Here is a 57,671-nt window from a genome sequence, read left to right as displayed (position 1 = left end):
CTTTATTTCCTGTTTGTAATTTTACGCGTAAAGACCTTGACTTATTTGGTTTTTGCTAAACATTTTAGGATTTTTGCGCTTTGAAATTAGTTTGTAGTTTGTTGAAGATAAGCCATAGCTAATTTATTGATTTAAATAGTTTTACGCTAGAGACAGCACTGCTTACTATTATACAGCAACATGTTAGAAACTGAAAAAGACCCTCAACAACATATAATCATTAAAGGTGCCCGTGTTCATAATTTAAAAAACATGGACATTGCCATACCTAAAAACCAGCTGGTGGTGATTACAGGCATGTCAGGCTCGGGCAAGTCATCGCTGGCGTTTGATACGCTGTATGCCGAAGGACAGCGCAGGTATGTAGAAAGTCTATCATCATACGCGCGCCAGTTTTTAGGGCGTATGAACAAGCCCGATGTTGACTATATAAAAGGTATTGCCCCCGCTATTGCTATCGAGCAAAAGGTAATTACCAGTAACCCGCGCTCAACAGTGGGTACCAGTACCGAAATTTATGATTACCTGAAACTGTTGTTCTCGCGTATTGGTAAAACCATGTCGCCTATATCAGGCCAGCAGGTGAAAAAGGATACAGTTACCGATGTGGTTAATTTTTGCCAGGGCATGCCCAATGATACCCAAGTAACCATTCTTTGTCCGCTGCATCCGCATAATAACCGCAGTTTAAAAGAAGAACTGGCGGTATTGTTGCAAAAGGGCTTTGTAAGGGTAGAGTACAACGGTAAAGTATCGCGCATTGAAGGTTTACTGGAAGATGAATCAATTGCCAATGAGCCGTTAACTCCGGAAGATGAGTTACGTATTGTGGTTGACCGTGTAACCATCAACCAGGAAGAAGAAACGCTGAGCCGCATAGCCGACTCGGCCCAAACCGCATTTTTTGAAGGTAAAGGCGATTGTTATGTTCGTTACCAAAAGCCTGCGGACGATAACGAAGCAGAAAGCTTTTTTTGTGATCGCTTTGAACTTGACGGTATAAGGTTTGAAGAACCTACACCAAATTTTTTCAGCTTTAATAACCCATACGGTGCCTGCCGTAAATGTGAAGGCTATGGCAAGGTTATAGGTATTGATGAGGATATGGTTATTCCTGATAAAAGTAAATCAATTTATGATAATGCCATTGCCCCCTGGCGTGGCGAAAAAATGGGCGAATGGAACCAGCGGCTAATTAGCCAGGCCGATAAATTTAATTTTCCAATTCATCGCCCTTTCAGCCAGTTAAGCGATAAGGAAAAGAAAGTACTTTGGACCGGCAATAAATATTTCCAGGGTTTAAATGCTTTCTTCAAAGAGATAGAGGAACAAACCTACAAAATACAATACCGCGTTATATTATCACGTTACCGCGGAAAAACCACCTGCCCGGATTGTAAAGGAAGCCGCTTACGTCCTGACGCTACTTATGTTAAGGTGGGCGGGCAATCAATAACCGACATTGTGCTAATGCCGCTTGATAAGGCCCAGGAGTTTTTCAATAACCTGCAAATGGATGCGCATGATACCAAGATTGCCAAGCGTTTGCTAATGGAAATAACCAACCGTACCAGCTTTTTAAATGATGTAGGTTTGGGTTATTTAACACTTAACCGCTTGTCAAACACGCTTTCGGGCGGTGAATCGCAGCGTATTAATCTGGCAACATCATTAGGTAGTAGTTTGGTAGGTTCGGTTTACGTGCTTGATGAGCCAAGTATTGGTTTGCACCCGCGTGATACGCAACGACTGATTACCGTGCTTAAATCATTACGTGATGTAGGCAACACCGTTTTGGTGGTTGAGCACGAAGAAGAGATTATGCAGGCTGCCGATCATATTATTGACATTGGTCCTGAAGCAGGTACGCATGGTGGTCAGCTGATTTTTTCAGGTACTTATGATCAGATACTTACTGATGATAACAGCCTTACCGGCAAATACCTGAGCGGACGTGAGGAAATTGAAACGCCAGAGCATCGCCGTAAATGGAATGATTATGTGCTTATTAAAGGTGCACGCGAAAACAACCTGCAAAATATTGATGTAAAGTTTCCATTAGGTGTGCTTACCGTAGTAACAGGTGTATCCGGCTCTGGCAAAACAAGTTTGGTTAAACGCATTTTACATCCGGCATTACAAAAGGTGCTGGGTAATTACTCGGGTGAGCAAACCGGCGCTTATGATGGAATAGAAGGCGATTATAGTAAGATAGAAGCGGTGGAGATGGTTGATCAAAATCCCATAGGCCGTTCATCGCGTTCAAACCCGGTTACTTATGTAAAAGCCTGGGACGAGATACGAAACCTATATGCTGCACAGCCAGCTGCCAAAGCAGGCGGACTTAAACCATCAGCATTCTCCTTTAACGTAGAAGGCGGCCGTTGTGATGTTTGCCAGGGCGAGGGCGAGGTGAAGATAGAGATGCAGTTTATGGCAGATATATTCTTGCCTTGCGAGGCTTGTAATGGCAAGCGCTTTAAACAGCATATTCTTGACGTAACCTATCTTGAAAAGAACGTATCCGAAATTTTAGAAATGACCATTGACGAAGCCATTGAATTCTTTGTTAATGAGCCAAAAATATTGAACAAAATTAAGCCCTTGCAGGATGTTGGTTTGGGTTATGTACAGTTAGGCCAATCGTCAAACACCTTATCGGGTGGTGAGGCGCAGCGTATTAAACTGGCATCGTTCCTTATTAAAGGAAATAATGCCAGCAAGACCCTGTTTATATTTGATGAGCCCACTACCGGCCTGCACTTTGCCGATATTAAAAAGCTGCTTAAATCATTCAATGCACTGCTTGATCAAGGTAATACCATTATTGTGATAGAACACAACATGGACGTTATTAAATGTGCCGACTGGGTAGTTGATATTGGCCCAGGCGGAGGCAATAATGGCGGTACCCTGGTGTTTGAAGGTCTTCCTGAAGCTTTATTGAAAAGTAAAAAAAGCTTCACCGGCCAGTTCCTAAAAGAACGGTTGGGGAAATAGTATATTCTTATTCTTTATTGCATTGCCAGTACTAACGTGGCAATCTACTTTTTATGTAATGAGTAGGTTGCCACGTTTTTGTTAGTGAAATAGTAATGGTGCATTCATTGCGGTAAATGATTCAAACTTTTTAAAAATAGTACATATTTGGCATAAATTACGGTAGCAATTTCAAATCACTAATACCATACTCCAGCTTCCATCGCTCTAGTATTGGTTGTTCTAAAGGTATTTGGCGGTACTCGTCAGGAGCCATAATAGGTACGCCGTAAACTATAGGGTATTTGCGCTGGCAATGAGTACAGTTTAAAATGCCTTCTATAATGTTCTCGGTAGTGTCTTTGACCAGTACTTGCAAAGTAAGGTCGTGCTTATCAAACGGGCAGCAAAGCTTTTCTATGGTTTTAAGTTTCATACAGATTGGGCGATGCCTAATGCATCTTTATAAATTTTAACTTGTTTTTGGGGGTCGTTGGCACTCATGATGCCCGATATGACGGCCACACCGTCAAACGGTGTTTTTTCTTTTAAGGCGATGATGTTTTGAGGTGTAATGCCGCCAGATACAAACAGCGGCAGAGAGGTAGTTTTGTGAGCTTCTTTAACAACCTCCGGCATTACAATACTGCAACTACCCGCCGATGGCGACGGAAACATGGCGCAAAACGATACGTAATTAAGTTGGTGCTTACTGGCCCAGGCAACGGTGTTTAAATCGCCCGAACAGGTAATACCGGCCATAAACGGTCTTGTAACTGCTTTTTTAATTAACTCATAGTCATTGGGTATGGCATCAAAGTGAACGCCATCTAAAAAAAGGCTTTGCTTCAATAATTGCCATTCTTCATTGATAAATAGCGGAACGTGATAATTACGGCAAAGAGTACCAATTGCTTCAATCAGTGTTAGCTTATCAGTTTCTTTGTCCCAGTTGTTCCATATTTGTACAGCGTTTACTCCGCCTGTAAGCGCCGCTTCCAGTTTTTGTAATAACAAATCAATCGGTTGGGCAGGGTCAAGCACTAAATAAACGCCGCCGGTAATTCCATGCGTTTTTTCCATTACTTCCATCCGTTTTTATAAGCGTTAAAAAAAGCATCCCAGTAAGGGTCTTTACTGTAGTAGAGCAGGTCGTTTTCATGGCCGTTCTCAATAAGTTTGTAACCATCGGCAAGTGAGGTAAACTCGCCCACAACGGTTGCTTTAATTTGAGCAGATGCCAGGCGTTGCAAAACATTGTCAACATAACCTTTATCAACGGCTATAACCATAGACCCGGCCCCGATGCAAAAGCGGCTGTCGATGCCAAAAAGTTTGCAAATGCTTTGCTGGGCATCGCCTAAGGGCAGTTGCTCGTTATATACTTTTACGCCGTTGTTTGAGGCAACTGCCATTTCATAAATAGCACCCAGTACACCGCCTTCTGTAACATCGTGCATGGCAGTAACCTCTTTACCGCGGGAGGGTAAGCCAACGGCTGTAAGGGCATCAATTAATGATGATGTTTGGTAAAACAACCCGCAACCTTCCTGGTAAACCTCTGTGCCCAATTGATTTTTTACTGTTTGCGGGAAACACATGGCCAGTAACGCAGCTGAAGATGTAGCGCACGCTTTGGTAACAATAATAACATTACCGGCCTCGGCCTTGTGGCTTAAGAGTATAACATCTACAGGAGCAGTTAACAACATGGTGCCGCCACCGGCAATGGTAGAGTTTTGACCCTCAATAGTGCCGGTGTGTCCGCCTGTAATAGCAACACCTATTGCCTGACTATATTTGTGAATATAGCCCCAATAACTGGCAAAATCTTGTTCAGTTAACGATGGCGGTAGGTTAAGCACCATTTGGGCATACATAGGAGTAAAGCCTGTAGTAGCCATATCATTGGCCATTAAATGTACCGACAGCCATGCCGATTCCTGCAAACCCAGTGATGGTATGAGCGAAAGCGGATCACTGGTAAGCGCCAGCCCTGTGCCGCCAAGTAAGCCAATTACCGATACATCTACACCAAAGGCAGGCCCGCTGGTTACTTCGGGGCGATTGTAGCCAAGCTGTGGTAAAATAAACTGCTCAAAACCTCCACCCGATATTTTTCCTGATAGCGTCATGGCGGTTAATCAGTAAATTTAACGTATAAACCAAAAAAGTCGCCCACCGGAACGCTCCACTGCTGTACCGGGAACCACTCGGGCAGGCCGGTACAAGTCCACTCCAAAGTGTAGCTGCGGCCTTGCAGGGCCTCATCAATTTTATTGATGAGCATTTGCGGCGTATAAAAGGTTGCCGTAACATAAAACGGATTTTTACCAAACATTTGCTGTACCCGGCGGCGCAGCACCTTAGGAGAGTTACGGTTCATCATACCAAACGCAATTCCGTGTTTGCCTACTCTGGCGGCCTCGCGTATAACCTGAACCGGATTACGATAGTACTCAAACGTGGTAATAAAAGCTACGGCATCAAAGGTGTTATCTTTAAAAGGCATAAAGTGCGAGTCGGCATTCACTAAATCGCCCTTAAATAAGTGTACAGCCTGGCCAAGCATAAAGGGAGAGAGGTCGCCACCTGTTGCGTCAATGCCTATTTCGTGCCACCAGCGGGTAAAGCGTGTGGTGCCGCAACCAAACTCTAGCAGTTCTTTAACGCGCGGGTCTTTACCCAGCAGCTGGCTCATTACTTTTTTTTGCCAAACCTCGGCACGCTTATAGCGGCCTTCATACCATTGCTCGTAAGTGTCGGTGTGTTCGCGGTTAAAAAACCACTCTTTGCGTCCCTGCCAGTTGGTGAGGCTTTGAGTCATTAACCCAAAACTGTTGTTTTTTTCTAAATCCATTTATTTAAAAGGTATTAAATGTAAAAAGCCTTGCTTCTGGGTACCGCATAATAACGGCAACAGAAACAAGGCTTTTTAATTAATATCTGATAAACGGACAACAACCGCTGATGATAACATTAAAGCCCATGCATCCCTACGCCGGTATTATCCGTATCAGGTTTATCGGGTATTATCTCAGCCTCACCATTACTGGTTAAGCACCCCGTGCAAGTATTTAACAAATCTATTCTTTTATTTTAATTATAACTATAATTCAATAATTTAATACATGGCTCAGTTTATTGTGCATATTCCTTTTGAGTAAGATAGTAATAGGGCCAAAACATGTGATGTACAAATACATTCTTTGAGTCGTCAGGAAATTTTTGCCGGTAGTCATCATCAGGCATCAGCACAATAGGTACACCACATGAGGTATATAAATTGCCTTCGGCGTACGCAGGCTCTTTAAACTGGGGGAGTGTTTTTTTAATGAATTTATACACCATGTGGCCCAGATATTTCTGATTGTTTTTAACAGCCCTTAAAGGGGGTTTGCGCAAGCGGTTATAAATGTGCTTAACATACAGCTTAACAAAAATAGATTTACCCTTTACTGCCGCATCAATACTGCCAAACGGATTTGGCTTGGCAAAGTCATCAAGCGTTTGTATAGAGAAAGGAGTTTGAGGTACCCAATCGGCTGCGTTAGTAACTGCTATGGCCCAACCTCCGCGGGTTAAATAATTAAAATCATAAGCATAATATAAATTGCCGGGTTTAGGCGGAGCGCTGCAATATGTTTTTACAACCAAATCAGCAGGTACAAGGCCTTGCGTTTGTAGCCACGCTAAATGTGAACGCAGTAAGTAGGCAAGCGCTGCACCCTGGCTATGTCCCATAATGATGAAATTTTTGTAGCCTTCGGTTTTGTACAACTTGTTCAGTTCGGGTACTATGGTTTTTGAAAGCTCGGCCAGGCCAAGCAACCAGCCAATGTGTACGGCGGCCTGTGGATGGTTTGCCAAATGATAATTGAAGCGTGTACTATCATTAATTTGCAGCTCGCCAACAGCCGGAACCTGTGCTGCGTAAAAGTTTTCAAGCCAGCTCACAGCATCGCCGGTTGTTCCTCTTATGCTAATAACAGCCGTTTTGCTGCCTGCATTTGTCCACAACTCCCAACGGTTTAGCAGCGGGCCAATTGGCGAACGGTATATCCTTTTAAAATTAACTGGTTTAGGTGTTTGATCATTTTTTATCCCCGAATCTGTTTGTTGGCGCGATAAGCGCAACATTTCCAGGTACTCCTCGGCATTAAACCCAGGCCTCAACTGGGCCATAAGCAGCTGTGGTATAAAAAGTACAATTAATATAATTACAAATCTACTCATATTATAAATATGTTAACAAATAAGAAACTTTAGTGTACATAATACTTTTTAAGTGTATTAATAAGTATTTTTCATATATTTAAGTAACAAATCTTATCAATATGAAAAAGTATGCTGTTTGCTTTTTTGTTTTACCGGTTGCAATTGGTTTGAATGAGGTAATGGCTCAATCAACTACTACGCAAAATACAAAAGTTTACAGGTTGCCCAAGCTTGATGAGCATTCCTTTATTGAATAGGTAAAGGCAAATTGATTTTTTGGTGCGTAATAGCTATTTTGGTTTTTTAAAGCTTATCACTTCATGAAATATCTCCTGTCAATTTGCTGCCTGCTCTTTTTATATGTGCAGGTTTATGCTCAAGCGTCATCAACTACCTATTCGGTAAGAATTGATCCTAATACGGTTATCAAAGATTCGGCCGGTGTTAAGTATGATTATTTAAACGTAATAGGCTTGCTCAAAAGTGGTAAGTATACCTTGGTAGCAAATAGTGATTCTGGTAAAAAGAATGAATATACATTAGTAAAAAGACAACAGCTGTCGGTTCGCAAACCGGAGAGCCAACCAGCAGCTGGAATGCGGTCTTATTATGATTCAAAGCCAACAGAAAGTAAATTTTTTACTACCGGCCAGTTGTTTAAATGGTTTAACGAAAGAGACATTAATGGAAACAAGTGGAATGAAAAGACTTTGGCAGGGAAGGTAGTAGTGCTGAATTTTTGGTTTATTAATTGTCCGCCATGTCGCACGGAGATACCCGAATTGAATGAACTTGTAGAAAAATATAAAGGCAACAAAGAGGTTGTATTTATAGCTATTGCACTTGATGAGAAGTATGAATTAAATAGCTTTTTTAAGTTAATGCCTTTCAATTACAACATTGTTGAACGCGGGCGTTTCACAGCCAGCAAGTATGGAATACATTTATATCCAACAAACGTAGTTGTGAATAAGGCAGGCAAGGTTGTATTTCATAGCAGCGGTTATGGCTCGCCAACCATTGCTTATATTGATAAAGAAATAGAGGAAGCATTAAAAGCTATATAACATCATCACTGCATACTGCAACATAGAATAAAACAAAAAGGCAACCTTAAAGGGTTGCCTTTTTTATAATATAACGTTAAACAGTTATTAAACCGAAAACGAAGTACCGCAACCGCAGGTGCTTTGTGCATTAGGGTTGTTAAATACAAAACCGCGGGCATTTAGTCCGTCTTGAAAGTCAACCTGCATACCGGCAAGATACATGCCGTGTGCTTTATGCATAAAAACCTTTATGCCGTCAATGTAATACTCTTTGTCTCCCTCTTTAGGCTGATCAAAACCTAAAATATAGTTCATACCTGCACAACCACCACCTTCAACGCCAACACGTAGGCCAAAGTCGTCACTTAATTCTTGTTGGTCTTTAAGCTTTCTGATTTCTCTGGCAGCGCCCTCAGTAAATGTTACAGGTGCAATTTCAACAGCTACGCTCATAATTATTTTAAATTTACCTAAGACAAATATAACTTAAAATGCAGATTTTTGTTATCCTCAATATATTTATGACCTCTGCCTAACATTAAAAAATGACAGTTTACGACATCCTCCTTGATATTTTGAAACTTACCGTTGCCGGCGTAGGCGTGGTTTGGGTTGCATTTTACCTTATAAAACCTTACCTTGATAAAAGTGAGCGATTGCAAGTGCTTGAATTAAAAAAAGCCGCCGATAACCAAACGCTGCCTTTACGCCTGCAGGCTTACGAGCGTATAGTGTTATTAGTTGAGCGTATTAATCCTTCCAGCTTGTTGGTAAGGCTTAATAGTGCAGGTTTAACAGCCGCCGAACTGCATCATATTGCCATACAGGAGGTAAACAATGAATATCAGCATAATATTACACAGCAGGTGTATGTAAGCAGCCGCGCCTGGGCAGTAGTGCGCCGTTTAAAAGACGACACAGCCGGTCTTCTTAATAACACGTACCGTTCGTTGCCTCAAAATGCAAGCGGTTTGGATTTTAGCCGTGTGTTGCTCACTAATTTAAGCACGCTTGAAAACAACCCGTATGAAACCGCTGCAGGCATGATTCATAAAGATTTAGAAGAGCTGTTTTAATTGCTTTAACCAATGCATGCCTCTGTATATATTTTATAGCAAATTGTATGGTTTGCTTAAATGTGGCGTGATTTTTTTTTAACCGGTAGTTTATCTCAATTTCAGTAAAAATATTATTCAACCGTAACTCAGTTGTTTAGCTTTTTGGTGTCAATTAAATGGTTAAAATGGCTTAAGAATTGTTGCTTATGAGGCGTGATTTTTTAGGGATTTTGTGGGTTTCTTGTAACGAACAATCTTAAACTATAACACAATATAAAATGCAATCTAAGCAATTAAAAATGAGGAATTTAGCTGCGCTACGTGCCGGCTTGTTTTGGAGTGGTAAGGCCTATAGTATACCACAAAAAACACACCCCTGCAAATTTTAATTTTAATTTTTTAATCCGCTTTTTTTTCGAATATTCGATGTTCCGTACTGCTCTCATCTTTGAGCTGTTTGGGGCTTTGGAAATCAGCATTTTATCTTTAAATGATATATGGAAAAAACCTGTACTAACGTTTGGAATAGCTGCTTGCAGATTATTAAGGACAATATCCCGACCCAAAGTTTTAAAACTTGGTTCGAGCCTATTAAGGCTTTGAGGTTGGATGGCAGCGTTCTGACAATACAGGTACCTAGTTTATTTTTTTACGAGTGGTTGGAGGAACATTACGTGGGGTTGTTACGTAAAACAATAAAAAAGCAGCTGGGCGACGAAGGCCGGCTTGAGTATAACATTGTGGTAGAACAATCGTCATCAAACAAGCCTTATACTACTAACATGCCATCAAATGGTAATGGTGCCGAGGCTAAAAATCAGAGTATGCCGGTTCCTATTTCTTTAAATAAAGATATCAAGAACCCTTTTGTAATACCTGGCTTAAAAAAACTGCATGTTGATCCGCAGTTAAATCAGAATTATACTTTTGAGAATTTTGTAGAAGGCGATTGTAACCGTTTAGCACGCTCAGCTGGATATGCTGTTGCTGCAAAACCGGGAGGTACATCGTTTAATCCGTTAATGATATATGGTGGTGTTGGTTTAGGTAAAACTCACCTGGCACAAGCCATAGGTAACGAAATTAAACGTACCCTGCCTGATAAGCTGGTTTTATACGTATCGTGCGAGAAGTTTACCCAGCAGTTTGTTGATGCACTTAAGCATAATAACATCAATGATTTTGTAAACTTTTACCAGGCTATTGACGTGCTCATTATGGATGATGTGCACAACTTTGCCGGTAAAGAAAAAACACAGGACTTCTTCTTCCATATATTTAACCATTTACACCAATCAGGTCGCCAGTTGATTATTACATCAGACAAAGCGCCTAAAGATTTGGCTGGTTTGGAGGAGCGTTTACTATCGCGCTTTAAATGGGGTTTATCTGCTGATTTGCAGACGCCTGATTTAGAAACCCGCATGGCCATACTCAAAAACAAAACCTATCAGGATGGTATTGAGCTGCCTGATGATGTAATTGAGTACGTTGCCCATAACATTGATAACAACATTCGTGAGCTGGAAGGCGCTATGGTGTCACTACTGGCACAATCAACCCTTATGCGTAAGGAAATTGATTTGGCGCTTGCTAAATCGATGTTAAAGAACTTTGTAAAAAATTCGGTTAAAGAAATTTCTATTGAATATATACAAAGCCTGGTGTGCGAATACTTTGAAGTGCCGGTTGATATGGTAAAATCTCAAACCCGCAAGCGCGAGATTGTACAGGCCCGTCAGATATCAATGTACCTGGCTAAGGCACACACCAAGAGTTCACTTAAATCAATTGGCAATTTCTTTGGCGGTCGTGACCACTCTACAGTAATTTACGCTTGCCAAACCGTTGAAGATTTAATTGATACCGATAAGAAATTTAAAGGCTACGTGGCCGATATTCAGAAAAAGCTGAAAATGGCTTAATTCAATTCTTCCTTTTACTAACCAACTATAACCCGGCCCCGCCCTTCGTGCGGGGCTTTTCTATAAGATAAATTTTTCTGGATTTATGACATGATAGGTTTATCTGACCAACGCAGAACCAGGTAAGCTTGAAAGCGCAAAATCAGATAATGCTATAATATAGTTTCAAAGAAGGAGGAGAGCTTTTAAAGTATGGTAAGCCGTTTTACCATTGAATGGCATCTAACTTCATCAATGCATAAAACAACGTGCTTACATGCAGCGCCTGTGTTATTTTATTTTCGGCCAAAAGCTGCTTTACTTCGTCAATGGTATACTCTTCAACTATAATTTGTTCCTGCTCGTCTAGGTGCTGGTTCTGTACTTTTTTACCGCCGCGTGCAATGTAGCAATGAGTAATGTTGTTGCCTGTTGAAGGATTTGCATGAAGCTTACAAAGCAGTTCCATACTACTGAATGAGTAACCGGTTTCTTCCAATAACTCGCGTTTCATGCCCGTTATAGGCTCTTCGCCCGGTTCAACAACACCACCGGGTATCTCGAGTGATACTACGCCTGCTGCATGACGGTATTGCCTTACCATAAGTATCTTGTTATCCTCGGTTATAGCTACGGCGTTAGCCCAATCAGGATACTCAAGCACATAGTATTGAGGAACAATACGTCCGTCGGGCATAAGACACTTGTCGGTCCGTAGCGTAGCCCATGGCCCCCGGTGTATATATTCAGATGATAGTACCGTCCACTTAAGTTCAGGCGCCATGTTGTTTCAAATAGTTTTGTATGGCTGCACGCTTGCCAATATTTTCAAATGATTGCTGATGGTGCTCCTGTTCCAGCATATCATATACAGTAATTGTTTTTTGCATAAGCAGTGACGCATGCTCATTGTGACCGTCAGGCTCGGCACGCAGGTATAAAACTTGTGCAAGAGTATCTAATTTAACTGCACTGAAGTTTTGGTTGGTAAGCCATGCCTTAAAGTCTTCTAAAGAAAGCTCAAGCAATTCTTTTTCAGTTATACTAAACTCGGTAGCAAGCGTATGGTTATAAACTTGTTGAAGCTCTTCCCTGCTTTCGGCTTTATCTTTTAGCCCCAATAACCTGGCTATTATTTGAGCCAGACGCTGAGTTTCGTTCAAAAAATAATCTTTACGATACATATCTTAAATTTTACCAGCTGCCACTGCTGCCTCCGCCACCTGAACTGCCGCCACCAAAGCCGCCAAAACCTCCTCCGGAGCTACCGCCGCCCCAGCCACCGCCAGAGCTGCCGCCACCCCAGCCACCGCCAGAGCTGCCGCCACCCCAGCCACTACCGCGGCCTCCGCCACCAAGCATGTTGCCGGCTAAAAACCACCAAAACGGACTTGCGCCGCCACGACGGCCAATAACCTGTCCGCCTCCGCCGCCACCTTTGTTACGGAATATTAAGTAAATTACAATAGCAACAATGATGATGATAGCTGTTGAGCCACCACCGTCTTTCTTGTTCTTACGAGGTCTGTCGGCAGGTTTTTTGTCGGCTTTGTATTCGCCTTTGGTGTACTTAATTATTTCATCGGTAGCTTCATCAAGGCCTTTATAATAGTTTCCGGCCTTAAAATTAGGCTTAATGTTTTGTTGTATAATTTGTTGGGTTGCGGCGTCAGTCAACGCACCTTCAACGCCATAACCGGTTTGAATAGTAATTTTCCGGTCGTTTATAGCTGCTAAAACAAGTACTCCGTTGTCCTTATCTTTTTGGCCAATACCCCATTCGCGTATAAGCAGGGTTCCGTACTGGGCAATATCATAATCACCAACCGATTTAATGAGCACAACGGCCACCTGTGTTGAGGTAGAATCGTTGAACGCAACCAGTTTGTTTTCCAGCCGCTGCTTATCATCAGCCGAAAGGGAGTTGGTATAATCGGTAACCAGAGTGGTTGAACGTGGCGGAAATTTTTGTGCCGAAACCATTAGCCCTATAAGCAGTAAATGGAGTAGCAACAATGATTTTTTTAGCATCTTCTAAATCTGATTAGTCACCGTCTATAAACACAATATCGTCAGACAGTTCATTCTTATCACCTGCGTTAGTTGGAAAGTAGCGCTGTAGTTGTTTGCCGGCATATTCAATGCCTATAATAATACCTTGCAGTAAATCGCCCTCTTTAAAATAGCGAAGCATGCTTTCTTTTGTCTTATCCCAAAAGTCGGGCGGAACCAGTTTGTTTATACCTTCATCGCCAATAATGGCAAATTTATGGTCGGCGGTAGCAATGTAAATAAGCACTCCGTTACGCAGCTTGGTTTTATCCATTTCAAGCTTGTAAAAGTAGGTTGCCGCTCTATCTATCGGATTTTCCTCCTTGCACGACTTTTCAACGCATATCCTGATCTCTCCTGAAGTGTATTGCTCGGCACGCTCAATGGCCTGCCTTATTTTCTGCTGTTCTTCGTCGTTAAACTTCATTGTTGTATGATGATTTTCACCGGTTATTGAAGTAATTTCAATGGCTTTGGTAAGGTTTCGCCAATAAAGGATCAAGTTTTACTTGCTTAATTGTTAGTAAAAGCATAATCCTTTATTGGCGAAATAAAACCCTCTATAAGCCGAACTTACTAAAAATTAAAACTCAACCTTGGGAGCTTTTTGAGCAGTAGCATCGGCCTCAAAATAACCTTTTGGCGTAAAGCCAAACATTTTTGCAGTAAGGTTATTGGGGAATGAACGTATTTTTCCGTTATAGGCCTGTACCGAACTATTGAAATCCATACGGGCTACACTTATGCGGTTTTCAGTTCCTTCTAACTGGCCTTGCAATGCGGTAAAGTTTTCGTTTGCACGCAATGTTGGGTAGTTCTCAGTTACGCTTAATAAGCGGCCTAAAGCTGTGCTTAGTTCGCCTTGTGCCTGCTGATATTTTTGTACAGTTTCCGGGGTTAATTTTGAAGCATCAACCTGTACCGATGTTGCTTTGGCGCGGGCCTCTGCAACCTCTGTAAGTGTACTTTTTTCAAAGTTAGCCACACCCTTAACGGTAGATACAAGGTTGGGTATCAAATCGGCGCGGCGTTGATACTGGCTTTGTACAGCACCCCATTTAGCTTTGGTATCTTCGTCCATTTTTACAATGCTGTTATAGCCGCACGAACTCATTGACATGGCCGCCATGATAAGCAATATGGCTGAAAATAATTTTTTCATGTTTTTCTTCTTAATTTTTGATTAAAGTTGAACTTTGGTAGTTAGATTACAAATGCTGTACCGTTGTTACAGCTATAATGTTGTAATGCCAATATGGCAATTATGTTTCGAATCAACTATTTATAAATCTGCAAAAAGTGAAAAAAAGTTATCTGCCGTTTATACTACTAACGTTTGGCTCGCTGGTGGTTTGTGGTCAAAAACAAACGGGCCCAAAACTGGTGAGCTACGTTAAACCAATTATTGGTACACAGCGCATGGGGCATACTTATCCGGGTGCAACTGTTCCGTTTGGAATGGTACAGTTAAGCCCCGAAACTGATAGTATTAGTTATGAGTTGAATGGCAAGTACAATCCTCGGGTTTATGAGTATTGTGCCGGTTACCAGTATGAAGACAAAACCATAACAGGTTTCAGCCATACGCATTTTAGTGGTACCGGCCACTCAGATTTAGGTGATTTTTTAATTATGCCAACCGTAGGTGCCTTGAAGCTCAATCCAGGCACTGCCGATAAGCCGGGCAGTGGTTACCGTTCGCGCTTTTCGCACCAGAATGAAGTAAGCGAGGCTGGTTACTACAAGGCCAAACTTGGTGATTATAATATCACAGCTGAAATGACTGCCAGCACCCGCGTTGGTTTTCATCAATACACATTTCCGAAGGCTGACGATGCACACATTGTGCTTGATTTAACGGCCGGTATATATAATTATCCTGATAAAAACGTATGGACGTACGTTAGGGTAGTGAACGATACATTGGTTATAGGCTTTCGGCAAACCAATGGCTGGGCAAAAAACCGGGTGCTATATTTTGCCATGCGTTTTTCAAAACCAATTACATCGCATGGTTTTCGTAATGAATCAACCCGGCAGGTTTATCGCGGGTTTTGGGGCAAATTCAATCAAAACAAAAACTTCCCTGAGATTGCTGGTCAGCGCATAAAGGCTTATTTCGACTTCAAGACTACTGATGGCGAGAAGGTGAAAATTAAAATGGCCTTATCGCCCGTGAGCATGCAGGGAGCAATTGATAATATGCAGGCTGAAGTGCCTGGATGGAATTTTGATAAGGTAAGAGCTGCTGCACAGCAACAATGGGAGAGTGAATTACAAAAAATTGTAATCCAAACTCCAAGCAAAGCGGTTAAAGAAAACTTTTACACTGCCGTTTACCATACGCTCATAAACCCTACCATTTACATGGATGCCGATGGGCAGTATAAAGGTTTGGATCAGAACGTGCATAAGGCTAATGGCTTTACCAATTACACCACGTTTTCGTTGTGGGATACTTATCGTGCTTTGCATCCGCTGTTTAACATCATTAATCCGCAGCGTAATAACGATATGGTGAAATCAATGCTGGCTCATTTTGATCAAAGTCCGGAGCATATGTTGCCGGTATGGTCAAATTCGGGTAACGAAAACTGGTGCATGTCGGGCTATCACAGCGTATCAGTAGTGGCCGATGCTATTGTTAAAGGCAATGCTGCCGGTATTGACGCTAATAAGGCACTGGAAGCCTGCGTTACCACTGCTCGCAAGCGCGATTACGAAGGAATTGGTTATTATATAGATAAAGGTTACATACCCGATGAACGTAACGGCGTATCGGTATCAAGCACACTGGAATATGCCTATGATGATTGGTGTATTGCACAACTGGCTAAAAAGTTGGGCAAACAGGATATCTACGAGGAGTTTAGCAAGCGTGCACAAAACTACCGTAACGTGTATGACAAGGCTTCGGGCTTTATGCGCCCTCGATTGGCCGATGGCAGCTTCAGGCCAAAGTTTGATGCGCTAACCACCATAGGGCAGGGCTTTATTGAAGGCAATGCCTGGAATTACACGCTGTTTGCCCCACATGATCCTAAAGGGCTTATAGAAATTATGGGAGGCAACAAGCGCGTTATACCTTACCTCGATTCGTTGTTCACCATGCACCTGCCTGATAAGTTTTTTGAAGAAACTGAAGACATAACGCGCGATGGTATAATTGGAAACTACGTGCACGGCAACGAACCATCTCACCATGTAGCTTACCTGTACAACTGGACTAACCAGCCATGGAAAACACAGGAGCGGGTGCGCATGATACTCCCTAAAATGTACAAGCCAACACCTGATGGACTGGGCGGCAATGATGATACCGGCCAAATGAGCGCCTGGTTTATTTTTACCAACCTTGGCTTTTATCCTGTAGCGCCAGGCAGTGATGAGTATGCTTTAGGCAGCCCGGCTATACATGCAGCCACGGTTAAACTGCCGGGCGGCAAAACTTTTACCGTTACGGCAAAAAATCAAAGTGATAAAAATGTTTATGTGCAAAAGGTGCTTCTTAATGGTAAACCGCTGGAAGGCCTGAGCATTAAACATGCCGATATTATGAACGGGGGAGAACTAACCTTCTTTATGGGAAGTAAGCATAAATAAGTTTATTAAAATAAAAGAGGGTTCAATTATATAATTGAACCCTCTTTTTATAAAAGTTAAATAGTACGAACTATCTGCCACCCGGAGGGCAATGCTCCTTTAAAAATTTAGTATACAGCGTGCTTAAATGCTGGCTGGTTCCTAAACCTTCAGATATGCCGTGCGTACGGTTAGGGTATGACATTAGCTGGAATTGCTTGTTATACTTTACCAGCTCGTTTATCAGTTGCTCGGCATTGTTGTAATGTACGTTATCATCGCCGGTGCCGTGTATATAAAGCAGGTTTCCGCGCAGGTTTTTTGCGTGTGTAACCGGCGATCCTTTTACAAAGTATGAACGTGCTTCATCGTTTATAGGCACGCCCATATAACGTTCCTGATAAATATTATCATACGTTAACTGGTTACCCACAGCGGCAACCGCTATGCCTGTTTTATAAACATCAGGGTATTGAAACATAAGGTTAAGCGTTGATGAACCGCCACCGCTCCATCCCCAAACAGCTACGCGCGAGGTATCAATAAAGCTATGCTTTTTAAATAACTCCTTAGCCGCCATAGCCTGGTCTCTTACGTTTAATGTACCAATACTGCGGTAAATAGCTTTGCGCCATTCCCTGCCTTTGGCTACCGGCGCGCCGCGGTTATCCATTGATACGTAAATGTAACCATCATCGGCCATGTTACCGGCATACTCAAAGTTCATTCCGGCGCCATAAGTATCAGCTGCTGTTTGTGAGGCAGGTTCGCCATAAACGTAAAATACAATAGGATATTTTTTAGTAGCATCAAAGTTGGTTGGCTTTTTCATCCATCCATCCATAGTAATGCCATCGGCTGTTGTTACCTTAAAAAATTCGGGTTTATTTACAGCAGCAGCGGCGTTAACGTTAATGGCAGTAGGTTTACCATCAAGCGGCTTATGCGCAGGAAGACCAATGGTTTCACGCACCGGTGCGGTAAAACTGTTATTAAATGAGTGAATAGCCACCAGGCCGTTAGGTGCAATATCATAACGGTGTGTGCCCGGCTGATTGGCGGGTGAAACACGTTGAGGTGCACCACCGCTTAACTTTATGCGGTATAAATACTTTTGTGTAGCATTATCAGGCGAAGCCATAAAATAAATAAAGCCATTGGCTTCATCAATAAGGTTCAAGCTTATTACATCATATTTGCCCGGAGTTAATAGTTTTTCTTTACCCTGGCGGTCAATGCTGTAAGCATGGCGCCAGCCGTCTTTTTCGCTCAGCCAAATAAATTTTTTGCCTTTCTCAACCCAGTCCCAGCCTTCGGGGGCAGCTTTTGCATCTACCCAAGCCTTGTCAGTTTCGGTGTATATAGCTTTTGAAGCCGAGCCGTTTACCGGGCATAAAAATATTTTGCTTTCGTTTTGAGCGCGGTTAAGCTGTTGTATAATAAGTTCGTTGCTGTTTCCGGCCCACTCCATACGCGGAATGTAGTGCTGTATGGCATCGCCCGGAACGTTAACATCAACTGTTTTGCCATCGGCTACACTAACCACCTTAATTTTGCATGAGCTTGGATCGGTGCCAGCTACGGGGTACTCTACAGGTACGGTGTAAGAGTAGGTAGAATCGGTTGTGTTAAGCATCAGGTAGTTGCGTATTTTGGTGGCGTCAATTTGCCAATAGGCAATGCTACGGCTATCTGGCGACCAGCGGAAACCATCGCGGCAATCAAACTCTTCTTCGTAAGCCCAGTCAAATGTTCCGTTGATTAAACGCTTGGTGCCATCACTGGTTAATGCCTTTATTGCTCCGTTGTTTAAATCTTCAACGTAAACGTTATGCTCGCTTACATAAGCGGCCTTGGTACCATCGGGTGATATTTTGGCAAACATAAGTGATGATTGCGGGCGCGATTTGCCTATTTGAGTAAGCTTTTTGCTGCTAATGTCATATACCCAATAATCGCCCCGGGTATCCTGACGCCAAACGCGTTTGGTGTTGGTATTAATAAGCACTTTTCGCCTGTCGTCAGAAAACGAGAAACGGCGTACCCTTATGGCTGCTTTACCTGCGGGCGTTAACGCCTGCTGGGTTACTATCACATTTTTTTGATCGGCAGCCCTGATGTCGAGCTCAACAATTTCGCCGTTTTGAATGCTGTAATAATGGTAACCATCTTTAGCCCACTGCAATCCGCCCTGAGCTTTAGCCGCATAATTTATAAGCGTTGCCAAAACTATCAGCAACGTACTTAAAACCGGGCGGCGAAATTTCATGTTCATACTATATCAAATTTTGAAATACCTTAGCAGCGTAAATAATGCTGCTATAAAAATTGCGTTAAATTAATATTTTAATCAATTATTGCGGCTGTCCTGATCATGAAAAAACTCTCATTACTACTTGTTACCAGCCTTTTTTGCCTTGGTGCTGAAGCGCAAAATGCTAACCGCAACAAATTTATTACAGATAGTCTTGATAACCTCATCAGTAAATCGCTCACCAACTGGCGTGTACCTGGTGCTGCGGTTTGTATTGTTAAAGACGGACGTATAATACTACGCAAAGGGTATGGAATTAAAGAGTTGGGCGTAGCTGCCAAAGTAGATGAAAATACGCTTTTTATGATTGGTAGCAACACTAAGGCTTTTACTGCTACAGCGCTGGCTACGCTGCAGGCGCAAGGTAAAGTTTCATTGGATGACAGGGTTACTAAATACGTTCCGGAATTTAAATTGGAAAGTAAAGAGATAACCAACATGGTTACCCTGCGCGATTTACTTAGCCACCGTATAGGGTTTGGTACTTTTCAGGGTGATTTTACTTACTGGACAAGCGACTTAACTCGCGAACAGGTAATTGAAAAAATGAGCCATGTAAAGCCACTCTATCCGTTTAGAAGCCGCTGGGGCTATACCAATGCAGCCTTTTTAACAGCCGGAGAAGCGATAGAGCGTATTACTAAAAAGAAATGGGAGCAGTACATAAAGGAAACAATTTTTGCACCCCTGGGAATGAGTAGCACGGTTGCGTTATCAAAAGATTTATCAACATCTTTTAACAAAGCCGCCGCACATACTTTTATTGATGGCCGGCTGGCTGCCATTCCATACCCGCAAATTGATAACCTGGCACCTGCCGGTAGTATAAGCTCATCGGCCAATGATATGTGCAAATGGTTGCTGGCCTTGCTGGCCAATGGCAAAACCGGACAGCGCGAGGTAATACCGGCAGCAGCAATACGCGCCACACGGCAGCCGCAAATTTTGGTAGGCGGCGGTGAAGACGGCGGCTTTAGCGCTTACGGACTGGGATGGTTTTTACAGGGCTATAAAGGTCATCGTGTGGTAATGCATACGGGTGGGGTAAATGGTTATGTATCATCAGTTACACTGGTGCCCGATCAAAACCTAGGGATAGTTATTTTAACTAACAACGATCAAAATAACCTTATAGAAACCCTAAACCTTGATATTATTGATGCGTACATCAAACAGCCGTTCCGTAGCCATGCTGATGCGGCCCTGACCGAAACAAAGGCTTATCAGCAACGCATTTTACAACGCGAAAAAAGTTGGAGAGACAGTACACTATTGAATTTGCGCCCGGCTCTGAGTATAGGTGAGTACACCGGCAAATACACTAATGATCTTTACGGTAACATTACCATAAGTAAAGGTGATGCTGTGAGCGATTTGGAAGTTCGCTTTGAGCATCACCCTAAGTTATTTGCAAGGCTGCAGCCACTAGGCGGTAACCGATTTTTCGCCACCTTCTCTGACCCGGAATTTGGTCGCAGCGTTTTTCCGTTTACCGTTCAGGGTAATAAGGTAGTGGGGGTGCAAGTAAAGGTGGCCGATTTTGTTGAGCTCACACCTTATGAGTTTAAGAAAAAGTAGTATAACTACTGTGCATTCAACTCATCCCAATACTCAACTGCACGGCGGTAGTGCGGTATTACAATAGAGCCGCCAACCAGGTTTGCTATCATGAATATTTCATTCATTTCGGCATGGTTTACACCAGCCTCATGACATTTGCCTAAATGATATTTAATGCAATCGTCGCAACGGAGTACCATGCTGGCAACCAGGCCGAGCATTTCCTTGGTTTTAACATCTAAAGCGCCGTCGGCGTAAGTGGTTGTATCTAAGGCAAAAAAGCGTTTGATATTGGTATTAGCCGATTCCATAATCCTATCGTTCATTTTAGTACGATAGTTATTAAAATCATCTATAAGTTGTCCCATGGTGTGTTATTTTAAAAATTAGTGATTGAATGCTACGGTTTATATCAATTTTAGCGCAGCAATAGATACCCACGTAAGAAGGTAGTTAATTATTCAAGAAAAGGCTTTCGGCAATTGGAGGTATAATGTTTTTTTCATGAGCTGTATCAAACATCAGTTGTATTGCCTTCTTGCCTTCTTCACCTAAATCAACCGAGTATTTATTAACATACAGCTCAATATGTTTATACATCACTTCTTCGCTCATTTCCTGGGCGTGTGAACGAATAAATTCTAGTCCCGATTTAGGATTAGCAAAAGCAAATTCAACCGACCGGCGCAATACCCGGTTTACCTTGTGCTGCACATCGGCGGGCAAATTGCGGTTGGCCACAATACCTCCTAACGGAATAGCGCAACCGGTTTCTTTTTCCCAGTAGTCGCCCAGGTCGAGTATTTTTTTCAAGCCTTTATCCTGGTAAGTAAACCGGTTTTCGTGGATGATCAAACCCACATCAATGCGGTCTTCAAGCAAGGCATTTTCAATGTCCGAAAACACCAGCTCCTGTTTGTTGGTAGCTTCAGGGAATGCCAGGCTTAACAGGAAGTTGGCAGTGGTGTACTTTCCGGGAATGCCAATGGTAAGCGGAGAATGATCAATAGTAAGTCTTGCTTGAAGTTCTTCCGGGTCGCCTTTGCAAATCAGCATAGGTCCTACACCAAAGCCCAGCGCACTACCCGCATCTAACAGCACATATTGGTTGGCTACGTAGGCAAAAGCATGGTAGCTCAACTTGGTAATATCCAGCTCACCGCGCATGGCTTTTTGGTTAAGGGTTTCTACATCATCGTAAAACACCTCAAACTCTAAACCTTCGGTATCAATTTTATGATGAATAAGGGCATCAAAAATAAACGTATCATTAGGGCATGGCGAAAAGCCAAGAGTTAGTTTCATAGTAGTCAGTCGTTAGTTATTGGGTTATTAATTATTGGATAGGGTAAACGAAATACTTACAATTTTCCAACAGCCCGTAAAAACTCCGCAGCAAATGTATTCAGATTTTTAACGGCTAACCCAATCTTCCAGGCCTCGCGATTGCGTTTCTCCACATAATTTGACACTGCCCTGATTTGCAGCGCCGGTACGCCCGCCTGCTCGCAGGCATAAAAAAAAGCAGCTCCCTCCATACTTTCCAGTTGAGGTGCTGTGCGCTGATGCAGCTTGGCTATCGAAGCTTCTTCGCCGTGCACGGTATTTACCGTGGCGGCGGTTACCTGCCATAGGTTTTGCCCGGGCATATAATTGGTAACACGGGCGGCAGTTTTATAAATTGTACGCCCAAAACCTAACTGGTCGAGCGTTATAAAGCGGCTATCGTCTTCGGCACCCAGTTCTGTAAACGCGTCTTCCACAACCTCAACTACATTTCCTAAGGCAATATTACGGTCAAAACTACCGGCAATGCCAAGGTTAATGGCCAGGTCGTACTGGTTGGTAGCCAAATGCCTGCCCAGCGCAAATGCAGTAGCGGTCATGCCTACGCCGGTGATTAAGATTTCGGGTTTCGAATGTTCGATTTCGGAATTATTTTGCTTGGTAGTATCGCCCGTAAAACCGTTAGCGGCTCCCGAATCTAATATCGGACCTCCGAATCCCGAAATTACGCCACTAATTTCCTCACGGGTTGCTGCAACTACCAATATATTCATACTGGCTAAGATAAAACAACTTGCCTGTTTTTGTTTTGTATATTTGACCCAATATTGTTATGATGATACATATAACGCGCAGAGAGCATTTTAATGCTGCACACCGAATGTACCGCGAGGAGTGGAGCGCAGAAAAAAACCAGGAAGTGTTTGGCAAATGCGCCAACCCTAACTGGCACGGCCACAACTACAACCTTTACGTAACCGTAAAGGGCGAAATAAGCTACGAAACCGGTTATTTAATGGACCTGAAAGAGCTGAAACAAATTATTAATGACCGTGTAATTGAAAAGCTCGACCATAAAAACCTCAACAAAGATGTTGATTTTATGGAAGGCAAAATGGCCTCTACCGAGATACTTTGCATTGAGATTTTTAACCAGCTTAAAGAACCCATTGAAGCTTACCCGGGCGTGTTTTTACACTCCGTACGTTTAGCCGAAACCGAAAACAACAGCGCCGAGTACTTTGGCAATTAATAATCCTACTCCAATGTTTGACGACGACGACGACAACCTTCCAAACCGCGATGCCGGCATTGACGGTTACAAAAAAATAGACCGCTACAACCCCGAACTGATTGAAAACCTTTCGGCCAGTTACCATAACGTGCTTACCCAAATTGGTGAAGACCCTAACCGCGAAGGCTTACTTAAAACTCCTGAGCGTGTGGCTAAGGCCATGCTCTTTTTAACACATGGGTATGACCTTAATGCGGAAGAGATACTGAAATCGGCCATGTTTAAGGAGGAATACAGCCAAATGGTAGTGGTAAAAGATATTGAGGTATACTCGATGTGTGAGCATCACATGCTGCCGTTTTTTGGCAAAGCACACGTAGCTTACATCCCCAACGGGCACGTGGTAGGTTTGAGCAAAATTCCGCGTATAGTTGATGTATTTGCGCGCCGTCTACAAGTACAGGAGCGCTTAACCAACGAAATACGCGATTGTATACAGCAAACGCTTAACCCACTGGGCGTAGGTGTGGTTATTGAATGCCGTCACCTGTGCATGAGTATGCGCGGTGTACAAAAGCAAAACTCGGTAACTACCACATCTGCCTTTAGCGGTGAATTTTATAAAGACAAAACCCGTACGGAGTTTTTGGATTTGATAGCAAGTAAACTGTCATAAATACAGAATATAAATTCAAGAATCACGAGTCAAGACAAGAGAATCACTCATTCAAACATTTACTAAAATCACTCATTAATTTGAAAGCATATATTTTCCCTGGTCAGGGCGCCCAGTTTGTGGGCATGGGTAAAGATCTTTACGACAACCATGAACAAGCTCGCCAATTATTTGAGCAGGCTAACGAAATATTAGGTTTCCGCATAACCGATTTAATGTTCAGCGGTACTGATGAAGACCTTAAGCGAACTAACGTAACCCAGCCGGCTATTTTCTTACACTCGGTTATACTGGCTAAAGTTTCTGGAGACGGCTTTAAGCCTGAAATGGTTGCCGGTCATTCATTGGGTGAGTTTTCGGCCTTGGTTGCTGCCGGCGCTTTATCATTTGAAGATGGCTTAAAATTGGTTGCCGCACGTGCCAATGCCATGCAAAAGGCTTGCGAACTACAGCCATCAACTATGGCTGCAGTATTAGGTTTAGATGATTTTACCGTTGAAGACGTTTGTCAGCAGGTAAGTGATATAGTGGTTCCTGCTAACTACAACTGCCCCGGGCAACTGGTAATATCAGGAACTATTGCCGGTATTGAGCTGGCTTGTGAAAAGCTTAAGGCTGCCGGTGCTAAACGCGCCTTGGTATTAAATGTAGGTGGTGCATTCCACTCACCATTAATGGAATCGGCCCGTGTTGAGCTGGAACATGCTATTGTGAACACTGATATTAAAGCACCTGTTTGCCCAATTTACCAAAACATTGATGCCAAGCCTTACACCGATCCTGAAGCTATTAAACGCAATTTAATTGCCCAGCTTACCGGTGCTGTGCGCTGGACGCAAACTGTAAAGCATATGCTTGAAGATGGAGCCACCTCCTTTACAGAGGTTGGACCCGGCAATGTATTGCAGGGACTGGTTAAAAAGGTTGATCGTGCTGCCGAAACAAGTAGTTTAACCGTAAACGCATAAAAATAGCAAAAGCCGCAAACCAAAGCGGCTTTTGTTTTTTATGATATATTTGATGCTTCAATCGTCGCCTTCTAAATTGACTACCTACGCCAAAATACGTATATGGCTTGCTATACTATGCGCCAGTTTGCTGTTAACAGCCATAGTGGTTCGCAGTAGCTATACTCCTCAAACAGATTTTGCATCCAACGCTCACCAATTGCAGAGCAATTTGCAGCAGCGCGAGAAGGAGGTTGATCAAATCCTATCGGGTAAGTCATTTGAGCGGCTTAAAACCTATCCTCAAAATGATAAAGCTGCGCTTGAAGATATTAATGAAATAACTGTAAATAAGCGTATTTGGCTTTTTGCATACCACAATAACAAGCTTACTTTTTGGACAGGGATTAAGGTTATTCACGAAGATCCTCTTAAAGTTCGCGAGGGTAGATCGTTTGTCAAAGAATCTAACGGCTACTATGAGGCCATTCGCAAAACGGAAGGCAACTTTACGGTTATAGCCTACATATTCATCAAAAGCAAGTATCCGTTCCAAAACGCTTACTTAAACAACGATTTTGAACCAGGGCTTTCGAAAGCAGCCAACATGGAAATTGCCGATTTCGGCGATAAAAGTGTTTACCATATTCACAGTTCTGATGACAGGTATCTGTTTTCTGTTAAGCTCAACCCAAAGATTGTTAACTATACCTCCTTAGGCTGGGAAATTTGCTTATGGGTAGCTGCTTTGATTGCCTTTTGCCTGCTTGTAACCAGCATATGCAACTACTTTGTGCACACCAAAAAAATATTTACAGCGTTTGGGTTACTTGCACTTACTATAATTATACTCAGGTTCATTAATCTACGGTTTAATTTCCCCGATTTTAGTTATAACCTACCGCTGTTCAACCCTGCTTTATATTCATTAAATGCCGTATTCCCCACATTTGGTGATATTATATTGAATTTGCTCTTTGCGCTATGGTTTGTAGGGTACATTTACACCAATCGTTTTAAAATTGACTTGGGCCGGTTAAGTACGGTATCATGTTATGCCTTATTTACCGGTGGGGTTGCGCTGCTTGTATTAGTATCTACCGGGTTGCTTAACCTGTTTAAAGAGGTTGTAATAAACTCTAACATCAATTTTGATGTAAACAACGTATTAAATCTTTCCGGTTATAGCATAATAGGTATTGTAATGGCCTGTGTGGGCTTTTTAATATTTTATTTACTGGTTGAAATACTCCTGGCTATAAATAAACAGCTTCACATACCAGACAATATTAAGTTGGGCATTTTTACCGGTGCCATCGTAATTGCTACTATAGCTTCATTCATTTTTAGCGCAACGGTTTTTTATATTTTATGGGGAATACTTGTGCTGTTAAGGTTATATGCCAACCGTAAAATAAATGGTGAGCTTACAGCACTTTCATACGGTGGTATGATATTTATTTGTGCCCTTATTGCTTCCGTAAAGCTCAGCGATTTTGAATCAATGAAAGAGCAGGAAACGCGCAAGCAGTTGGTTGCACGGTTAAATGATGGAGAGAACCCGCGCATCATAAATATATTTAAGAAGGTTGAAAAGCGTATTGTGGCCGACCCTGCACTTACTCACTATTTTAAAGAAAAGGAGCACAATGAGGGATTCTTGAAAAATCGCTTTGCTAAAAGGTATTTTGATGGTTACCTGGCCGATTATGATTGCAAGGTTCATGAATTTGACTCAAGCGGAAACGCCATTATTGAAGGTAATAATTACGCCTTGAATGATTTTAAAGACATGGTAATATTCAGCTCGCTTAAGGTTAGCCAATATTTTTACCGTGAAAGCGAGAACTTTGGATTTCAAAATTACTTTGCCATTATACCCGTTTATGAGGGCGAAGCCAACCTCGGAACTGTTATTATAGAACTCAAGGCAAAGCCTATACATTCAACCAGCAATTTTCCAGAGCTGTTGATAGAAAATCAATTAAGAAGTGATGCTCGGTTTAAAGAGTACTCATACGCATTTTACAGTGACGGACGGTTGCTAAGTCAGAGCGGCAAGTTTGATTACGATGTTGTAAATAACGATTTTAAAGGCAGGCTAAAGCAATACTTATTTAAAACAAGCAGCCGTAGTAATCACGATAATGAAGAAACATCATGGCTGCAGCGTTTTACGCGTTACAGCCACCTGATATATCAGCCAAGTTTGCGTAAGGTTATTGTAGTATCAAAGCCTGTAAACAGTATACTTAATAACATTGCCTCTTTAACCTTCTTTTTTGTAGTGTTAATGATTTTCAGTGCGGTGCTTATCACCTTTGTATGGCTTTGGAAACGTATAACTTTTGTTAAAATAACCCCTCAACACATTACCTGGAATTTAGGATTTAAATTTGAAAGGCTGCTATATAAAACGCGTATACAGTTTTCAATGATATTTGCTGTTGTGTTTACGCTTGCATTGGTAGGCTTAATTACCTACTGGTCAATCAAAGCACAATACCTCGAGCAGCAGGATGAAACCATTAGCAATAAAATAAACACTATTGCTTCTAAGTTTGAAAATTACTTTCCGGGAGGGATACGTAATATTGATGAAGCTACGCAAGTAAGGTTCAATAACTTTGCTGATAACTTTTCGGCCGATTTAATATTGTTTGATACCCAGGGGCGGCCCGTAATATCAACTCAGCCCAAAATTTATGAGTATGGCTTGCTGGGCAGGCGTATGCATGCAAAGGCTTACATAATGCTAAGCCGCAGGCAAAAATCACTGCTCATTAACAATGAAAAAATTGCTGCTTTAAGTTATAAAACAGCTTATGTGCCTTTGCGCAACAATCAAAACCTTACTACCGGTTACTTACAGGTGCCTTACTTTTCAAACCAAACCGACTACTATGAACGCCTGAATGCATTCCTGAATGCCATGATCAATATCTATGCGTTTATATTTGTTGCTATAGGTGTATTTGCCGTTTTGGTAGCCCGCCAAATAACCAACCCGTTAAGCTTTATACAATATAACCTGAGTAAAACCATTTACGGTAAAAAGAACGAGCCTATTAAATGGGAGCGCGATGATGAGATTGGTGCACTGGTTAAAGAGTATAATAAAATGATTGCCGCCCTTGAGCATAGTGCAAATAAACTGGCACAATCCGAACGGGAGAGCGCCTGGCGTGAAATGGCCAAGCAGGTGGCTCACGAAATCAAAAATCCGCTTACACCATTAAAACTTGGCTTGCAGCTTTTAGAAAAATCATGGAAAGACAAAGATCCTAAGTTTGACATGAAATTTGAGCGTTTCAGCAAATCGTTTGTTGAACAAATTGAAAGCTTATCATCCATTGCCTCGGAGTTTTCGGCCTTTGCTAAAATGCCTGATACGAAAATGGAGCGTTTAGATATTTTTGAAACCCTTGGGCAGGCCGTTATCATATTCAAGCACATGGATAATGTGCGCATTAATTATGAAGCGCCCGGGGAGCCTTTTATGATCAGTGCTGACCGTGATCAGCTTTTAAGATGCTTTAATAACTTGCTAAAAAATGCAATTGAAGCTATGCCGCCCGAAAGGTTGGGTATTGTTGATATTATTTATGAAATATCAAGTGATCAGATACTGTTAAAAATTCGGGATAACGGAAATGGTATACCTGAAAACCTGAGGGAACGCATTTTTGAACCAAACTTTACTACCAAAAGCTCGGGCACTGGTTTAGGTTTGGCGTTCATTAAAAACTCCATTGAAAACGCAGGCGGTAAGGTATCTTACGAAACAGAATTAAATAAAGGAACAATCTTTTACCTGCAGTTTCCTAAGGCTCAACCTAAAGCTGACAACGCTTAAAACTCCACATGGGCTCGTAGGGCAAATACATGCACCGGGCCCCTGTCTTTGTTGTAAGCCGGGTTAACAATAAACTGGTAATCTGGCGTTAGCCAAACCTTATGCTGGTAGGCATTGAGTTTGTAGTACAATTCGGCAAGCATTTCGGTGCTGTAATTTAGCCTGCCGTCGCCTATTATAAATCCATAACCACCTGCTGCAAGATATTTACGGTGTTCGGAAGATATTCCGTTGCCGGCAAAAGCTATGCCCAGTTCATCATCGGCACGTTTCCATCGTGTTCCTTTGAGTACAGCACCTAAACTAACCGAACGGTCGATCTCGGTAAAAAACCATGTTTCAGTTTTTCCATCATTGTAAGATGCCTTTGCAAAAATGCCAAAGTCGGGCGTTAAATACTGTTCGGCGTTAATGCCAAAGCCGTACTTTTTGTTTCCGTATGAGGTAACTGAGCTTACATCAGGCAGTAAGGTATTTGCTGCAACAGCATCATTATACTTACCCATTTTGCCCTTATTATAAAAAGCCAATAAGCGGAAAGCGCCGGCATTACCATTTAATTTGTAGCGCTGCTCATACTCGAGTGTTTGTGTATTGGCCTTGCCAATTCTTTCATCTAACACCGAGCCGTTGGCTTGTGTAGGTACCATGGTGAAAGCATATCGTAACGACCAGTTGGGTAAACCTAGTTCGGCCACTGCTCCAATAATGTATCCACGCGTATTGGCCGGGTAGTCCCAGGCACCATTGCTCATCAAGCTCCAGTTCATAAACTGTGTACGCGGATCATGGCTGAAGCTGTTATTATCAAAAAAGTCAGATATGCCAAACTTACCGGCTGTGATGCTTATGTATCGCTTACTTTTCTTGCCGGCAAGTTGGTTTAAATCGTCCTCAACATTTTCATAATCATTGCCCCACTCAAATACTTGTGATGCAAATAGGCGGGCAATGTAAATTTTAGGTTCGGCGCTCCCAACCCTGAAGGTTTCACCGTTTGGAAAGCCTGCAACGCCCAATGTTTTGCTAAAACCCGCCCCGCCCGACATTTCGGTGTTAAAGTAAGCCTGAGCTCCTTTCCATAAACGGGTACCACCATAAAGGGTAGTAGTTAATGATGTTGCGGTTTCGCTTTGGGGCAACAGGCTGTTTTGACCAGTATATGCGGCTTTGAAGCCTGGTTTAGTTTGTGTGATTACCGTTTGTTGAAAATGCAGGTTAAAACGCTGCAATTTAGTTGTATCCTGTGCCAGTAAAACTGCTGGCATTAACAGAGCCGTTACCAGCAAAAGCGATTTTTTCACTACTTATTAGAAATTTATTAGAGCAAATATATGCACATAGCTAACGTGTTTATATCTGCCCATAAAATCTAATGTGAATTTAATTTTCGGTCTAAAGCTGCCCGTTCCACTCACCATAAAACTGAGTCAGGTATGCTTCCATATAACGGTGGCGTTCCTCGGCAAATTTACGGGCTGATGCCGTATTCATTTTATCTTTTAAAAGCAGAAGTTTTTCGTAAAAGTGATTAATGGTGGGAGCAGCAGAGTTCTTGTATTCTTCCTTACTCATGTTAAGGTTTGGCTTAATCTCGGGATTGTAAAGTTCACGCCCCTTAAACCCGCCGTAGGTAAAAGCGCGTGCTATACCAATGGCCCCAATAGCATCTAACCGGTCGGCATCCTGCACTACGGCTAACTCAGGAGAATGAAACTGGCTGCCATCAAAACTTGCCTTAAAAGACATGTGCCTTATAATCAATTCAACATGTTCAATTACATCTTCAGGAGCGTTTTGAGCTTTTAAAAAAGTAACTGCTGTTTGCGGACCAATTTCTTCATTACCGTTGTGAAACTTACTATCTGCAATATCATGCAGCAAGGCGGCCAGCTCAACAATAAGCATGTTGGCAGGTTCAGTTTTCGCAATCATTTTTGCGTTGTTCCAAACTCTCAATATATGCCACCAGTCATGCCCCCCTTCGGCGTTTTGAAGGGTTTGCTGTACAAATTGTGCTGTTTGATTAATGAGTTGCTGGGAGGAGGTCATAAAAATGCGTTTATATTTGAACTGGCAAATATAAACGCATATTAAGATTTAACTTGCAACTGCTGATCCGTTTATAATGAGCATAACCTCATTATCGTTGGCTTTTATCAATTCAATTACATCAACTTCCAGTATCAGTGCAATCTGGAAAAGCCTTTCAAGGGTTATTTTGGTATAACCCAATTCAATTTTACTGTAGGCGTTTTGCGAAATATCAAGCTTAACGGCTAAGTATTCTTGAGTATAATTTCTGTACTCTCTGATTTTACGAATGTTAGTCGCAACATTCTTGATCTTGCTCGTATACACGTCCTTCTGCATCGGTATCTTCAATTAATACCATGACTTACGAAGTAAAATAGCCTGCGGTTTTAAAGCTGTTTTAAATCTTGTAAATTAAATTAGTTTAAAACCAACACTGCGTTTACGTTAATAGGTGGTTATAATGGCAGGCAGCAGGGTGGCCATATCTAAAGGGATAGGGTTGCTGGCAAAAATTGGCTTACGCTGGTTGTATGATTCGTATACCTGTTTTTGTACAGCGGCCGTGGCATTACCCGGTGTTAAGTTGATGGTACATGAAATTATAAAGTCGTGTACTTTTTCACCATCAAAAATAATCCACTTTTTATCTGATTTTTTCAGCGCCTCAATAAACGGCATGGCAATGCTGTAGTCGTCGGCATAGTAAACCACAATTTTTTGTATTGCGCCTTTAGGGTCGGCTGTAAATTTTATGACAGCTGTACCGGTTGCTTTTTTGTCTTTAAGAGCTTTAGGTAACACTACGTTCTCTTTAAAAAACGTCATCATTACGTCCTTACCGCCCTGAAACGGAAAAGGCATTTGCTGCTGTGCCTGTGTAAACATAGCGCACAATAATATTGTGGCCAAAAATAGTAAGCGTTTCATTTAAACTGATTTTGGTTCGCGTTTGCTGCCATCGTAAATGCTGTATTCCAGTAAGCGGCAGTCAAGCTTACCGTTGTAAAATTCTATACGGCGACTGGCTTGTAAGCCAATTTTTTTTGCCAAATCGGGGTTGCCGGTAAACACATAGCCTTTATAGCCCTTACATTTTTGCTTAAGGTAATCCCCAATGCGTGCATAGGTTGCTTCAAGTTTGGTGTGTGTGCCAAGGCGCTCACCATACTCGGGATTAAACATTACTACGCCGGGCTGCTCAGGTACTTCGGTGTCTGCAAAATCACAAACAGCAAATTCAATCAAATGTTCTACGCCAGCTGTGCGGGCGTTTTTACGGGCCACGTCAACGGCATCTTCAGATAAGTCGGTTGCCAGAATTCTGAAACCTGTTTCCTTTTTGGCTTTATCTTTAAGCTTACGGCGTTCGGTAAAAAACACCTGCTCATCATAACCCATAAAGTGCATAAAGCTATAATTCATTCTGAACAAGCCCGGGCTTTTATCGGTAGCAAGCAGTGCCGCTTCAATAGCCAGTGTGCCTGAACCGCACATAGGGTTTATAAAGCTGCTTTGCCTGTCCCAGCTGGTTGCCATAATGGTTGATGCTGCCAATGCTTCGAGCATAGGAGCTTTACCCGGAATTTTACGGTAGCTATGCTTTGCCAGCGTTTCGCCCGAGGTATCAACAAATATTTCGGCCTTGTCATCCTGCCAGTAAAGATGCAGTACGGCTTTATTCAATTCCGGACCTGAATTTGGGCGGATGCCTTTCTTTTCTTTTATACGGTCAACTATGGCGTCTTTTACTTTTACGTTGGCAAAAAGCGGCGTAAGTATGTGCTCGTTATTTACGTTAGAGGTAATAGAAAAATAGCCGCTAAAGTCAAGCAGGTTTTCCCACTCAATCTGTACCAGTTCGTTATAAAGGCGTTGCGGATCGGCTGCTTCAAAACTTGCAAGCGAATACAATACTTGGCTGGCGCAGCGCAGGTTAAGATTTAATGGTATACAATCATTAACTGTTCCAACCAATTCAACGCCGGTTTGAAACGCGCGCTTAATGGTATACCCTAACGCTTCAACCTCCTGTTGCAGGTATGGTGCAAGGCGTTTATTACAGGTAATAATGATCTTACTTTCGGTTTGATAAATTTGCATGTGGCTACAAATTTATGAATTAAAAAATGCCCGATTTACAATTGTAACTATTAACTTTACGTTTTATAAGCAAGAATTATGGATATTAAAGGCAAAGTACACGAAGTTACTCCTACACAGCAAGTTACCGAATCTTTAAAAAAGAGAGAACTTATTGTAGAATATATAGAAAACCCGCAATACCCTGAGTATATTAAATTTGAAGCCATCCAGGATCGTTGCAATTTATTGGATGCTGTTAAAGTTGGTGACGACGTTGAGGTATTCTTTAACCTTCGCGGCCGCCCATGGACTGATAAAACCGGTAAAAAAAGCTACTTTAACTCATTGCAGTTATGGCGCCTTAACGTACTAAGCGGTGGTGCTGCAGCAGCAACCCCTGACTACGCTCCGCCGGTTGACATCAACTCTGCACCTGATGATGACGACTTGCCGTTCTAAACTGCAGAAGCAAGAGCTAAGACCTAAGAGCCAGGATTTATGGCATAATAAAAAAAGAGGCATTTGATAATCAGATGCCTCTTTTTTTGTTATTCAGTTTTTTCTTGGTTCTTGGTTCTTGGCTCGTAGCTCTAACTCGCAACTGTTAAAAATTGTTAAACTGATGTTACGCTCTTGTATTTCAATTATTTTTGTTGAGTAATGAAGAAGAGAAGTATTGGTTTAATAATTGGCCTTATGGGGTTTGCCTTGCTGGGAGTGGTGGCCATGCAATATTTTTTTCTGCGGCAATCCTATCATATGCAGTCGGAGTTATTTGACCGCGATGTGCATGAGGCTTTAAACACTGTGGTATCAAAGCTTGAAAAAAAGGATGCCAATAGGTTTATTGATAAGCAGGCCGATAGCCTGATTGTTAAGGAAGACCGTAAGTTTACTAAAACCAAGGTAAAAAAATTTGTTACCGATAGTTCGGCAAACACCACCGCAACGCAAAGCCGCAAGCAGCATGATTTACGCATTGCCAAACTGCGCGACAGCTTAAAATACATCATCCTGCGCACCAAACTGGATGAGGAACTTTACGGTTTGCCGCAGGAGGAAATGGTGAATGTAAAAATCCAGATTGAAGAATTTGTTGATGAATTTGGTATTCTGCACCAAAACAGGGGACCGCTTGAAATAACCAAATTGCCACCAACAAAACGTGGCAACAAGGTTCACAAATACGATACTACTTACCAACATTATCTTGACCCGCAGTTTGGCCCGCAGGTAGTGGCCCGGGTAAGAATTAACCCTTACTGGCAGCGCGAGCATGACCGTAAAGTAAAGGAGCGCAAGGTTGCCCAAATAAAGCAAATGCTGCGTGCAGATTCACTTGCCAAATTAAATCAAAAAGAAACCGAGGTAACGTTAACCAACTTCACCGTAATGCAAAACCTGGCCGAAGAGTATAAAAACTCAGGCCAGCCATTAAAGGACCGCATCAATACCCTGTGGATTGACTCGTTGCTGCGGTTTGAATTACATAACAAAGGCATTATGTTGCCTTTTAGCTATGAAGTAAGCACGGCTAATAACGATTCGCTCATATTTTCAAAAGCATATGACATGGTAGGAGAGAAGCCTGTGTTTTATGCCAGCGAAACCTATCAAACCCCAATTTTTACTAAGGATGTAATTAACGATCCGGGTAAGATACAGCTGTTTTTTCCTGATAAAAACTCGCACATATTAAGCAGCATGACTTACATGCTTAGCATTAGTGGTGGTTTGTTAATGGTGCTTATTGTATGCTTTGGTTACACCATATTCACCATACTGCGTCAAAAGAAAATTTCGGAAATGAAAACCGATTTTATCAATAACATGACGCATGAATTTAAAACGCCTGTATCAACCATCATGATTGCCAGTGAGGCTTTAAAAGATCAGGAGATTATTGAAGACAAAGCCCGCGTAACCCGCTTGGCCGACATAATTTATGAAGAGAATGCCCGCCTGGGTAGCCACATTGAGCGCGTTTTGAACATTGCCCGTATTGAGAAAAACGACTTCAAGCTCGACAAAAAACCGGTTGATGTTAACGAACTGATAACCGATGTATTAGACAGCATGCAGCTAAAGCTGCAAAAGAGCAATGCCCAACTTGATTTGCACTTAGATGCCGAATTTGCCGTTATAGAGGCCGACGAGCTTCACTTTGCCAACGTAATATTCAATTTAATTGATAATGCGGTTAAGTATAGTAAAGATGAGCCCGAACTTACCATAAGCACTCTTAATAAAGGCAGCCAACTGGTTATACGTGTGGCCGATAAAGGCATTGGTATGAGCCGCGACCAACAAGCCAAAATATTTGAGCAGTTTTACCGCGTACCTACAGGTAATTTGCATGATGTTAAAGGATTTGGGTTAGGACTTAGTTATGTAAATACTATAGTTAAGCGCCTGGAAGGGATGATAAGCGTTCGTTCGGAAAAAGAAAAAGGTTCTGAATTTGAACTGAAATTCAATATTGCATGAAGAAAATACTATTGGTAGAAGATGACGCCAACCTGGGCGCCCTGTTGCAAGACTACCTGCAGCTTAAAGGCAAATTTGATGTAGTGCTTTGCAAAGATGGCGATGCCGGATTAAAGGAATTTACCAAAAGTGATTTTGACCTGCTGATACTGGATGTAATGATGCCTAAAAAGGATGGATTTACCCTGGGCAAGGAAATACGCAAAATAAATGAGCATGTGCCTATTATTTTTGCTACTGCCAAGGCCATGATTGAGGACAAAACCCAGGCATTTAATTTAGGTGGCGATGACTATATCACCAAACCCTTTCGCATTGAGGAATTGCTGCTTCGTATAAATGCGCTTTTAAAGCGTACTGCCGCCGGCAGCACCGAAGAGGAAAAGCCTACTACATTTAAAATTGGTAAATACGATTTTGACTTTACTTCACAAACTATAACTGCCGATGGATTGGTTCAAAAGCTATCAACCAAGGAAGCTGCCTTGTTGCGGTTGTTGTGCCTTAAAAAAAATGAAGTGCTCACCCGCGAAGAAGCCCTGCTCAACATCTGGAATGACGATAACTACTTTAATGGCCGTAGTATGGATGTTTTTTTAAGTAAGATACGTAAGTACCTTAAAGATGACCCGCGTGTAGAAATCATCAATGTGCATGGCCGGGGATATAAGCTGCTGGTAAATTGAAGGCTTGCGGCTTTAGCAATCATCATATAAAAAAATTGCGGCTTTTACCTCTTAAATACGCGGCCCTGTCCCGGTGGTAGCTGTGCCTGTGCGTATTATTTTAAGGTAAAACCCGCAATTTTGTATTTCTTATTTGTCTGCCTGCTTAAAAATCAAACTTCACAAATGTTCTTAAACCAAGCTTAGGAGCGTTAGGGTTATCTAAATAGGTAAAGCGGCGTACCAGGTCAAACCTTAAAACTTTAAATATGTTTCCAATGCCCACGCTTCCCTCGGCATACATGCCATTGTTAAGCGTATAGGTTGTTGCAAGGCTCGAGCTGTTGGTTGGAAAGCGCAGCAGGGAACGGTCATTAGCCGGGTTATTTTCGGCTCTTACACCTCCCCATAAACCTTTAAAGTTTACCACCTCGCGCAGTTTTAAACGGCGTAGTAACGGTATTTTGTTAAACAAAAAGCCGTTAAAATTATGGTCAATGGTAAGCGTGGCGTAATGGTCGCTCACAAACTCCTGAAAGTTCATCATGTTAAACGACTGAAACTGGAAAGCATAGCTTTGATTAGCCCTGTGTATATCCATTAAAGGGAACGGTACTTTGCCAAACAGGTAGCCACCTTCGGTGCTAACATCAGTAAAGCCTAGTTGCGATAGGTAAAAGCGTTTGCTAATGTTACCTACAACGTTTTGGTAGTTGTAGTCGCCACCTAATAAGCCTCTAAATCCTTGTGTATAACGCAGGGTATAAATAGGGTACTTATCAGGAATAGGTGTACGATACAATTTACCTTGATAAAACTTTTCGTGCGGTGCAAAGCGCAACTGTAAAGACAGTTCGGTAGTGTGAATAAGGTTTACATTATTCAAGGCTCCGTTTGGCAGGAGGTTTTGAAATTGTAACGCCCCAGCCGGACTTTGATTCCATTTTTTAAAGCCTACAGCGTACGAAAAGTGGTTTAAGTACTCGTGTACGTAATCAAGTTTAAAGATGTCGTTATACAGCCACTGATCATTAGCGCCACGTTTAAATGACAGTAGAAAGTTGCTCTCTTGCACAAATTCAAGTTCCTGTCCTGGTACCTTGGTATCATGCTGAAAGCTGGCGCGAATGTAGTTTTGTGGAAACGAGTATATAGACTTGTTGTTTAGTGAATACGTAGAGCTTAGGAAGTATTTAAACTTTTGGTCGCGGGTGCCATATGCTCCATAAGTTTCAAAGTAATACCGTTTGCTTAGCGCAGTGGTAGTACGGCCGCCCAAGCGAGCTCTGAATCCTTCAACCGGGTTAAAGCTGTAAAACGTGTTAACCGGTCCCATTTCAAACGGCCCAAAATTTTTGTAACCGGCCAGCACCAACGTAGCAATATCCATAGTGCGTTTAAACGATGGTATGGTTTGCAGGCTATCTACGTTTTTATATAAATCGGCAGCGGCTTTGTCAAGCGTATCTGGGCGGCTTTCGGTCCAGTAAGCATCAGTTTGTACGTCAGACTGTTTTGCATATACCTGGGCAGGGCCGTCATAAGTTTCTTTGGGTCGGGGCGAGTTCAATTTAAAATCGCGTATGGTAACCAGGCGTTCACCAAATACACCACCGCCTTTATTTTTATTTAAAGCAAACTCAATTTTTAAATTGCTTTGGCTTAGATGGTAACGGTTATCCGAATTTTTTTCGAATGATAAGCGCGCCTCCATTTGGCGTACAAAGTTAAGATCGATGTTCTTATTCACCGTAAGCACCGCATTTTGCACAGCATAATTGCCATCCATAGTAATATAAATGCGGCCTTCAAAAAGCTTGTTAATGGTATTGCGTGGCGTAAAGCTTAATTCAATAAGATTAGGTTTTTGATCTTTTATGGTATCGGTAATAAAAAACTTATAGTAGTTAGGCGAATTATCAGAGATAGGACTTAACAACTGGTTGCTCAGCAACGATACGTTGTTATCGTAAATATTAATGTCCTGATACATGCGGTTGAAGTAGGTGGTGAGGCCTTGGTTATCAACAAATGTTTCATCGTACTTAACCTGCTTGTTGGCTTCAACCACCTGCTTTTGGGCGTAAGGAACTTTGCGGTAATAATTAGCCGAAAGTTTCTCTTCCATATATAAAGGCAGCAATGTTTTACCGCCAATAGCAGTTGAATCCTGCTCGCGGAACATGAACTGGTAATTTTTAAAAATTTTTCTGTTCTTAAACTTGTCGCTAAGGTTGCTAAGCGAAAAGGTCATGCGCTCATACTGCTTATACTCGGCAAAGTTATAGCTGGTTACCTGGTTTTGTGCTTTGTGGGCTATTACCTGCCTTATAAGCTCAACAGCAGGGTTATTTTTATTGGTATACTTCTTTTTTTTACCGGCTTTTACAACAACATCGCCCAACTGCTTGCTATCAGCGGTTATGGCAATATTTATGGTTTGTTCTTGCCCGGCCTCAATGCTACGGGTAGCCGTACGGTAGCCAACGTAGTTCACTTTAATGTATTCAAACTTATCGTTGGTTCTTATGATAAAGCGTCCCTGGCCGTCTGTTGGTGCACCCTGGTTGCTGTCGCCAAATGTTACCGTTACATAGGGTAATGCTTCTTTTGTTTTGGCATCGGTTACAGTGCCTTTTACAACAGTGCTTTGTGCATACAGCGTGTTAAAGGAAACAGTAATTATACTGATGATTAATACTAACTTAGTAAAGAGTTTCATGACCTTAAAGGTTGCTGGGTTCAGATATCACAAAACGGGTTATGCCAGTGCGTTGCAAATTGGAGTTTGCTAAAAAGTGCAGTTGATATTTATCAGGAATGCTGTTTTTAATAGTTGTACCAGCAACCTGAGAACCGATTTTGCAAAATCGTGTGAACACGGTTTAAGTAAAATATGGAAGCAAAGGTGCAGCGGCTATTTGCAAGTTACAACACTCAACAATGGTAATGACAATTGGATTATAAATTGATTACAATTGGCTTACATTTGCATGAAACCTATAAAATAATCAAGCTAAAATTGCCATTATTGTAACGTTAGGAGATGTTCGAGGCCCTATTTAATTATATTGAAAACTACGCCAAAAGTAATTTAAGCGCCGGCGATAAAAAGCTTATAGAGCAAACCTTTAAACTGCGTAAACTGAGAAAGCGACAATATTATTTACAGGAAGGCGATGTAAACAAACAAATTGGCTTCGTTATAAGAGGTGCTTTTCGTATGTATTCAGTTGATGATAAGGGCCATGAGCATATTATACGTTTTAGTTTAGAAAACTGGTGGGTAGCCGACTATGAAAGCTATATGCTGCAAACGCCATCAAAATATAATATTGACGCTGTTGAAGATGCTGAACTACTCATAATATCAAATACCCAAAGCGAGGAACTGCAAACCCAGGTACCTGCTTTTGCCGGTATGATAAAGGAGCTTGACAAGCGAGCAAATATTGCCACCCAAAACAGGGTGCACGCTGCTATAAGCCTTACGGCCGAAGAGCGGTTTAACAACCTGCAAAATACATATCCTTATTTTTTACAGCGCTTTCCCCAAAGTATGGTGGCTTCTTATTTAGGCATATCGCCCGAAACATTAAGCAGGATAAGGAAAGCAAGCGTAGGCCGGTAAAGGCTTGCATATAACGGCACTTTAGTCAATAATTGATTAAAAAGCGCATTTATTACAAATGCGATAGGATTTGACGCTTTAATTTTTGCTTATTTTACACTTGCAAACATTAAAGGCGTTATGCTTCGCAAATTCACCTTACTCACATCACTGCTTGGTATAGCAGCAGCAAGTTATGCTCAGCAAAAATCAACGGCTTATTTTGCTGATAGCACCTTAGTAAAAGTCCACCCGTCATACAACCAGGTAAGCGGTATTCATAAATGGCTATTTGGCAAAAACTACCGTGAGGAATGGGCTACAACTGTTAAACTGCCGCTTATAAAAATATCTGAAGTTTATGGTGGCCTCAAGCCGCTTAAGCAAGGTGGTGGTTTGCAATCAAAATCATTAAGGCTCGAAGATAAAAACGGTAAAGAGTGGGTTATAAGAAGCGTTGAGAAAACGCCTGATAAACTACTTCCACCAAATTTCAGAGGTACATTTGCTATTGATTGGCTTGATGATGCATTAAGCAGTCAGCATCCGTATTCGGCACTGGTTGTTCCGCCGCTTGCTGATGCTGCAGGCGTGCCTCATGCTAACCCGATAATTGGCGTAATTGCGCCCGATGCTGCTTTAGGTGAGTACAGCAAAATATTCAATGGCTTGGTAGTACTACTTGAAGAGCGCGAACCCACCGGTAAATCAGACAACACTGACAAAATGCTGGGCGAGCTTAAAGAAGACAATGATAACCGGGTTAACGGTGAACAATTTTTAAAAGCCCGCATGCTCGATTTGCTTTTAGGTGATTGGGACCGTCATGAAGACCAATGGCGTTGGGCTTACGAAAAAAAGAATAAAGACAAAAAATATTACGCTGTTCCACGAGATCGTGATCAGGTTTTTCATGTTAGTGAAGGGGTGTTGCCATCACTGGCTGCCCGGTCATGGATTAGCCCAACGCTTGATCATTTTGACGGAGACATACCAAGGGTAAAATACTCACTGATAAAAACCCGGTTTATACAGCCGTTGCCCGATGCGCAAATTAGTTATAACGACTGGATGCGTATGGCAAATGACTTTGTGAAGGCAGAGAGCGATGAGGTGCTGGAGGCTTCACTAAAGCTGCTTCCGCCCGAAGTTTATAAAATACGGCATGATGAACTTTTTAATAAGCTAAAGCAACGCCGTAACAATATACCTACGGCAATGGATGAGTATTACCGGTTTGTAAACAAAACTGTAGACCTGCGCACCACTGACAAAAACGAACAGGTAATAATAACTGATGCTGCTGATGGCGGCATGCGTATACAAATAAATAAAATAAGTAAAGCAGGCGAGGTTGAGGATGAATTGCTCAGCATGGTTTATAACCCGCAAATTACCCGTGAAATAAGATTATACACCGAGGCCGGAAACGATAAGGTGGTTATTAATTATACACACTCACCCATAAAGCTGCGGATTATCGGCGCTAAAGGACAAAAAACTTATGATGTACAACAGGCACAAAGCAAAGTACGTATTTACAACCGCAGAGATAGTGTAGCCATAACCGGCAACGGTAGCTTGTTGAAAACACATTTAAGCAATGATTCATTAAATACCCAATTTGTTCAAAATAACCCTTACAATGTATGGATGCCGCTGGCAACAGGGGCAATAAACCCTGATGACGGCATATTACTTGGCGCAGGATTTAAGTATACCCGAAGGAATGGCTTTCGTAAGTTGCCGTATGCCAGTATACAGCAGCTTTTGGTTACGCACGCTTTTGCAACCGATGCTTTTCGTATAAAATATAATGGTGAGTGGATAGATGCTATCGGCAAGGCCGACATTGTATTAAACGCATTTGTGCAGGCTCCAAACAATACCCTCAACTTTTTTGGCAGAGGTAATGAAACGCCTTTGTTCAAATTTCCGGGGTACAGGCGCTTTTACCGTACGCGTTATAACACCTACCAGGTTGATGCCGCATTGCGCTGGTGGTTGGGCGCTAATACCACCCTGAGTGCAGGGCCATCGTTTCAATACTATCGCCTGCACCGCGAAGACAATGAAGGTCGTTTTATTAACAATCCCAACCTTTTGAATTCTTATGATAGCTTGACTGTTAATAAAGACAAAGCCCATATTGGATTGCTGGTTAATTTCAACGCCAATAAACGTAACAGTAATGTATTGCCCAGCAACGGTTATTATGTTAACGTTACCTTGCAGGCATATAACGGTTTAAATAGCTATACAAGGTCCTTTGCGCAAATACGCCCGGAGTTTACCTACTACTTTAGCCTTAATGCCAAAGGCACGTTTGTAATATCAGACAGGGTTGGCGGCGGCCTAAGTGTTGGTAAGCCGGCATTTTATCAGTCAATGTTTTTAGGCGGACAGGGCGGAAACTTACTGGGCTACCTGGGTAACCGCTTTGCCGGCGATCATATGTTTTACAACAACCTGCAGGCGCGCCTTAACCTATTTAACATTGCCGGTTATGTGTTGCCCGGGCAGTTAGGGGTAACAGGATTTTATGATACCGGCAGGGTTTGGGTGCGCGGGCAATCATCAAATAAATGGCATGCGGGTACAGGGGGCGGAGTTTACTTTGCACCGGCAGGGCTAGCAGTAATACAGGTTTTGGCCGGTCACTCTACCGAGGGCTGGTACCCATATGTATCACTCAATGTAAGGCTTTAAGCATCCAATTTATTTCAACAGTTTTGTAATTATACCATCAGATTTAATGGCCTTGGCCTGGTTGCTTAATTGTTAAAAAGTATTTTAGTTAGTTTTGCCAAACCTATCAATTAAGTAATGAGTGTTCAGCCCTTTAAAGATAGCCCTTTCGAAATTCATATATCATTTCACGTGCTTATTGAGCACCTGGAAAAGGTGGCTGCCCAACAAACTGGCTATGCTGCTGAGCGTGCTGCATACTTGTTGAAGGAAATAGAGCCCTACCCGCAGCTGCGAACAGGATTTACACACCAGGAAGAATTAGAGCAACACGCCCCGGTAATTAATTACCTTCTTGAAGACTTGTTTCCGGCGGCACTTACTCAAAACGAGATAAAAGGCGTTACGGTGCCGTTTCATAATTTTATGCTCAATAGTACTCAGCGATTTAAAAACATCTTGAGCGCTGCCGGTACCGATTTTGACATCTCCATACGTGATTTTGACAGCCACCAGTTTTACGTAATGAGCTGTTGCTTAGTGCTTAATGAATTTTACAACACACAGCTTGATTTTGCAAAACCCATGTTTTATGATATACCAACCGCAACGGGTATCATAAGGCATTACCGAATTCTATACAACGCTGATTTTTTAGAAATAATCCCAACAGATAAAGCTGTAAAGCTTACCGAGGCTGATATTAATGAGCTAATTAACAGTTACGATAATCTTGAGTTGTGGAAGAGATTGTTTCCGCAGGGTAGCTATTTATTGAAAGGCTTTGCCATCGTTAACCTCTTTGATTCTACAATTGAAAATGCAGTATCGGCTTTAAAAGGTACGCTATTGACCGATTTACACGATACTGAAATTGAGCAGGATTTTGAAAGTATATTCAGGTCAATTTACAAAATCCCCGATTTACGCATAGGGTTCACTGCGTTCAATACCGAGGAAAATAAGTTTAGCAGCATTGCTCCCTTGCGTAAAATAAGAAGTTTTATGCTGGGCAATAATCATGAGGCCGTTAGTACCGATATCTTAGGTCCTAAATCATACCAGGCATTGCTTGGCAAAAGTGAGTATTTTGCCATATCAGATACGCGTCAGTTTTTTTTGGAACACCCCGGCAGTGAAATGGCTCATGAATTTTTAAGGCAAAATATACAGAGCTTTATTTTGGCCCCGGTAATGAAGAATGAACAGTTGCTGGGTATAATTGAGCTGGTATCATTACGAAAAGGCGAACTGAACAGTGTAAATGCACATAAGCTTGAGGTGGTAATGCCATTTTTGGTAAATACTATTGACCGGCAGATAGCCTACAAGCAAAACCGTATACAGGCAGTTATTCAAAATGAGTACACTACACTGCATCCAAGCGTTCAATGGAAATTTGAAAAGGAGGCTTATAAATTTATAGAGCGCCAGGATAACAATCTTGAATATGAATTAAAGGAAATTGTATTTGAAGACGTTTATCCCCTGTATGGCCAGGTTGATATTAAAGCATCTTCAGACTCGCGTAATCGCAGTATTCAAAAGGATTTGAACAACCAACTTGAAGCATTGGTGCCTATTGTGCTGCAAATACAAGGCATTGACAAGCATGCATCAGCTTACTTGCCAAGGCTGCAGGAGTTTAAAAACCTCACACACAATGCTTCGGTACTCATACGTACTGATACAGAACAATTCATACAGCATTTTATTGACGAGAAGGTGCATCCTTTACTGCAGTCGGCCACTGTAAGCGGCCATTTCACCCCCGAAATTGGTAACTATTTTAAGCAGGTAGATAAAAATACAGGTTTATATTACACTTACAGGCGTAAGTATGATACAACAGTATCAACTATTAATAAAAAAATGGCTGCGTTGCTTGATGAACGGCAGGCAGTCGCACAGGAAATATTTCCGCATTATTACGAGCGCTTTAAAAGCGACGGTGTAGAACATAATCTCTACATCGGATCATCAATAACGCCTAACCGTACGTTTCTACCTGTGCATTTCCGTAGTCTTCGGCTTTGGCAGCTAAAAGTGCTGTGTGAACTGGAACGCGAACACCATCGTTATAAAACTACGCTGCCTTATACGCTTGAGGTAACTACGCTGGTGCTGGCCTATAGTACAACAATGTCCATACGGTTTAGGATGGATGAAAAACGTTTTGATGTTGACGGGACTTATAATGCACGTTTTGAAATTGTAAAGAAACGTATTGACAAGGCATTCATTAAAGGAACCAATGAGCGTATTACCCAGCCCGGAACCGTAGTTATTATTTATGCAAATACCAACGAGGAAAGGGAATACCGCGATCATATAATGCATTTACAGCAGAAAGGTATATTAGGTAATGACGTTGAAGTATTAGAGGTTGAAGAGTTACAGAGTATATCAGGATTACGAGCCTTACGTGTAAACATACTGCACGAAGACGAAAAAGATATATGATCTGTTTGCTTTCGACGGTTAAATTTGTAGCCGGATAAAAACTATAATTGCTGCAACCATTTTTCAAGTCAGTGCGTCTTGCTCTTACACATCTTATAAATATACCGTTATGTTGAAATTTTTAAAAAGCCTGCCTCTGATTATAGCAGTGTTCATGTTTACTGCGTCGACTACTCAAGCTCAGGATAAAGTAAAAACCATTGGTAATAAACCACGCAAAGGTACCAGCAATGCGTCGTTCCCTGTTGTGAAAGGTCAGCAAATTGGCATTAAGATGAACGCCGGAAAAAAGGATGTACAGTTACTTAACCTTAATTTCGGGGTGGAAAATAACAACAGCGATACCCTTAAATTCAAGGTAAATGTATTTGAATTTGATGGTGTTAACACGCAGCAAAACTTTGTTAAAACTGATATCATAGGTGCTATTCCTTACGGTAAATCAAGGGTAGATGTAAACCTCGAGCCTTACAATGTAATTGCTAAGGGTACGCTGCTTGTAGCCATTGAGTGGTTAAATACACACAAAGGCTCTGAACCTTCATTTTCAATTGGCTTGTTTAATGGCGGCACTTTCCGCAATCAAAACGGCGAATGGAAGAAAATGCCGGTAGCTGGTGTTGACTTCAACGTAAAAGTTAAGAAGCTAAAAAATAATTAAATACTCAAACGGGTTAAAGCAAGCCTACTTGTACCGGTATAAGTTCATGAGCTTTAGTAACACACCGTTTGTCCAGCCAAACCCATCTTGTAAAGGATATTCGCCGCCGCCCGCAGTTGCATCGGCGTGCTGAATGTCGTATTTTTCAAGCAGCTTGCCTGTTTGTTTAAATACGTTAATGTTCAGCGTTATCCATTTCTCTGCAGCACCTTTAGCAATATTGTAGTATTGGTAGTTACGTAGTCCCATAATGGTTACATATTGTAAAGGAGCCCAACCGTTTGGCTGGTCCCATTGCTGGCCTGTAGATTTTAAAGTAGCAGCAATACCGCCAGGTTGTATAAACTTGTTTTTAATGAGTGCGGCAACCTGACTGGCCTGCGCACTGTTGGCAATACCTGTAAACAGCGGAAATGCAGTAGCAATAGTAACCTGTGATGAAATGCTTTTAAGCTTCCAGTTGTAATCTTTATAACAACCTGCTTTAGCATCCCAGCAATACTTATCAATGGCTTTTTTACGTTTAGCAGCCTTGGTATTAAATTGTGCTGCCAATTGAGGCTTATTGCTGATTTTGTAAGCTTGTGCTATCACGTTTTCAAGGTTGTAAAGCAGACAGTTTAAGTCAACCGCTGCAAAGTTTGTAGTTTGTATGGTTGCAAGTGATTTTCCGTCAGCAAGCCAGCGGCTGCTGAAATCCCAGCCCGATTCGGCCGCTGCTCTTATATTCCTGTAAAACTCATCCTTAAGCTGGCTGGTTTCGCGTGCAGTTAAAACATCTTCGCGGTATGATTCCTCACGCGGTTGTGCACTTGCATCCCAGTAGCGGTTAAGCAAGCTACCGTTGGGCATGCTTACTACGTGCATTGCTGCCGTGCCTGCTTTTAAGTTTACAGCGCCCTGCATCCAGTAAGCATATTCTTTAAGTAATTGCGGTAAATATTTTTTTAAAACGCTGTTGCCTTTATGCCTGGCAAGCAACTGCACCATGAAAGAAAAAAATGGGGGCTGCGAACGAGTAAGGTAATAGGTGCGGTTGCCGTTAGGTATATGCCCGTTTTTATCAATCAGGTAAGCAAAATTATCTACCATGCTCTCTATCAGTTTAAAGCGTTTAGCCTCCTCAAGGCCAAGCATAGTAAAGTATGAATCCCAATAATAAATTTCTCTGAATCGGCCGCCCGGTACAATATAATCATGCGGTAGTGGTATAAGCGTGGTGCCTTTAGCCGTATCGGCAACGTGTTGTAATACATTCCACAGCGTATCTATATGTTTACGTATGCCTGCACTTACGTTACTCTTATATGGTATGCCACTTTCAACTGGCGCTTTGAAGTTTGCTTTAACAAAAGCGTTCAGATTAAATCCCGGTTGATTTTTTTGCTGACGGTAGTCTTTAAGAATGGCAACTACAGGGCGCGTGGGCTGCGCGTCAACAAATGTTTTACCGTCACTATAAACTTGTTGCATTTGTACAGCATCAAACAACTGGGGGTAAAGTTGGGCAGGCGTTTGATGCTGTGCAAATGCTAAGCTTGAAAACAAGCAAAATATAAGGTTCAGCAGTGTAAATTTCTTTTTAGTCATTAAGTATTAAACCATACAAACCATAAATTGTCATACAAAAGCAAATAAAATATTAGATGTTTAAACATTTATTTTAATCTGTTACATTTGTATTCTTTTAAAACAAACATGAAAAAATTAACAACCTTATTTACAGCAGTTATAGCGGTGGCTTTAGTTGCTTTTAAACCAGTAGCACCGGTAACTTTTAAAGTTGACACTCAAAAAAGTAAAATTGAATGGGTAGGTAAAAAAGTTACAGGCCAGCACAGCGGTACCATCAAACTTGCCTCAGGTGAAGTTGCTACAAACGGCAAAGTTCCTACCGGCGGTAAATTTGTTATTGACATGAACAGCATGGACTGTACTGATTTAAGCGGCGAAGGAAAAGGCAAATTATTAGGTCACTTAAAATCAGAAGATTTCTTTGGTGTTGAAAAATACCCAACTGCTGATTTTACTGCTACCAAAATCGCTCCTGCAGGTGCTGGTAAAGTTAACGTAACAGGTAACTTAATGGTTAAAGGTAAAACAAGTGTTATTACATTTCCTGCTACTTACAGCGTAGCTGGTAACACTTTAACCGTAAACGCAACTGACGTTAAGGTTGATCGTACTAAACACGATATCCGTTACGGTTCAAAAAGCTTTTTCGCAAGCATAGGTGATAAAGCCATTGATGACGAGTTTGTATTAAACATAAATTTAGTAGCAACCCGCTAACATTTCAAACTTCTAATCGTATATAGAAAATCCTGGTTAACATATCAGGATTTTTTTTGTTTTAAAACTTAAGGGAATGAAACAATTATGTTGTACTTTCCGTATAAGGAATAATTATGACAATGAGCAACTCCAAACCTATTAGCATATTATTGGTTGATGACGACGAGATCAACAATTTTATTTCAATAAAGCTTATTAAAAAAGCACTGGTATATGCTGATATAACCGCTTGTTTGGACGGGAGTTATGCTATAAATCAATTGCTTGAAATTCAGGAAAAAAACCCTGAAAATTTGCCTGACTATATCTTGCTCGACATTAACATGCCCATAATGAACGGATGGGAGTTTTTGGATGAGTACAAGCGTTTAGGGCTCGATCCTCTTGGGAAATCTAAAATATACATTATCTCCTCATCTGTTTTCAGCAATGATATTAACAAAGCTAAATCATATGATTTGGTTAAAGATTTTATATCGAAACCGTTAAACGTAGAGAAAATCAGAGAGCTGTTTGCTGTTGAAAATACAATTTAATAAGGCTTTATGCTAAACGTATCGTCTTGTTGTGATACGTAGCCGATAGCTGTTGACTTGGCGTGATAGAATAAGCAGGCCCAGTTTTCGGCAGATGCTTTCGTTCCGTATTCCTCGCGCAGGTGCATAGCCCTTTTGCCGTCATAATCATACTTCGCAGCAAACTTCCGGAGCAACTGCTCAGGTTCCGGCAGTTCATCGCCGCCAAAAAAGCATTTTTGCCCGTTGTTTTCAATCAAAAATACCTGGTGATATTGGGTATGTCCGCCCGATAATTCAAAGTGAATACCTGGCCTTACTTCTCCGTTATCCTCAACAAATTCAATTTTTGCTTCGCGCTCAAGGGCTTCAAATATTGGCTTTCGATACGAGCTTGACTTGCCCGACATTGCCACTTCCCATTCACCCTTATTAATAACATGTGTTGCCTGCGGAAAGCTTGGCTCAAGCTTGCCGTTGCGCTCAACTACCAAACCGCCGGTATGATCATAATGAAGGTGTGATTGCAGCACCAGCGTAACCTCGCCCGGGGCAAAACCTGCTTTACGTATGTTTTGATGTATAATAAGTTCGCCGCTGCTATCTTTCAAACCCAAACCGCTATCCAGTATAATAAGGTCGCGGTCTGTTTTTACCAAAAAAGGGTTTACGTGAATAAACAGTGAGCCGGGGCGGTCTTTTGCATTATCAGTAGCCGGGTTAAATGGTATAAACTGTTTTGAGGAATCAACCGAGTAAGAGCCTTCACCTAATGCAAAAATTTCCATAGTTACTGTAGCGTGTTATATTTAGAAATGTACCTTTGTGGGTTATAAACCCTGTAAAACAATAAAAGGTTTCGTATTACAAAAGTATGCAAAAACGGTGGGCACTTAAGCAAAATCCCGATATTAATGAGGTAAAGCGTATTTCGGCCGAGTTAGGTATTGATGAGGTTTTGGCTGCCATGTTGTTGCAAAGAGGTATTCAAACTTTTGAGGAGGCCCGGTTTTTCTTCCGTCCTGATATGCGGCATCTGCATGATCCCTTCCTGATGCAAGGGATGGAACAGGCAATTGAGCGTATTGAAAAAGCCATACAAACCGGCGAAAATATTTTAATATACGGTGATTATGATGTGGACGGTACCACAGCCGTTACCGTTGTTTACAGTTTTTTCAGAAAGCGGTACAGCAGAATAGAATATTACATCCCCGATCGTTACCTGGAAGGTTACGGTATATCAACACAAGGTATTGATTATGCCGCTCAAAACAATTTTACGCTCATTATAGCGCTTGATTGTGGTATAAAAGCGGTTGATAAAGTAGCTTACGCAAATGAGTTAGGGGTTGACTTCATTATATGTGATCACCATACTCCCGGCAATGAACTGCCCGAAGCGGTGGCCGTGCTCGACCCTAAGCGTAATGATTGTGACTATCCGTACAAAGAGCTTTCGGGTTGCGGTATTGGCTTTAAACTGATACAGGCCTACGCACAAAAAAACGATATCAGCTTTGATGAAGTTGCCAACTATCTTGACCTGGTAGCCACCAGCATAGCCTGTGATATTGTGCACGTAACCGGCGAAAACCGTACACTGGCCAGCTTCGGTCTGCAAAAAATTAACAGTAACCCGGGTACCGGCATAAAGGTGCTGATGGATATAGCCGGAAAAACCAGTAATTACTCCATATCTGACGTGGTTTTTATGATTGGCCCGCGCATTAATGCTGCAGGTCGTATTGATAATGCGCGCCACTCTGTGGAGCTGCTGCTTTCAGAAGATATGGAAGCTGCCAAAGCAAAGGGAATGCTCATCAGCGAAAAAAACCTGGAGCGCAAGGGCCATGACCTTGCCATAACCGACGAGGCCCTGAGCATGATAGCGGCTGATGCGGTAATGACCGGGCGTAAATCAACGGTGGTGTTCAACGAGCGGTGGCACAAAGGGGTTATTGGTATTGTGGCATCACGCCTTACTGAGAAATATTACCGGCCAACCATTGTGTTAACCCACTCTAACGGGCATGTAGCGGGCTCAGCCCGATCAGTTGTTGGTTTTGATTTGTACGAAGCCTTATGCGGCTGCAGTGATTTACTGCTGCAATTTGGCGGACACAAGTATGCAGCTGGTTTAACCATGAAGCCCGAGCAGGTGGAAGCTTTTACAGCACGGTTTGAAGAAGTAGTGGCTGCAACCATAACCGAGCAGCAGCTTATTCAGGAAATACAGATAGATGCGGAGCTTAAGCTGGAGAAAATTACATCCAAGTTTTTTAGAGTTTTGACACAGTTTGGTCCGTTTGGGCCCGAAAATGTGTGCCCGGTGTTTATTTCGCGCAATGTTTCGGTGTATGGCAACGTTAGTTTGGTTGGAAGTAACCATATTAAAATGTGTGTACACCAAAGCGGCTCGCCTTTGTTTGACTGTATTGCCTTTAACCAGGGTGAATGCATTGAGGAAATACGCAAAGGCAAACCGTTTGATATTTGTTATACTATTGAAGAGAACATTTGGCGCGAAAAGCGTTCAATACAATTAAATATTAAAGGAATAAGGTGTTAGTGTTTGGTTTATTGTTGATGGTTTATAGCCATAAATAAAACTACTCACCACTTAGCCACACTCACAATACAATCAAAATGAATTTACGCGCCGATAATCTGGTAAAGAAATATAAACAGCGTACCGTAGTAAACGATGTGTCGTTTAACGTATCGCAGGGCGAGATAGTGGGATTACTGGGGCCTAACGGTGCCGGAAAAACCACGTCGTTTTATATGATTGTGGGTTTGATAAAACCTAACGAAGGCCACATTTATTTGGACGATGAAGAAATAACCAATGATGCCATGTACCGCCGTGCGCAAAAAGGTATTGGTTACCTGGCGCAGGAAGCATCGGTTTTTCGTAAGCTTACGGTTGAAGACAACATCAAAGCAGTGCTTGAAATGGGTGGCATGACCAAGGCCGAACAAAAAGATAAGCTGGAGGAACTGATAGATGAATTCAGTTTACACCGCGTTCGCAAAAACCGTGGAGATCTGCTATCGGGTGGAGAACGCCGCCGTACCGAAATAGCCCGTGCACTTGCAGCTCAGCCCAATTTTATATTGCTTGATGAACCTTTTGCCGGTGTTGACCCTATTGCCGTTGAAGAGATACAGGCTATGGTTTACAAGCTAAAGCACCGTAACATCGGTATTCTGATTACCGATCACAACGTACAGGAGACACTCTCTATAACTGATAGGGCTTATCTTTTATTTGAAGGTAAAATTCTTGAATCGGGTGTGCCCGAAATACTTGCCGCTAATGAGATGGTGCGCAAGGTATACCTTGGGGCCAACTTTGTGCTGAAAAGAAAAACTTTTGCTTAATTTGGCTGTCGCAATACTGCTATGACCATCTTAAACTCCGTTGTTACCTGGCTCATGAAAAAGCGCATTCATCAGATTGAGCTTTTTATGAAATATCCTAACGAGGTTCAAACCGAATGGTTTAATCAACTTATTCATAATGCCCAGGATACTGAATGGGGTAAGCAGCACCATTATAAAAGCATAAAAAACCTTGCTGATTTTAAGGAACGTGTACCGTTGCAAAACTACGATACGCTGAAGCCATACATTGAGCGCATGCTTAAAGGTGAGCAAAATGTATTGTGGCCATCAGAAATTCGTTGGTTTGCAAAGTCATCGGGTACCACAAACGACAGGAGTAAATTTATACCGGTAAGTGAGGAGTCGTTAGAGGAATGTCACTTTAAGGGTGGTAAGGATATGCTTACCATTTACTGTAACAACCGGCCCGATGCCATGTTGTTTACCGGTAAAGGTTTAACATTGGGCGGGAGCCACCAGGTTGGTCAGTTAAATGCCGATACTTATTTTGGAGATTTATCGGCCGTAATTATGAAGAACCTGCCCATGTGGGCCGAGTTTTACCGTACCCCCGACCTTACCATTGCATTGCTTGAAAATTTTGAGGAAAAAATTGAGAAGATGGCACATGCCACCATCAATGTAAATGTAACAACCATTAGTGGTGTACCTACTTGGAACTTGTTACTGTTTAAGCGAATACTGGAGATTACAGGTAAAAATAATCTTTTAGAAGTGTGGCCAAACCTGGAGCTGTACTTTCATGGAGCGGTAAGCTTTACACCATACCGCGAACAATTTAAAAAGCTTATTCCTACCGATGTCATGTATTACCTTGAAACCTATAATGCAAGTGAAGGTTTCTTTGGAATACAGGATAGGGAAGAGCCGGGTGATATGTTGCTGATGCTTGATTACGGCATTTATTATGAGTTTTTACCTTTAGAAAATTTGCACGACGAGAACCCGCGCACATTAACACTTGATGAGGTACAAACGGGCGAGAACTATGCGCTTATTATAAGTACAAACGCGGGTTTGTGGCGCTATATGATTGGTGACACTGTGCGCTTTACCTCTTTAGACCCTTACCGCATACAAATTACCGGGCGTACCAAACACTACATTAATGCTTTTGGCGAGGAGGTAATTATTGACAATGCCGAGCGTGCACTGGAAGAAGCATGCCGTCAAACAGATGCTATAATAGCCGATTACACCGCCGCGCCAATATATTTCAGCGATAGTAAGAGTGGCGGCCATGAATGGATTGTTGAGTTTGAAAGAAAGCCTGCCGAATTTGAACGTTTTGTTGACCTGTTAGATGAGACCTTGCGCAAGGTAAACTCTGATTATGATGCCAAACGTTTTAAGGATATGGCCCTGCATCGCCCTAAAGTGCATGTTGCCGCTCAGGGTACTTTCGTAACCTGGATGAAACAACGCGGCAAGTTTGGCGGGCAACACAAAGTGCCGCGCCTGGCCAACAACAGGGAGTATATAGATAGCTTATTGCAGATTATGGGGAATGGCAACAGCGTATCTGCAGCCTGAATTATTACTTGTTAACCATTAAGCCGGTAACTTCAAACACAATACGCCTTTTGGGGTCCGTATTGGTTTCATGCTGCTTTTTGCCTTTTACGGTGTCGCCGGCCATGTGTTGCTGGTCATCAGCTATAAATTGCTTGGCAGCCACCCCTTCAATAATAACTTCGCGGCCCTTAAGTGCGGTTGGTAGTGTTACGTTGTAGTTTTTAAAGTGTGCTTTTATAACCCGTCCGCTATCGGCGTCAAGTTCAAACCAACCGCCTTTTGGTTTGGTAACCTTTATAACCCGTCCGTTAATTACAGCGCTGGTGCGTGTGCGCCTTCCCATAAAGCTTTCAAGTTTTGAAGCCTGCATAAGGCCAACACTGCCGGGTTTTGCTCCAAATACCATACCGTGTGGCAAGGCAGTCTTTTTTTGAGCATTTACATTAAGGGTAAACAGGCAGCTAAAGCTTACAGTAATTAAAGTTCTTTTTATTACGCTGGTAAACATATTGCTATCAACAACATTGCTGTTTCAAGGTTTCAGCAAGTATTTGTTTATTGCATTAACATTATTTAACATTAGTTTATGTGTTTTAACAGTAAACAGTTGCGTAATTAGCACCGTAATTTTATTATAGGTATTTTAGCAGCTTGTTGCAGCATTAAGTGTAGCAATGTTTGGTGTTGCTGCGTAACTAGTAAGTAATTGAATGATTGAACTTTTATGATTTTTCTACAAAATTCGGTAATAAGAAATGGCCTTGCAGCAGTGTGTTTGGCAGCAGCGGCAATTTTCACAAGCTGTAATAAAGATGGCGGCGATACTACTCCTGTAGCTCCTTCGGTTGAGTCGTTGCCGGTGTTGGCCAACGTTACTACAACAGGCGCGCAAAGCGGTGGTAATGTAACTAATTACGGCTCAAATTTAATTATTAGCAGTACAGGTGTGTGTTACAGCGCAACCAACCAAACACCTACCATTGCCGACGCTAAAACCAGCGACGGTGCTGCTGTGAATTTCAAAAGCATTATAACCGGCTTAACGCCAAACACTACATACTACCTAAGGGCTTATACACAAACTGAGGCAGGTATTGGGTATGGAGATGTGGTAACATTTAAAACCAGTGCCGCCGGAGCCGATACCACAGTAACTACAAGTACCCTGGCCGGCAGCAGCACACTTGGCAACAGCAACGGTACCGGAGCCAGCGCAAGTTTTGGCAATCCGCAAGGGGTAGCGGTTGATGCACAGGGTAATGTTTACGTTGCCGATTCATTTAACCACTTAGTACGTAAAGTTACACCTGCCGGCGTTACTACTACCTTTGCAGGTAGCGGTGGTCTTGGCTTTGCAGGTGGTTCGGCAGCTACGGCTCAATTTTATAGCCCGCAGGGAATTACTGTTGATGCAAGCTCAAATGTTTACGTAACAGATATTGGTAATAATGCCGTTTACAAAATTACCCAGGCTGGTGTGGTAACTATTTTGGCAGGAGATGGTACCGCCGGAGCAAGCAATGGAACAGGTAGTGCTGCCCGCTTTAATGTGCCCTACGGCATCACTGCCGATGCGCAAGGAAATCTTTATGTTGCCGATCGTGATAACAACCGTATACGTAAAATTACATCAGCCGGTGTAGTTACTACCTACGCTGGTATAGGCAGCGCAAGTACGCCCGGTTCGGCCAATGGAGATGCTACTTCGGCAGCAGCATTTTATCGCCCTACAGGTGTAGCTTTTGATGCGCAGGGAAACCTGTTTGTTGTTGATCAGTCAAACGCATACATCCGCAAAATTACTTTTGCAGGCGTGGTAAGTACGTATGTAGGCAACTCGGCAACAAAAAATTTGCTGAACACACCGTCAGGCATTGCTGTTGATAATCAGAATAACATTTACGTTACAGATCAAAGCGGACGTATACTTAAGGTATCAGCAGCGAAAATTTTGTATACACTTACAGGTAAAACTGCTACTGCAGGATTTGCTGATGGCAATAAGGCTACCGCATTATTTTCGAGCCCCGCAGGTATAGCAGTTGACGCTAATAAAAATATTTACGTAGGCGACACGAATAATAACCGTATCCGTAAAATCATAGTGCAATAGTTTATAGAGTTTATTGCAAAAAGAAAAGCGCCGGTAATTTAATTACCGGCGCTTTTCTTTTTTATTGTTTTGTTCTTAACCTGTTATAGAAAAAAACGGACGCTTGCTTTGCACAATAGCAACAATTATAATTAGAACTGCCAGTATGTAAAAAATAGCAATGGCGCGGTGTTTAAGCTGCGGCAAAGTAGCTTTTTTAGATTTACTGTGACCAATAGTAATCAAAACAATGGCAAACAGCATCATGGCAATGTGTTCAACTGTCCAATAGCGTGTGGTTGCCTCTTTCATGGTGTTGCTGCCAAACTGCACAAACGGACTTACGAAGTATAAAATAAGCCCGAATAAAAATTGAGTATGTGCCGATATCATGGCAAACATATTAAGCTTGCGGTTGCCTTGTGAATAGGTTTTGTTACCCAGCCATCCGGCTAAAGCCTGTAATATGGCTAATACAATAAGTATCAGTACAACAAAACGCAAACCTGAGTGCAGGTATTTAATAATTTGGTATGCAGACATGTGTTTATAAGTTTGGCTCAAATATACAAGAAATTAAAGTCATCCATCCTCCTTAGGTTTAAGCTGCGTATTTAGGTAGTCGACTATTAATCCTAACTATATTATTTAACTCATAGCGCTTAACTGCATAATTGCTATGTACTGTAGTTGTAACAATGCGGCTATTTTGTGTAAAGCAACTAAAATTTGGACGGTTATTTAAATATATTTAAGCGATTAAACTAATAACTGCAAAATGAAGAAAATTTTACTCGCTTGTTTTGCCCTCTTACTCGCACGCCAAAGCTTTTCGCAGGAAACTTATCCTGTAAACGGCTCTTGGGACGTTCGTTCGGGGCAATACGCTTTCACCAATGCCAACATTGTGGTTAGTGCCGGCCAAACCATTAACAATGGTACGCTTATTATTAAAGATGGTTACATTGAGTCTGTAGCTTCAGGGTCATCAGTACCTAAAGGTTATGTAACTGTAGATCTTAAAGGTAAATACATTTACCCGGGCTTAATTGATGCCTACACTACTTATGGTATGCCCGAGGCTCCGCGCCAGGCAGGTGGCTTTGGCGGTTTTGGCCGTGCCGCTGTGCCGGTATCAACCAAACCTGGTCCTTATGGTTGGAACGAAGCCATTCGCCCCGATGTTATGGCCGTTAAAATGTTTCACGTAAACCCAACCCGTGCCGAAGAGTTAAAGCGCAACGGTTTTGGCGCTGTACAAGCTTTAGTTCAGGATGGTATTGCCCGTGGTACATCGGCAGTATTAACCCTGGCCAGTGCAAGCGATAACGAAGTTTTGGTTAAAGATGAAGTTGCGGCGCATTACTCATTCAGCAAAGGCACAGCGGCAACTAACTACCCTTCATCTTTAATGGGCAGCATTGCGTTGCTGCGTCAAACTTACTATGATGCCGCCTGGTACAAAACTCAAAAAAAGGAATATAACATCTCCTTATCCGAGTTTAACCGTACGCAAACCCTTCCGCAAATTTTTGAGGTGAGTGACGTGCAAAGCATTCTCCGTGCCGATAAAATTGCCAAGGAGTTTGGCAAACAATATATATACAAAACCGATGGTCAGGAGTACCAACGGATAGATGCCATTAAAGCTTTGAATGCAAGTTTTATTATTCCGCTAAGTTTCCCGGCTGCATTTGATGTTGAGGATGCACTTGATGCCCGCAACGTTGGCTACGCACAATTAAAAAACTGGGAACTGGCTCCAACCAACCCGGCCGCTTTAGAAAAAGCAGGTATACGTTTTGTCTTAACCTCTAACGGTTTAACCAATGCCCGCGATTTTTGGACTAACCTGCGCACGGCCATCACCAATGGTTTGAGCGAAAAACAGGCCCTTATGTCGTTAACCGAAATACCGGCGCAAATATTAGGTGTGAGCGATAAGGTAGGCACATTGACTAAAGGTAAACTGGCTAACTTCATTATCACCTCAGGTACCTTATTTAAGGCCGATAACGTGATTTATGAAAACTGGGTACAAGGCCAAAAATTTGTAGTAAGTAAAATGGACGTAAGCGACCTGCGCGGTACTTACACCCTGAGCGGAAGCGGTTTGGCTAATACTACATTGATTATAGGCGGTACTCCGGGAGCTTACACTGCTAATATTAACCGCACCGGTACTGATAGCACCCGTACGCAAGGCACCATAGTACGCGCAGGCGATTTGGTTAGCTTATACTTCGACTTAAAAAATAAGCCTTCAGGAAATATCCGTTTAAACGGTTACATTACCTCAACAGCACCGCTGGCCCTGCGTGGTACCGGTACACTGCCTGATGGTGGTTCGGTTAGCTGGACGGCTACTTACACCGGCGCTGCTCCGGCAGGCGGTCGCGGAGGCCGCGGCCCGGGTGCTGCAGCCGGTGCAGAT

50 protein-coding genes and 1 riboswitch (1 of these 51 only partly in view) are annotated in these 57,671 nt (G+C 42.1%); of the genes, 25 read left to right on the top strand and 25 right to left on the bottom strand.

The genetic code is table 11. From position 1 onward, the window contains the following. Positions 1 to 180 precede the first annotated feature (180 nt). Positions 181 to 3,000, top strand: coding sequence for an excinuclease ABC subunit UvrA (gene uvrA, locus GO816_RS14165; protein ID WP_157542588.1), 2,820 nt, complete (start codon positions 181 to 183; stop codon positions 2,998 to 3,000). A 157-nt stretch (positions 3,001 to 3,157) separates the two neighbouring features. Here uvrA and GO816_RS14160 read toward each other — a convergent pair whose 3' ends face one another. From GO816_RS14160 to GO816_RS14140, 5 genes are all read right to left on the bottom strand, one after another. Further along, complete coding sequence (locus GO816_RS14160) at positions 3,158 to 3,415, bottom strand: Trm112 family protein (RefSeq protein WP_157542587.1); 258 nt, start codon at positions 3,413 to 3,415, stop codon at positions 3,158 to 3,160. Beyond that, positions 3,412 to 4,062 (bottom strand): thiamine phosphate synthase, encoded by a 651-nt coding sequence (locus GO816_RS14155; protein ID WP_157542586.1) that lies wholly within the window; start codon positions 4,060 to 4,062, stop codon positions 3,412 to 3,414. The genes GO816_RS14160 and GO816_RS14155 overlap by 4 nt, the downstream gene beginning before the upstream one ends. Beyond that, a complete protein-coding gene (locus GO816_RS14150) occupies positions 4,062 to 5,114 on the bottom strand; it encodes an AIR synthase-related protein (RefSeq protein ID WP_157542585.1) in 1,053 nt (350 codons plus the stop codon). The genes GO816_RS14155 and GO816_RS14150 overlap by 1 nt, the downstream gene beginning before the upstream one ends. A gap of 5 nt (positions 5,115 to 5,119) precedes the next feature. After that, entirely contained in the window at positions 5,120 to 5,839 is a 720-nt protein-coding gene (locus GO816_RS14145) for a class I SAM-dependent methyltransferase (RefSeq protein ID WP_157542584.1), read from the bottom strand. A 116-nt stretch (positions 5,840 to 5,955) separates the two neighbouring features. Continuing rightward, positions 5,956 to 6,057, bottom strand: a riboswitch (TPP riboswitch). A gap of 63 nt (positions 6,058 to 6,120) precedes the next feature. Further along, on the bottom strand, positions 6,121 to 7,215 hold the full coding sequence (locus tag GO816_RS14140) for a lipase family protein (protein WP_157542583.1): 1,095 nt from the start codon (positions 7,213 to 7,215) through the stop codon (positions 6,121 to 6,123). A gap of 101 nt (positions 7,216 to 7,316) precedes the next feature. On the opposite strand from GO816_RS14140, the gene GO816_RS14135 reads away from it, so the two are divergent. Further along, complete coding sequence (locus GO816_RS14135; protein WP_157542582.1) at positions 7,317 to 7,454, top strand: hypothetical protein; 138 nt, start codon at positions 7,317 to 7,319, stop codon at positions 7,452 to 7,454. 63 nt (positions 7,455 to 7,517) lie between these two features. Beyond that, on the top strand, positions 7,518 to 8,264 hold the full coding sequence (locus tag GO816_RS14130) for a TlpA family protein disulfide reductase (RefSeq protein WP_157542581.1): 747 nt from the start codon (positions 7,518 to 7,520) through the stop codon (positions 8,262 to 8,264). 87 nt (positions 8,265 to 8,351) lie between these two features. Here the strand turns inward: GO816_RS14130 and GO816_RS14125 are convergent, their stop codons facing one another. After that, positions 8,352 to 8,699 carry a HesB/IscA family protein gene (locus tag GO816_RS14125; protein WP_157542580.1) on the bottom strand — a complete coding sequence of 116 codons (348 nt, stop codon included), beginning with the start codon at positions 8,697 to 8,699 and terminating at the stop codon, positions 8,352 to 8,354. Positions 8,700 to 8,791: 92 nt separating this feature from the next. On the opposite strand from GO816_RS14125, the gene GO816_RS14120 reads away from it, so the two are divergent. Further along, positions 8,792 to 9,322, top strand: a complete 531-nt coding sequence (locus tag GO816_RS14120; protein ID WP_157542579.1) for a DUF7935 family protein — start codon at positions 8,792 to 8,794, stop codon at positions 9,320 to 9,322. Between the two features lie 479 nt (positions 9,323 to 9,801). Then, positions 9,802 to 11,229 (top strand): chromosomal replication initiator protein DnaA, encoded by a 1,428-nt coding sequence (dnaA, locus tag GO816_RS14115; RefSeq protein WP_157542578.1) that lies wholly within the window; start codon positions 9,802 to 9,804, stop codon positions 11,227 to 11,229. Positions 11,230 to 11,434: 205 nt separating this feature from the next. Here dnaA and GO816_RS14110 read toward each other — a convergent pair whose 3' ends face one another. From GO816_RS14110 to GO816_RS14090, 5 genes are all read right to left on the bottom strand, one after another. Further along, positions 11,435 to 11,992, bottom strand: coding sequence for an NUDIX hydrolase (locus GO816_RS14110; RefSeq protein ID WP_157542577.1), 558 nt, complete (start codon positions 11,990 to 11,992; stop codon positions 11,435 to 11,437). After that, positions 11,982 to 12,392, bottom strand: coding sequence for a hypothetical protein (locus tag GO816_RS14105; RefSeq protein WP_157542576.1), 411 nt, complete (start codon positions 12,390 to 12,392; stop codon positions 11,982 to 11,984). The genes GO816_RS14110 and GO816_RS14105 overlap by 11 nt, the downstream gene beginning before the upstream one ends. Positions 12,393 to 12,402: 10 nt before the next feature. Then, the gene (locus tag GO816_RS14100; protein ID WP_157542575.1) at positions 12,403 to 13,239 is read right to left on the bottom strand and encodes a TPM domain-containing protein; all 837 of its coding nucleotides are present in this window, start codon (positions 13,237 to 13,239) and stop codon (positions 12,403 to 12,405) included. 13 nt (positions 13,240 to 13,252) lie between these two features. Continuing rightward, positions 13,253 to 13,687, bottom strand: coding sequence for a TPM domain-containing protein (locus tag GO816_RS14095; RefSeq protein ID WP_157542574.1), 435 nt, complete (start codon positions 13,685 to 13,687; stop codon positions 13,253 to 13,255). A 156-nt stretch (positions 13,688 to 13,843) separates the two neighbouring features. Continuing rightward, a complete protein-coding gene (locus GO816_RS14090) occupies positions 13,844 to 14,422 on the bottom strand; it encodes a LemA family protein (RefSeq protein ID WP_157542573.1) in 579 nt (192 codons plus the stop codon). Between the two features lie 137 nt (positions 14,423 to 14,559). Here GO816_RS14090 and GO816_RS14085 point away from each other — a divergent pair, with 137 nt between their 5' ends. Further along, a complete protein-coding gene (locus GO816_RS14085; RefSeq protein WP_317163637.1) occupies positions 14,560 to 16,863 on the top strand; it encodes a GH92 family glycosyl hydrolase in 2,304 nt (767 codons plus the stop codon). Positions 16,864 to 16,933: 70 nt separating this feature from the next. On the opposite strand, the gene GO816_RS14080 is transcribed toward GO816_RS14085, so the two are convergent. After that, entirely contained in the window at positions 16,934 to 19,111 is a 2,178-nt protein-coding gene (locus GO816_RS14080; protein WP_157542636.1) for a S9 family peptidase, read from the bottom strand. A gap of 105 nt (positions 19,112 to 19,216) precedes the next feature. Here GO816_RS14080 and GO816_RS14075 point away from each other — a divergent pair, with 105 nt between their 5' ends. Next, complete coding sequence (locus GO816_RS14075; RefSeq protein WP_157542571.1) at positions 19,217 to 20,734, top strand: serine hydrolase; 1,518 nt, start codon at positions 19,217 to 19,219, stop codon at positions 20,732 to 20,734. Positions 20,735 to 20,739: 5 nt separating this feature from the next. Here GO816_RS14075 and GO816_RS14070 read toward each other — a convergent pair whose 3' ends face one another. From GO816_RS14070 to mqnB, 3 genes are all read right to left on the bottom strand, one after another. Beyond that, on the bottom strand, positions 20,740 to 21,084 hold the full coding sequence (locus tag GO816_RS14070; RefSeq protein ID WP_157542570.1) for a carboxymuconolactone decarboxylase family protein: 345 nt from the start codon (positions 21,082 to 21,084) through the stop codon (positions 20,740 to 20,742). An 85-nt stretch (positions 21,085 to 21,169) separates the two neighbouring features. After that, positions 21,170 to 22,021 (bottom strand): menaquinone biosynthesis family protein, encoded by an 852-nt coding sequence (locus GO816_RS14065; protein WP_157542569.1) that lies wholly within the window; start codon positions 22,019 to 22,021, stop codon positions 21,170 to 21,172. Between the two features lie 56 nt (positions 22,022 to 22,077). Further along, positions 22,078 to 22,776, bottom strand: a complete 699-nt coding sequence (gene mqnB / locus GO816_RS14060; RefSeq protein WP_157542568.1) for a futalosine hydrolase — start codon at positions 22,774 to 22,776, stop codon at positions 22,078 to 22,080. A 62-nt stretch (positions 22,777 to 22,838) separates the two neighbouring features. Between mqnB and GO816_RS14055 the strand changes: the two genes are divergently transcribed. The 4 genes from GO816_RS14055 (at position 22,839) to GO816_RS14040 (ending at position 28,716) form a co-directional block, all read left to right on the top strand. Beyond that, the gene (locus tag GO816_RS14055; protein ID WP_157542635.1) at positions 22,839 to 23,255 is read left to right on the top strand and encodes a 6-pyruvoyl trahydropterin synthase family protein; all 417 of its coding nucleotides are present in this window, start codon (positions 22,839 to 22,841) and stop codon (positions 23,253 to 23,255) included. Between the two features lie 13 nt (positions 23,256 to 23,268). Next, positions 23,269 to 23,913, top strand: coding sequence for a GTP cyclohydrolase I FolE (gene folE, locus GO816_RS14050; protein WP_157542567.1), 645 nt, complete (start codon positions 23,269 to 23,271; stop codon positions 23,911 to 23,913). Between the two features lie 80 nt (positions 23,914 to 23,993). Next, positions 23,994 to 24,881, top strand: coding sequence for an ACP S-malonyltransferase (gene fabD, locus GO816_RS14045; protein WP_157542566.1), 888 nt, complete (start codon positions 23,994 to 23,996; stop codon positions 24,879 to 24,881). A gap of 40 nt (positions 24,882 to 24,921) precedes the next feature. Beyond that, a complete protein-coding gene (locus GO816_RS14040) occupies positions 24,922 to 28,716 on the top strand; it encodes an ATP-binding protein (RefSeq protein WP_157542565.1) in 3,795 nt (1,264 codons plus the stop codon). On the opposite strand, the gene GO816_RS14035 is transcribed toward GO816_RS14040, so the two are convergent. The 5 genes from GO816_RS14035 to GO816_RS14015 form a co-directional block, all read right to left on the bottom strand. Beyond that, positions 28,713 to 30,020 carry a carbohydrate porin gene (locus GO816_RS14035; RefSeq protein ID WP_198171521.1) on the bottom strand — a complete coding sequence of 436 codons (1,308 nt, stop codon included), beginning with the start codon at positions 30,018 to 30,020 and terminating at the stop codon, positions 28,713 to 28,715. The two genes, GO816_RS14040 and GO816_RS14035, sit on opposite strands and share 4 nt — an antisense overlap. Positions 30,021 to 30,111: 91 nt before the next feature. After that, positions 30,112 to 30,768 (bottom strand): HD domain-containing protein, encoded by a 657-nt coding sequence (locus tag GO816_RS14030; RefSeq protein ID WP_157542564.1) that lies wholly within the window; start codon positions 30,766 to 30,768, stop codon positions 30,112 to 30,114. Positions 30,769 to 30,816: 48 nt separating this feature from the next. Continuing rightward, entirely contained in the window at positions 30,817 to 31,089 is a 273-nt protein-coding gene (locus tag GO816_RS14025) for a helix-turn-helix domain-containing protein (RefSeq protein ID WP_157542563.1), read from the bottom strand. A gap of 108 nt (positions 31,090 to 31,197) precedes the next feature. Next, a complete protein-coding gene (locus tag GO816_RS14020) occupies positions 31,198 to 31,680 on the bottom strand; it encodes a hypothetical protein (RefSeq protein ID WP_157542562.1) in 483 nt (160 codons plus the stop codon). After that, on the bottom strand, positions 31,681 to 32,853 hold the full coding sequence (locus GO816_RS14015) for a THUMP domain-containing class I SAM-dependent RNA methyltransferase (protein ID WP_157542561.1): 1,173 nt from the start codon (positions 32,851 to 32,853) through the stop codon (positions 31,681 to 31,683). A 78-nt stretch (positions 32,854 to 32,931) separates the two neighbouring features. On the opposite strand from GO816_RS14015, the gene GO816_RS14010 reads away from it, so the two are divergent. The 3 genes from GO816_RS14010 (at position 32,932) to GO816_RS14000 (ending at position 36,008) form a co-directional block, all read left to right on the top strand. After that, on the top strand, positions 32,932 to 33,294 hold the full coding sequence (locus tag GO816_RS14010; protein ID WP_157542560.1) for a DUF3127 domain-containing protein: 363 nt from the start codon (positions 32,932 to 32,934) through the stop codon (positions 33,292 to 33,294). 201 nt (positions 33,295 to 33,495) lie between these two features. After that, positions 33,496 to 35,322, top strand: a complete 1,827-nt coding sequence (locus GO816_RS14005; protein WP_232336577.1) for a sensor histidine kinase — start codon at positions 33,496 to 33,498, stop codon at positions 35,320 to 35,322. Continuing rightward, positions 35,319 to 36,008 carry a response regulator transcription factor gene (locus tag GO816_RS14000; RefSeq protein ID WP_157542559.1) on the top strand — a complete coding sequence of 230 codons (690 nt, stop codon included), beginning with the start codon at positions 35,319 to 35,321 and terminating at the stop codon, positions 36,006 to 36,008. The genes GO816_RS14005 and GO816_RS14000 overlap by 4 nt, the downstream gene beginning before the upstream one ends. Positions 36,009 to 36,153: 145 nt before the next feature. Here the strand turns inward: GO816_RS14000 and GO816_RS13995 are convergent, their stop codons facing one another. Then, positions 36,154 to 38,709: a DUF5686 and carboxypeptidase-like regulatory domain-containing protein gene (locus GO816_RS13995; protein WP_157542558.1), complete on the bottom strand. Its 2,556-nt coding sequence runs from the start codon at positions 38,707 to 38,709 to the stop codon at positions 36,154 to 36,156. Positions 38,710 to 39,033: 324 nt separating this feature from the next. Between GO816_RS13995 and GO816_RS13990 the strand changes: the two genes are divergently transcribed. From GO816_RS13990 to GO816_RS13975, 4 genes are all read left to right on the top strand, one after another. Next, complete coding sequence (locus tag GO816_RS13990; RefSeq protein ID WP_157542557.1) at positions 39,034 to 39,618, top strand: Crp/Fnr family transcriptional regulator; 585 nt, start codon at positions 39,034 to 39,036, stop codon at positions 39,616 to 39,618. Positions 39,619 to 39,738: 120 nt separating this feature from the next. Then, entirely contained in the window at positions 39,739 to 42,306 is a 2,568-nt protein-coding gene (locus GO816_RS13985; RefSeq protein WP_157542556.1) for a BamA/TamA family outer membrane protein, read from the top strand. A 117-nt stretch (positions 42,307 to 42,423) separates the two neighbouring features. Further along, on the top strand, positions 42,424 to 44,748 hold the full coding sequence (locus GO816_RS13980) for a GAF domain-containing protein (RefSeq protein ID WP_157542555.1): 2,325 nt from the start codon (positions 42,424 to 42,426) through the stop codon (positions 44,746 to 44,748). Positions 44,749 to 44,857: 109 nt separating this feature from the next. Continuing rightward, positions 44,858 to 45,409 (top strand): hypothetical protein, encoded by a 552-nt coding sequence (locus tag GO816_RS13975; protein WP_157542554.1) that lies wholly within the window; start codon positions 44,858 to 44,860, stop codon positions 45,407 to 45,409. 24 nt (positions 45,410 to 45,433) lie between these two features. On the opposite strand, the gene treA is transcribed toward GO816_RS13975, so the two are convergent. Continuing rightward, on the bottom strand, positions 45,434 to 46,999 hold the full coding sequence (gene treA / locus GO816_RS13970; RefSeq protein ID WP_157542553.1) for an alpha,alpha-trehalase TreA: 1,566 nt from the start codon (positions 46,997 to 46,999) through the stop codon (positions 45,434 to 45,436). Positions 47,000 to 47,107: 108 nt separating this feature from the next. Here treA and GO816_RS13965 point away from each other — a divergent pair, with 108 nt between their 5' ends. Both GO816_RS13965 and GO816_RS13960 read left to right on the top strand, forming a co-directional pair. Continuing rightward, positions 47,108 to 47,701 (top strand): YceI family protein, encoded by a 594-nt coding sequence (locus tag GO816_RS13965; RefSeq protein WP_157542552.1) that lies wholly within the window; start codon positions 47,108 to 47,110, stop codon positions 47,699 to 47,701. Positions 47,702 to 47,823: 122 nt separating this feature from the next. Next, entirely contained in the window at positions 47,824 to 48,240 is a 417-nt protein-coding gene (locus GO816_RS13960) for a response regulator (protein WP_232336576.1), read from the top strand. On the opposite strand, the gene GO816_RS13955 is transcribed toward GO816_RS13960, so the two are convergent. Beyond that, the gene (locus tag GO816_RS13955; protein WP_157542550.1) at positions 48,237 to 49,007 is read right to left on the bottom strand and encodes an MBL fold metallo-hydrolase; all 771 of its coding nucleotides are present in this window, start codon (positions 49,005 to 49,007) and stop codon (positions 48,237 to 48,239) included. The two genes, GO816_RS13960 and GO816_RS13955, sit on opposite strands and share 4 nt — an antisense overlap. 86 nt (positions 49,008 to 49,093) lie before the next feature. On the opposite strand from GO816_RS13955, the gene recJ reads away from it, so the two are divergent. The 3 genes from recJ (at position 49,094) to GO816_RS13940 (ending at position 53,163) form a co-directional block, all read left to right on the top strand. After that, a complete protein-coding gene (gene recJ, locus GO816_RS13950) occupies positions 49,094 to 50,791 on the top strand; it encodes a single-stranded-DNA-specific exonuclease RecJ (RefSeq protein ID WP_157542549.1) in 1,698 nt (565 codons plus the stop codon). Positions 50,792 to 50,868: 77 nt separating this feature from the next. Next, positions 50,869 to 51,606 (top strand): LPS export ABC transporter ATP-binding protein, encoded by a 738-nt coding sequence (gene lptB / locus GO816_RS13945; protein WP_157542548.1) that lies wholly within the window; start codon positions 50,869 to 50,871, stop codon positions 51,604 to 51,606. A gap of 21 nt (positions 51,607 to 51,627) precedes the next feature. Further along, positions 51,628 to 53,163: a GH3 auxin-responsive promoter family protein gene (locus GO816_RS13940; RefSeq protein ID WP_157542547.1), complete on the top strand. Its 1,536-nt coding sequence runs from the start codon at positions 51,628 to 51,630 to the stop codon at positions 53,161 to 53,163. Positions 53,164 to 53,167: 4 nt separating this feature from the next. On the opposite strand, the gene GO816_RS13935 is transcribed toward GO816_RS13940, so the two are convergent. Then, positions 53,168 to 53,653, bottom strand: coding sequence for a DUF4920 domain-containing protein (locus GO816_RS13935; RefSeq protein ID WP_157542546.1), 486 nt, complete (start codon positions 53,651 to 53,653; stop codon positions 53,168 to 53,170). Positions 53,654 to 53,869: 216 nt separating this feature from the next. Between GO816_RS13935 and GO816_RS13930 the strand changes: the two genes are divergently transcribed. Beyond that, positions 53,870 to 55,258: an NHL repeat-containing protein gene (locus GO816_RS13930; RefSeq protein WP_157542545.1), complete on the top strand. Its 1,389-nt coding sequence runs from the start codon at positions 53,870 to 53,872 to the stop codon at positions 55,256 to 55,258. Positions 55,259 to 55,333: 75 nt separating this feature from the next. On the opposite strand, the gene GO816_RS13925 is transcribed toward GO816_RS13930, so the two are convergent. Beyond that, on the bottom strand, positions 55,334 to 55,780 hold the full coding sequence (locus tag GO816_RS13925; RefSeq protein WP_157542544.1) for a cytochrome B: 447 nt from the start codon (positions 55,778 to 55,780) through the stop codon (positions 55,334 to 55,336). 235 nt (positions 55,781 to 56,015) lie between these two features. Here GO816_RS13925 and GO816_RS13920 point away from each other — a divergent pair, with 235 nt between their 5' ends. After that, a protein-coding gene (locus tag GO816_RS13920; protein WP_157542543.1) for an amidohydrolase family protein crosses the window boundary here: on the top strand, positions 56,016 to 57,671 show its 5' portion. The gene runs 1,440 nt beyond the window's last position; 1,656 of the gene's 3,096 nt are visible here — the first part of the coding sequence; it begins with the start codon at positions 56,016 to 56,018; its stop codon lies off the right edge, out of view.

The organism is Mucilaginibacter aquatilis, assembly GCF_009755275.1.
GTDB classification, from domain to species: Bacteria; Bacteroidota; Bacteroidia; order Sphingobacteriales; family Sphingobacteriaceae; genus Mucilaginibacter; species Mucilaginibacter aquatilis.
This window is presented reverse-complemented; position numbering and strand designations above follow the sequence as displayed.

Coding starts and splice junctions, on each gene's coding strand:
- recJ (WP_157542549.1), top strand. CDS start 49,094: ATGCAAAAACGGTGGGCACTTAAGCAAAATCCCGATATTAATGAGGTA.
- dnaA (WP_157542578.1), top strand. CDS start 9,802: ATGGAAAAAACCTGTACTAACGTTTGGAATAGCTGCTTGCAGATTATT.
- GO816_RS14080 (WP_157542636.1), bottom strand. CDS start 19,111: ATGAAATTTCGCCGCCCGGTTTTAAGTACGTTGCTGATAGTTTTGGCA.
- GO816_RS14005 (WP_232336577.1), top strand. CDS start 33,496: ATGAAGAAGAGAAGTATTGGTTTAATAATTGGCCTTATGGGGTTTGCC.
- GO816_RS14090 (WP_157542573.1), bottom strand. CDS start 14,422: ATGAAAAAATTATTTTCAGCCATATTGCTTATCATGGCGGCCATGTCA.
- GO816_RS14075 (WP_157542571.1), top strand. CDS start 19,217: ATGAAAAAACTCTCATTACTACTTGTTACCAGCCTTTTTTGCCTTGGT.
- GO816_RS13985 (WP_157542556.1), top strand. CDS start 39,739: ATGCTTCGCAAATTCACCTTACTCACATCACTGCTTGGTATAGCAGCA.
- treA (WP_157542553.1), bottom strand. CDS start 46,999: ATGACTAAAAAGAAATTTACACTGCTGAACCTTATATTTTGCTTGTTT.
- GO816_RS14135 (WP_157542582.1), top strand. CDS start 7,317: ATGAAAAAGTATGCTGTTTGCTTTTTTGTTTTACCGGTTGCAATTGGT.
- GO816_RS13965 (WP_157542552.1), top strand. CDS start 47,108: ATGAAAAAATTAACAACCTTATTTACAGCAGTTATAGCGGTGGCTTTA.
- GO816_RS14125 (WP_157542580.1), bottom strand. CDS start 8,699: ATGAGCGTAGCTGTTGAAATTGCACCTGTAACATTTACTGAGGGCGCT.
- GO816_RS14105 (WP_157542576.1), bottom strand. CDS start 12,392: ATGTATCGTAAAGATTATTTTTTGAACGAAACTCAGCGTCTGGCTCAA.
- GO816_RS14065 (WP_157542569.1), bottom strand. CDS start 22,021: ATGAAACTAACTCTTGGCTTTTCGCCATGCCCTAATGATACGTTTATT.
- GO816_RS13995 (WP_157542558.1), bottom strand. CDS start 38,709: ATGAAACTCTTTACTAAGTTAGTATTAATCATCAGTATAATTACTGTT.
- GO816_RS14140 (WP_157542583.1), bottom strand. CDS start 7,215: ATGAGTAGATTTGTAATTATATTAATTGTACTTTTTATACCACAGCTG.
- GO816_RS13980 (WP_157542555.1), top strand. CDS start 42,424: ATGAGTGTTCAGCCCTTTAAAGATAGCCCTTTCGAAATTCATATATCA.
- GO816_RS14120 (WP_157542579.1), top strand. CDS start 8,792: ATGACAGTTTACGACATCCTCCTTGATATTTTGAAACTTACCGTTGCC.
- GO816_RS14160 (WP_157542587.1), bottom strand. CDS start 3,415: ATGAAACTTAAAACCATAGAAAAGCTTTGCTGCCCGTTTGATAAGCAC.
- folE (WP_157542567.1), top strand. CDS start 23,269: ATGTTTGACGACGACGACGACAACCTTCCAAACCGCGATGCCGGCATT.
- lptB (WP_157542548.1), top strand. CDS start 50,869: ATGAATTTACGCGCCGATAATCTGGTAAAGAAATATAAACAGCGTACC.
- GO816_RS14100 (WP_157542575.1), bottom strand. CDS start 13,239: ATGCTAAAAAAATCATTGTTGCTACTCCATTTACTGCTTATAGGGCTA.
- GO816_RS14095 (WP_157542574.1), bottom strand. CDS start 13,687: ATGAAGTTTAACGACGAAGAACAGCAGAAAATAAGGCAGGCCATTGAG.
- GO816_RS13960 (WP_232336576.1), top strand. CDS start 47,824: ATGAGCAACTCCAAACCTATTAGCATATTATTGGTTGATGACGACGAG.
- GO816_RS13940 (WP_157542547.1), top strand. CDS start 51,628: ATGACCATCTTAAACTCCGTTGTTACCTGGCTCATGAAAAAGCGCATT.
- GO816_RS14015 (WP_157542561.1), bottom strand. CDS start 32,853: ATGCAAATTTATCAAACCGAAAGTAAGATCATTATTACCTGTAATAAA.
- GO816_RS14155 (WP_157542586.1), bottom strand. CDS start 4,062: ATGGAAAAAACGCATGGAATTACCGGCGGCGTTTATTTAGTGCTTGAC.
- GO816_RS13955 (WP_157542550.1), bottom strand. CDS start 49,007: ATGGAAATTTTTGCATTAGGTGAAGGCTCTTACTCGGTTGATTCCTCA.
- GO816_RS14150 (WP_157542585.1), bottom strand. CDS start 5,114: ATGACGCTATCAGGAAAAATATCGGGTGGAGGTTTTGAGCAGTTTATT.
- GO816_RS14130 (WP_157542581.1), top strand. CDS start 7,518: ATGAAATATCTCCTGTCAATTTGCTGCCTGCTCTTTTTATATGTGCAG.
- GO816_RS14055 (WP_157542635.1), top strand. CDS start 22,839: ATGATACATATAACGCGCAGAGAGCATTTTAATGCTGCACACCGAATG.
- GO816_RS13975 (WP_157542554.1), top strand. CDS start 44,858: ATGTTGAAATTTTTAAAAAGCCTGCCTCTGATTATAGCAGTGTTCATG.
- uvrA (WP_157542588.1), top strand. CDS start 181: ATGTTAGAAACTGAAAAAGACCCTCAACAACATATAATCATTAAAGGT.
- GO816_RS13930 (WP_157542545.1), top strand. CDS start 53,870: ATGATTTTTCTACAAAATTCGGTAATAAGAAATGGCCTTGCAGCAGTG.
- GO816_RS14040 (WP_157542565.1), top strand. CDS start 24,922: ATGATATATTTGATGCTTCAATCGTCGCCTTCTAAATTGACTACCTAC.
- GO816_RS14025 (WP_157542563.1), bottom strand. CDS start 31,089: ATGCAGAAGGACGTGTATACGAGCAAGATCAAGAATGTTGCGACTAAC.
- GO816_RS14110 (WP_157542577.1), bottom strand. CDS start 11,992: ATGGCGCCTGAACTTAAGTGGACGGTACTATCATCTGAATATATACAC.
- GO816_RS13935 (WP_157542546.1), bottom strand. CDS start 53,653: ATGTTTACCAGCGTAATAAAAAGAACTTTAATTACTGTAAGCTTTAGC.
- GO816_RS13925 (WP_157542544.1), bottom strand. CDS start 55,780: ATGTCTGCATACCAAATTATTAAATACCTGCACTCAGGTTTGCGTTTT.
- GO816_RS14020 (WP_157542562.1), bottom strand. CDS start 31,680: ATGAAACGCTTACTATTTTTGGCCACAATATTATTGTGCGCTATGTTT.
- mqnB (WP_157542568.1), bottom strand. CDS start 22,776: ATGAATATATTGGTAGTTGCAGCAACCCGTGAGGAAATTAGTGGCGTA.
- GO816_RS14145 (WP_157542584.1), bottom strand. CDS start 5,839: ATGGATTTAGAAAAAAACAACAGTTTTGGGTTAATGACTCAAAGCCTC.
- GO816_RS14000 (WP_157542559.1), top strand. CDS start 35,319: ATGAAGAAAATACTATTGGTAGAAGATGACGCCAACCTGGGCGCCCTG.
- GO816_RS14030 (WP_157542564.1), bottom strand. CDS start 30,768: ATGACCTCCTCCCAGCAACTCATTAATCAAACAGCACAATTTGTACAG.
- GO816_RS14010 (WP_157542560.1), top strand. CDS start 32,932: ATGGATATTAAAGGCAAAGTACACGAAGTTACTCCTACACAGCAAGTT.
- GO816_RS13990 (WP_157542557.1), top strand. CDS start 39,034: ATGTTCGAGGCCCTATTTAATTATATTGAAAACTACGCCAAAAGTAAT.
- GO816_RS14070 (WP_157542570.1), bottom strand. CDS start 21,084: ATGGGACAACTTATAGATGATTTTAATAACTATCGTACTAAAATGAAC.